Annotated in this window: 53 protein-coding genes and 1 tRNA gene (2 of these 54 running past the window's edge); 22 read left to right on the top strand and 32 right to left on the bottom strand. The window is 67.5% G+C overall.

The genetic code is table 11. The annotated features are described in order from the left end of the window. On the top strand, window positions 1–109 hold the final stretch of the coding sequence (locus H2037_RS11235) for a peptidylprolyl isomerase (protein ID WP_292121723.1). 764 nt of this gene lie to the left of the window's left edge; the window shows 109 of its 873 coding nt (coding positions 765–873); its start codon lies off the left edge, out of view; the stop codon is at window positions 107–109. 142 nt (window positions 110–251) lie between these two features. Here the strand turns inward: H2037_RS11235 and H2037_RS11230 are convergent, their stop codons facing one another. Further along, on the bottom strand, window positions 252–1,352 hold the full coding sequence (locus H2037_RS11230; RefSeq protein ID WP_292121720.1) for a Ppx/GppA phosphatase family protein: 1,101 nt from the start codon (window positions 1,350–1,352) through the stop codon (window positions 252–254). Between the two features lie 146 nt (window positions 1,353–1,498). Between H2037_RS11230 and hspQ the strand changes: the two genes are divergently transcribed. Beyond that, the gene (gene hspQ / locus H2037_RS11225) at window positions 1,499–1,807 is read left to right on the top strand and encodes a heat shock protein HspQ (RefSeq protein WP_292121717.1); all 309 of its coding nucleotides are present in this window, start codon (window positions 1,499–1,501) and stop codon (window positions 1,805–1,807) included. A gap of 58 nt (window positions 1,808–1,865) precedes the next feature. After that, window positions 1,866–2,741 carry a phenylalanine 4-monooxygenase gene (gene phhA / locus H2037_RS11220; RefSeq protein WP_292121714.1) on the top strand — a complete coding sequence of 292 codons (876 nt, stop codon included), beginning with the start codon at window positions 1,866–1,868 and terminating at the stop codon, window positions 2,739–2,741. Here phhA and astB read toward each other — a convergent pair. The 8 genes from astB to H2037_RS11180 form a co-directional block, all read right to left on the bottom strand. Beyond that, window positions 2,738–4,075, bottom strand: coding sequence for an N-succinylarginine dihydrolase (gene astB / locus H2037_RS11215; RefSeq protein ID WP_292121711.1), 1,338 nt, complete (start codon window positions 4,073–4,075; stop codon window positions 2,738–2,740). The genes phhA and astB overlap by 4 nt on opposite strands. Continuing rightward, complete coding sequence (gene astD, locus H2037_RS11210; RefSeq protein ID WP_292121709.1) at window positions 4,072–5,487, bottom strand: succinylglutamate-semialdehyde dehydrogenase; 1,416 nt, start codon at window positions 5,485–5,487, stop codon at window positions 4,072–4,074. Before astD ends, astB begins: the two co-directional genes overlap by 4 nt. Further along, window positions 5,484–6,491, bottom strand: coding sequence for an arginine N-succinyltransferase (locus H2037_RS11205; protein ID WP_292121706.1), 1,008 nt, complete (start codon window positions 6,489–6,491; stop codon window positions 5,484–5,486). Before H2037_RS11205 ends, astD begins: the two co-directional genes overlap by 4 nt. 1 nt (window position 6,492) lies before the next feature. Further along, window positions 6,493–7,743, bottom strand: coding sequence for a hydrolase (locus H2037_RS11200; RefSeq protein ID WP_292121703.1), 1,251 nt, complete (start codon window positions 7,741–7,743; stop codon window positions 6,493–6,495). A gap of 109 nt (window positions 7,744–7,852) precedes the next feature. Further along, window positions 7,853–12,028, bottom strand: coding sequence for a translocation/assembly module TamB domain-containing protein (locus H2037_RS11195; RefSeq protein ID WP_292121700.1), 4,176 nt, complete (start codon window positions 12,026–12,028; stop codon window positions 7,853–7,855). Window positions 12,029–12,087: 59 nt separating this feature from the next. Then, complete coding sequence (locus H2037_RS11190) at window positions 12,088–13,884, bottom strand: autotransporter assembly complex family protein (protein WP_292121697.1); 1,797 nt, start codon at window positions 13,882–13,884, stop codon at window positions 12,088–12,090. Between the two features lie 85 nt (window positions 13,885–13,969). Then, window positions 13,970–14,239, bottom strand: coding sequence for a hypothetical protein (locus tag H2037_RS11185; RefSeq protein WP_292121695.1), 270 nt, complete (start codon window positions 14,237–14,239; stop codon window positions 13,970–13,972). Between the two features lie 77 nt (window positions 14,240–14,316). Then, window positions 14,317–15,408, bottom strand: coding sequence for a CaiB/BaiF CoA-transferase family protein (locus tag H2037_RS11180; protein WP_292121691.1), 1,092 nt, complete (start codon window positions 15,406–15,408; stop codon window positions 14,317–14,319). Between the two features lie 90 nt (window positions 15,409–15,498). On the opposite strand from H2037_RS11180, the gene H2037_RS11175 reads away from it, so the two are divergent. The 3 genes from H2037_RS11175 to H2037_RS11165 all read left to right on the top strand — a co-directional run bounded on the left by H2037_RS11175 (window position 15,499) and on the right by H2037_RS11165 (window position 17,281). Further along, window positions 15,499–15,575: transfer RNA gene (locus H2037_RS11175), tRNA-Lys, on the top strand. 22 nt (window positions 15,576–15,597) lie between these two features. After that, complete coding sequence (locus H2037_RS11170) at window positions 15,598–16,464, top strand: ROK family protein (protein WP_292121688.1); 867 nt, start codon at window positions 15,598–15,600, stop codon at window positions 16,462–16,464. A 289-nt stretch (window positions 16,465–16,753) separates the two neighbouring features. After that, complete coding sequence (locus tag H2037_RS11165; protein ID WP_292121685.1) at window positions 16,754–17,281, top strand: hypothetical protein; 528 nt, start codon at window positions 16,754–16,756, stop codon at window positions 17,279–17,281. Window positions 17,282–17,291: 10 nt separating this feature from the next. Here H2037_RS11165 and tgt read toward each other — a convergent pair whose 3' ends face one another. From tgt to H2037_RS11145, 4 genes are all read right to left on the bottom strand, one after another. Continuing rightward, window positions 17,292–18,407: a tRNA guanosine(34) transglycosylase Tgt gene (gene tgt, locus H2037_RS11160; RefSeq protein WP_292121783.1), complete on the bottom strand. Its 1,116-nt coding sequence runs from the start codon at window positions 18,405–18,407 to the stop codon at window positions 17,292–17,294. Next, window positions 18,404–18,889: a hypothetical protein gene (locus H2037_RS11155; RefSeq protein WP_292121682.1), complete on the bottom strand. Its 486-nt coding sequence runs from the start codon at window positions 18,887–18,889 to the stop codon at window positions 18,404–18,406. The genes tgt and H2037_RS11155 overlap by 4 nt, the downstream gene beginning before the upstream one ends. A 1,137-nt stretch (window positions 18,890–20,026) precedes the next feature. Then, complete coding sequence (queA, locus tag H2037_RS11150) at window positions 20,027–21,112, bottom strand: tRNA preQ1(34) S-adenosylmethionine ribosyltransferase-isomerase QueA (RefSeq protein ID WP_292121679.1); 1,086 nt, start codon at window positions 21,110–21,112, stop codon at window positions 20,027–20,029. A 34-nt stretch (window positions 21,113–21,146) separates the two neighbouring features. After that, the gene (locus H2037_RS11145; protein ID WP_292121676.1) at window positions 21,147–21,641 is read right to left on the bottom strand and encodes a DUF305 domain-containing protein; all 495 of its coding nucleotides are present in this window, start codon (window positions 21,639–21,641) and stop codon (window positions 21,147–21,149) included. Between the two features lie 112 nt (window positions 21,642–21,753). On the opposite strand from H2037_RS11145, the gene H2037_RS11140 reads away from it, so the two are divergent. The 4 genes from H2037_RS11140 (at window position 21,754) to H2037_RS11125 (ending at window position 24,874) form a co-directional block, all read left to right on the top strand. Next, window positions 21,754–22,224, top strand: coding sequence for a hypothetical protein (locus H2037_RS11140; RefSeq protein ID WP_292121674.1), 471 nt, complete (start codon window positions 21,754–21,756; stop codon window positions 22,222–22,224). Between the two features lie 40 nt (window positions 22,225–22,264). Beyond that, window positions 22,265–23,941, top strand: a complete 1,677-nt coding sequence (locus H2037_RS11135; RefSeq protein WP_292121671.1) for a lysine--tRNA ligase — start codon at window positions 22,265–22,267, stop codon at window positions 23,939–23,941. 111 nt (window positions 23,942–24,052) lie between these two features. Continuing rightward, window positions 24,053–24,523: an SH3 domain-containing protein gene (locus H2037_RS11130; protein WP_292121668.1), complete on the top strand. Its 471-nt coding sequence runs from the start codon at window positions 24,053–24,055 to the stop codon at window positions 24,521–24,523. 204 nt (window positions 24,524–24,727) lie between these two features. Then, window positions 24,728–24,874, top strand: a complete 147-nt coding sequence (locus tag H2037_RS11125; RefSeq protein WP_292121640.1) for a hypothetical protein — start codon at window positions 24,728–24,730, stop codon at window positions 24,872–24,874. A 24-nt stretch (window positions 24,875–24,898) separates the two neighbouring features. Here H2037_RS11125 and H2037_RS11120 read toward each other — a convergent pair whose 3' ends face one another. The 5 genes from H2037_RS11120 to H2037_RS11100 form a co-directional block, all read right to left on the bottom strand. After that, window positions 24,899–25,534: a helix-turn-helix transcriptional regulator gene (locus H2037_RS11120; RefSeq protein ID WP_292121637.1), complete on the bottom strand. Its 636-nt coding sequence runs from the start codon at window positions 25,532–25,534 to the stop codon at window positions 24,899–24,901. Between the two features lie 55 nt (window positions 25,535–25,589). Continuing rightward, window positions 25,590–26,012: a hypothetical protein gene (locus tag H2037_RS11115; RefSeq protein ID WP_292121634.1), complete on the bottom strand. Its 423-nt coding sequence runs from the start codon at window positions 26,010–26,012 to the stop codon at window positions 25,590–25,592. Window positions 26,013–26,111: 99 nt separating this feature from the next. Next, window positions 26,112–26,462 carry a hypothetical protein gene (locus tag H2037_RS11110; protein WP_292121632.1) on the bottom strand — a complete coding sequence of 117 codons (351 nt, stop codon included), beginning with the start codon at window positions 26,460–26,462 and terminating at the stop codon, window positions 26,112–26,114. A 132-nt stretch (window positions 26,463–26,594) separates the two neighbouring features. Further along, entirely contained in the window at window positions 26,595–26,987 is a 393-nt protein-coding gene (locus H2037_RS11105; protein WP_292121630.1) for a PaaI family thioesterase, read from the bottom strand. Continuing rightward, complete coding sequence (locus H2037_RS11100) at window positions 26,984–27,433, bottom strand: PaaI family thioesterase (protein WP_292121627.1); 450 nt, start codon at window positions 27,431–27,433, stop codon at window positions 26,984–26,986. The genes H2037_RS11105 and H2037_RS11100 overlap by 4 nt, the downstream gene beginning before the upstream one ends. Window positions 27,434–27,513: 80 nt before the next feature. Here H2037_RS11100 and H2037_RS11095 point away from each other — a divergent pair, with 80 nt between their 5' ends. After that, entirely contained in the window at window positions 27,514–28,545 is a 1,032-nt protein-coding gene (locus tag H2037_RS11095) for a ligase-associated DNA damage response exonuclease (protein ID WP_292121624.1), read from the top strand. Between the two features lie 6 nt (window positions 28,546–28,551). Here H2037_RS11095 and H2037_RS11090 read toward each other — a convergent pair whose 3' ends face one another. After that, on the bottom strand, window positions 28,552–30,195 hold the full coding sequence (locus H2037_RS11090) for a response regulator (RefSeq protein ID WP_292121621.1): 1,644 nt from the start codon (window positions 30,193–30,195) through the stop codon (window positions 28,552–28,554). Between the two features lie 211 nt (window positions 30,196–30,406). Here H2037_RS11090 and queC point away from each other — a divergent pair, with 211 nt between their 5' ends. The 3 genes from queC to H2037_RS11075 are packed head-to-tail and all read left to right on the top strand — an operon-like array spanning window position 30,407 to window position 32,126. Further along, window positions 30,407–31,126, top strand: coding sequence for a 7-cyano-7-deazaguanine synthase QueC (gene queC, locus H2037_RS11085; protein WP_292121618.1), 720 nt, complete (start codon window positions 30,407–30,409; stop codon window positions 31,124–31,126). After that, complete coding sequence (queE, locus tag H2037_RS11080; RefSeq protein WP_292121780.1) at window positions 31,123–31,758, top strand: 7-carboxy-7-deazaguanine synthase; 636 nt, start codon at window positions 31,123–31,125, stop codon at window positions 31,756–31,758. The genes queC and queE overlap by 4 nt, the downstream gene beginning before the upstream one ends. Continuing rightward, window positions 31,755–32,126, top strand: coding sequence for a 6-carboxytetrahydropterin synthase (locus H2037_RS11075; RefSeq protein WP_292121777.1), 372 nt, complete (start codon window positions 31,755–31,757; stop codon window positions 32,124–32,126). Before queE ends, H2037_RS11075 begins: the two co-directional genes overlap by 4 nt. Here the strand turns inward: H2037_RS11075 and H2037_RS11070 are convergent. From H2037_RS11070 to H2037_RS11050, 5 genes are all read right to left on the bottom strand, one after another. Further along, window positions 32,121–33,209 carry a M48 family metallopeptidase gene (locus H2037_RS11070; RefSeq protein WP_292121616.1) on the bottom strand — a complete coding sequence of 363 codons (1,089 nt, stop codon included), beginning with the start codon at window positions 33,207–33,209 and terminating at the stop codon, window positions 32,121–32,123. The two genes, H2037_RS11075 and H2037_RS11070, sit on opposite strands and share 6 nt — an antisense overlap. Window position 33,210: 1 nt before the next feature. Further along, entirely contained in the window at window positions 33,211–34,374 is a 1,164-nt protein-coding gene (locus H2037_RS11065) for a DUF898 family protein (RefSeq protein ID WP_292121613.1), read from the bottom strand. A gap of 112 nt (window positions 34,375–34,486) precedes the next feature. After that, window positions 34,487–35,179: an alpha/beta fold hydrolase gene (locus H2037_RS11060; RefSeq protein WP_292121610.1), complete on the bottom strand. Its 693-nt coding sequence runs from the start codon at window positions 35,177–35,179 to the stop codon at window positions 34,487–34,489. Between the two features lie 66 nt (window positions 35,180–35,245). Continuing rightward, window positions 35,246–35,524 (bottom strand): hypothetical protein, encoded by a 279-nt coding sequence (locus tag H2037_RS11055; RefSeq protein WP_292121607.1) that lies wholly within the window; start codon window positions 35,522–35,524, stop codon window positions 35,246–35,248. A 57-nt stretch (window positions 35,525–35,581) separates the two neighbouring features. Beyond that, window positions 35,582–36,439, bottom strand: coding sequence for a thioesterase family protein (locus H2037_RS11050; protein ID WP_292121606.1), 858 nt, complete (start codon window positions 36,437–36,439; stop codon window positions 35,582–35,584). Window positions 36,440–36,619: 180 nt separating this feature from the next. On the opposite strand from H2037_RS11050, the gene H2037_RS11045 reads away from it, so the two are divergent. Both H2037_RS11045 and H2037_RS11040 read left to right on the top strand, forming a co-directional pair. Then, on the top strand, window positions 36,620–37,111 hold the full coding sequence (locus H2037_RS11045; RefSeq protein WP_292121604.1) for a helix-turn-helix domain-containing protein: 492 nt from the start codon (window positions 36,620–36,622) through the stop codon (window positions 37,109–37,111). A 9-nt stretch (window positions 37,112–37,120) separates the two neighbouring features. Further along, window positions 37,121–37,747, top strand: coding sequence for a hypothetical protein (locus H2037_RS11040; RefSeq protein WP_292121602.1), 627 nt, complete (start codon window positions 37,121–37,123; stop codon window positions 37,745–37,747). 49 nt (window positions 37,748–37,796) lie between these two features. On the opposite strand, the gene H2037_RS11035 is transcribed toward H2037_RS11040, so the two are convergent. Next, a complete protein-coding gene (locus H2037_RS11035) occupies window positions 37,797–39,017 on the bottom strand; it encodes an RtcB family protein (protein ID WP_292121600.1) in 1,221 nt (406 codons plus the stop codon). Window positions 39,018–39,331: 314 nt separating this feature from the next. Beyond that, the gene (locus tag H2037_RS11030; RefSeq protein ID WP_292121597.1) at window positions 39,332–40,834 is read right to left on the bottom strand and encodes a phosphoesterase; all 1,503 of its coding nucleotides are present in this window, start codon (window positions 40,832–40,834) and stop codon (window positions 39,332–39,334) included. A 169-nt stretch (window positions 40,835–41,003) separates the two neighbouring features. Between H2037_RS11030 and H2037_RS11025 the strand changes: the two genes are divergently transcribed. Continuing rightward, window positions 41,004–41,705, top strand: coding sequence for a YafY family protein (locus H2037_RS11025; RefSeq protein ID WP_292121595.1), 702 nt, complete (start codon window positions 41,004–41,006; stop codon window positions 41,703–41,705). Window positions 41,706–41,760: 55 nt separating this feature from the next. Beyond that, window positions 41,761–42,114 carry a VOC family protein gene (locus H2037_RS11020; protein ID WP_292121592.1) on the top strand — a complete coding sequence of 118 codons (354 nt, stop codon included), beginning with the start codon at window positions 41,761–41,763 and terminating at the stop codon, window positions 42,112–42,114. Window positions 42,115–42,149: 35 nt separating this feature from the next. Here H2037_RS11020 and H2037_RS11015 read toward each other — a convergent pair whose 3' ends face one another. From H2037_RS11015 to H2037_RS10990, 6 genes are all read right to left on the bottom strand, one after another. Continuing rightward, window positions 42,150–44,084, bottom strand: a complete 1,935-nt coding sequence (locus H2037_RS11015) for a S9 family peptidase (protein WP_292121589.1) — start codon at window positions 44,082–44,084, stop codon at window positions 42,150–42,152. An 88-nt stretch (window positions 44,085–44,172) separates the two neighbouring features. Next, entirely contained in the window at window positions 44,173–45,384 is a 1,212-nt protein-coding gene (mnmA, locus tag H2037_RS11010; protein ID WP_292121586.1) for a tRNA 2-thiouridine(34) synthase MnmA, read from the bottom strand. A 97-nt stretch (window positions 45,385–45,481) separates the two neighbouring features. Continuing rightward, complete coding sequence (locus tag H2037_RS11005) at window positions 45,482–45,766, bottom strand: DUF1153 domain-containing protein (protein WP_292121583.1); 285 nt, start codon at window positions 45,764–45,766, stop codon at window positions 45,482–45,484. 172 nt (window positions 45,767–45,938) lie between these two features. After that, window positions 45,939–47,714, bottom strand: a complete 1,776-nt coding sequence (gene flgE / locus H2037_RS11000; protein WP_292121580.1) for a flagellar hook protein FlgE — start codon at window positions 47,712–47,714, stop codon at window positions 45,939–45,941. Between the two features lie 46 nt (window positions 47,715–47,760). Then, the gene (locus H2037_RS10995) at window positions 47,761–48,483 is read right to left on the bottom strand and encodes a flagellar hook capping FlgD N-terminal domain-containing protein (RefSeq protein WP_292121578.1); all 723 of its coding nucleotides are present in this window, start codon (window positions 48,481–48,483) and stop codon (window positions 47,761–47,763) included. Window positions 48,484–48,487: 4 nt separating this feature from the next. Next, on the bottom strand, window positions 48,488–50,386 hold the full coding sequence (locus H2037_RS10990; RefSeq protein WP_292121576.1) for a flagellar hook-length control protein FliK: 1,899 nt from the start codon (window positions 50,384–50,386) through the stop codon (window positions 48,488–48,490). Between the two features lie 407 nt (window positions 50,387–50,793). Between H2037_RS10990 and flgK the strand changes: the two genes are divergently transcribed. The 4 genes from flgK to H2037_RS10970 all read left to right on the top strand — a co-directional run. Further along, on the top strand, window positions 50,794–52,914 hold the full coding sequence (flgK, locus tag H2037_RS10985) for a flagellar hook-associated protein FlgK (protein WP_292121575.1): 2,121 nt from the start codon (window positions 50,794–50,796) through the stop codon (window positions 52,912–52,914). After that, the gene (locus tag H2037_RS10980) at window positions 52,911–53,876 is read left to right on the top strand and encodes a flagellin (protein ID WP_292121571.1); all 966 of its coding nucleotides are present in this window, start codon (window positions 52,911–52,913) and stop codon (window positions 53,874–53,876) included. The genes flgK and H2037_RS10980 overlap by 4 nt, the downstream gene beginning before the upstream one ends. Window positions 53,877–53,948: 72 nt before the next feature. After that, on the top strand, window positions 53,949–55,184 hold the full coding sequence (locus H2037_RS10975; protein WP_292121568.1) for a putative DNA modification/repair radical SAM protein: 1,236 nt from the start codon (window positions 53,949–53,951) through the stop codon (window positions 55,182–55,184). Further along, on the top strand, window positions 55,184–56,069 hold the 5' portion of the coding sequence (locus tag H2037_RS10970) for a UdgX family uracil-DNA binding protein (protein ID WP_292121565.1). It continues 569 nt past the right edge of the window; only the first 886 of its 1,455 coding nucleotides appear in the window; the start codon lies at window positions 55,184–55,186; its stop codon lies beyond the right edge, outside the window. Before H2037_RS10975 ends, H2037_RS10970 begins: the two co-directional genes overlap by 1 nt.

Raw genomic sequence — 56,069 nt, 5'->3', positions numbered from 1 at the left:
CGCCTCGCCGACCTTCCGCGCCCTGATCGATCAGGCCCGCCAGGCCAAGGGCGCCGACTTCTCGGTCTGCGACATCGACGTGCCGGTGCGGATGGCGACGGCCGGCTGAGCCCGCACTGTCTCCTCCCCATGCATGGGGAGGGGGGACCGCCGCGCCTCTTCGCGCGGGGGTGGAGGGGCTCTGGACGTCCCACGGGCGCTGGTGATGCGGTGAAGAACCCCTCCGTCACGACGCGAGGAGGCGAGGTGCGTCAGGCCGCGGCCGGTCCTCGACCGCGCCCTCGCCGCCGCGTCCGGCGCTTGGGCGGCTTCTTGTCCTCGCGCATCTGCTGCAACAGCAGGCCTTCGCGCAGTCCCCGGTCCGCGACCCGGACCCGCTCCGACGGCCAGGCCCGCTGGATGGCTTCCAGGATCGCCGCCCCGGCCAGGACCAGATCGGCCCGGTCCGGCCCGATACAGGCTTCCTTGGCCCGCCCGTCCGGCCCCAGGGCCTTCAGCCGCTCCGCCGCCGCCTCGCAGTCGCCGCGCGTCATCCACAGCCCGTCGACCCGGTCGCGATTGTAGCGGGGCAGGTTCAGGTGGATGCCGGCCAGACTGGTGATCGCGCCCGAGGTTCCGATCAGATGCGCCCGGTCCCGCCGCAGCAGATCCAGCATGCCGGGATCGTTGATCCCGCCTCCCGCCAGGGCCGCGCCCATGTCGGCGACCATGGCCTCGTACCAGTCTTCGCCCGCGCCCTCAGGCTCCGGGTGACGTTCCGCCAGGGTGACGACCCCCAGGGCCGCCGACATCCAGCCGGTGGTCTTCCAGTCCGACCCCTCGCGCTTCAGCCAGGACAGTTCGGTCGACCCGCCGCCCACATCGATGATCACCACCCCCTCGGCCCGGGGATCAATCAGGTTCAGACAGCCCTCGACCGCCAGCCGCGCCTCTTCCGCCGGATCGATGATCCGCAGCCGCAGGCCCGTGCCCTTACGCACCCGATCAATGAAGTCCGCCCCGTTCTCCGCAGCCCGGCAGGCCTGGGTGGCGACCGCGCTCAGCCGAACCGACTCCACGCCCTTCCTGACGATCCGGTCGGCGCACAGGGCCAGGGCGTCATAGGCCCGGTCCATGGCGCGCGGGTCCAGCCGGCCCGTGCGGGACAGGCCCTCGCCCAGCCGCACGATGCGGCTGAAACTGTCGACCACCCTGAAGCCGTCGCGGGACGGCCGCGCGATCAGCAGCCGGCAATTATTGGTCCCCAGATCGAGCGCGCCGTACAGGGGCGCATCCCGACCCGACGCATCCCGCTCGCGGGAAGGCTGGGACCGCTCGTCGCGCCGTCGGGGCGCGCCGTGGGTCTCCGGCATGGGCCGTCATTCCAATATGGGCGGTCCAGAACGGCGCCCGTCCCAAGCAGCCTAGCCCGCCAAGATCGTCCGCGCCAAGCCATTCTGTCAGGAAGATGAACAGACCTGTGGGCGTCCGGCTCATACTGGGCGGCGTATCAAGGAATATGACCCAGGTTCAAACAGCCCGTTTCGCCATCGGCCAGATCGTTCGCCACCGCGACGACGCCTTTCGCGGCGTGGTGATGGATGTGGACCCCGCCTACGACGGCCCCGCCGCCGACACCGGCCCGGTCGCCGCGGATCAGCCCTTCTATCAGGTCTTCGCCTTGGGCGAAGACGGCGGTTTCATCGCCTATGCGGCCGAGGGGGTTCTGGAGGACGGCCAGTCCGTGTTGCTGCCCGATGACGCCCAGCGCTGGTTCACCGTCGATGGTCAGGGCCACCATGCCCCGCTGGACAAGAGGATTCACTGACAGGCCTTTGATGGGACGACCGGCGAAGTCTAGGATGCCGAAAAAAGAGGAACGTCCCATGTCCGACTTCGAACACGTTTTCGAAAAGCCGCCGGAAGGCGCGGCTGCCGACTGGACCATTCCCCAGAACTGGGCCGCCTATACGGATGTCGAGCATCAGACCTGGGACACGCTTTACGCGCGTCAGATGAAGATCCTGCCGGGCCGGGCCTGCGACGCCTTCCTGAACGGCTTGAAGGCGCTGGACCTGAACGCGGGCGGGATCCCCGACTTCGACATCATCAATCCCAAGCTTCAGGCCCTGACCGGCTGGACCGTGGTCTGCGTGCCCGGTCTGGTGCCGGATGAAGTCTTCTTCGACCATCTGGCCAATCGCCGCTTCGTCTCGGGTCAGTTCATCAGGAAGCCGGACCAACTGGACTATCTGCAGGAACCGGACATCTTCCATGACGTGTTCGGCCATGTGCCGATGCTGACCGACCCGGATTTCGCCGCCTATATGGAGGCCTATGGCAAGGGTGGTCAGCGGGCCGCCGGCCTGGGCATGCTGCCCAATCTGGCGCGACTGTACTGGTACACGGTCGAGTTCGGCCTGATGCGGGAAGCCGATGGGCTGCGGATCTACGGCGCCGGAATTGTTTCGTCGGCGACCGAAAGCGTCTTTGCGCTTGAAGACCCGTCGCCGAACCGGCTGGGCTTCGATCTGGAGCGGGTGATGCGGACCCTGTACCGGATTGACGACTTCCAGCAGGTCTATTTCGTCATCGACAGCCTGGAGGCCCTGAAGGACGAGACGCTGAAGGACTTCGGGCCGGTCTATGAGGCGTTGAAGGGCAGCGAGCCCCTGGCGATCGACGCCGTCCTGCCGACCGACCAGGTCTTCACCCGGGGCACCCAGGCCTATGCCAACAAGGGCGGCCGGTTCGCGGCCTAGGCGCGCTGGAACGGATAGAAGCCGCTACCCAGGTCCATGATCGTGGTCAGGGCGTCCAGGGCGCTCCGACTTTCGTCCAGCAACGCCGGATCTGCGAGGTCGCCGGGCCGCAGTTCATCTCGATACCAGCGGTTCGCCCAGGCCGAGAGTTCGGCGTGCAGGGCGTCGGTCAGGCGCATGGCGGGATTGGCCGCCGCCAGCTCCGCCTCGTTCAAGGCGACCCGGAGGCGCAGGCAGGCCGGGCCACCGCCGTTGCGCATCGACTGGCGCACATCGACGTACTGCACCCGGCCGATAGGGCCGTTCGATGCGGCGAGGCCCTGCGCCACGGCATGGCTGCGCGGGTTGTCCCGCGTCTCGGTCGGGCAGATCAGGGTCAGGCGATCCTCGCCTGGGATCCGGATCAGCATCGAGTTGAAAAGATAGCTGCTGATGGCGTCCGCCAGCGGCAGGTCGGCGGACGAGACCTCGACGAAGATCGGCTCGAACAGGCCCTCGGCGGCGCGGCGGATGGCGGCGTAGGTTCCGGCCGTGTCCTCGAAGGCGAGGTCGTGGTGGAACAGGGTCTCCAGCGCCCCGACGCAGACGACGTCGTTGTGGAAGGTGCCGCCGGCGATGGCGGCCTTGGATTGCTGGGCCAGGACGACGCACGAGGCGGCGTGGCGTCTGGCGACGGCCTGCGACGCCTCGCGGGTCTGACGGGCGGGGTAGGGGCCGTCCCAGGGCTCGAACGCCTCGCGGCCCCAGACCAGCAGATTGACGCCCGGCGCGCCGTGATCGGCGCACATACGCACGTGGTTGGCGGCGCCTTCGTCGGCCAGATGGGCGACCGAGGGCAGGGCGTCGTGGACGGCGAAACGGCTGGCGTCAGGGAAGAGGGCGTCCAGCGCCCGCTTCGTCTGCTGGTGCTCCAGCGACCGGTGCAGGTTGGTGATCAGATTGGCGGGGGTGAAATGGACCCGGCCGTCTGCGGCGTCTGCGGACGGCGTGACCGTCGCGGCGTTGGCGGCCCACATCGGCGAGGCCGAACAGGCGGCGGCGGCGAAGGAGGGGGCGTCCTTCCAGGCCTGTTCCAGAACGCGGGCGTCCGAGCCGGTGAAGCCCAGGCCGCGCAGGAAGGGAATGTTCGGCCGCTCGTGCGGCGGCAGGACGAACTGGGGCAGACCCAGGTCGGCCAGGGCCTTCATCTTGTCGAGCCCCTGCAGCACCGCAGCACGCGGGTTCGACGCCTCGCCCTTGTTCAGGCTGGAGGCCAGATTGCCGGGGGACAGGCCGGCGTAGGAATGGGTCGGCCCGATCAGGCCGTCGGCGTTGGCTTCGACAGCGTGGGTCATCGCAGCCCCTTGATCTCGCCTTCGATGTTGGCCACCGCGTCGGCCTCGAAGCTGGCGACCGGATAGGCGCAGTAGTCGGCGGCGTAGTAGGCGCTGGGGCGGTGGTTGCCGCTGGCGCCCAGGCCGCCGAACGGCATGTCGCCGGCGGCGCCGGTGGTGGGACGGTTGAAGTTGACCACGCCCGCGCGGATGCGACGGATGAAATGGTCCCAGTTGGCCGGATTGTCGCTGACCAGACCGGCCGACAGGCCGTAGCGGGTGGCGTTGGCGGCCTGGATGGCGGCGTCGAACGTCGGAACGCGCACGACCGACAGGAAGGGGGCGAACATCTCCTCGTCGGGGACGTCGATCCCCGTCACGTCGATGATGGCCGGTCTGACGAAAGCGCCCGGCAGATTGGCGACGGGCCCCGAGGCGCGGATCACCTTGGCCCCCATGTCGATACGTTCCTGCAGGGCCTTCAACGCCGCCTCCGCCGCGCGGGCGGAGATCAGCGGCCCGGCATAGGGTTCGGGATCGCTGTCCCAGGGGCCGAACACCAGACGGTCGGACAGGGCGGCGACGGCCTCGATGACGGCGTCGCCCTGGGGGCCTTCGGGCAGGATCAGGCGCCGCGCGCAGGAGCAACGCTGGCCGGTGGTGATGAAGGCGGACTGGACCACGATCCCGGCCACGGCCTGGGCGTCGGCGGCGTCCCAGACGACCAGCGGATTATTGCCGCCCAGTTCCAGCGCCAGGATGACATGCGGATCGTCGGCGAACTTGCGCCGGAAATGGGCGCCGGCCGCGCCGGAGCCGGTGAACATCAGGGCGTCGATCCCGGCGTCCAGCAGGGCCGCGCCGGTCTCGCGCCCGCCCTGGACGACGTTGACGACACCGGTCGGCAGGTCGGCGGCGGCGAAGGCCTCGGCCATGACCTGGCCCACTAGAGGCGTCTCCTCCGACGGCTTGAACACGACCGTGTCGCCGGCCAGCAGGGCCGGGACGATATGGCCGTTGGGCAGGTGGCCGGGGAAGTTGAACGGACCCAGCACCGCCGCCACGCCGTGGGGGCGGTGGCGCAGGGTCGCGCGACCGAAGGCCGTATCGTTCGACCGTTCGCCGGTGCGTTCGTCATAGGCGCGGATCGAGATGTCCACCTTGCCGATCATGGCGGCGGCCTCGGTCTTCGTCTCCCACAAGGGCTTGCCGGTCTCGCGCGCGATGGCCTCGGCGATCTGGGGCGCGCGGTCCTTCAGCACGGCCTGATAGCGTTTGACGGCCTCGATGCGCTCGAGGCGTGGGGCGTCGGCCCAGGCGGGGAAGGCGGCGCGGGCGGCGTCGACGGCGGTCTGGACCTGAGCCGGGCTGGCGGCCTCGCCTTCCCAGTTGGTCGCCTCGGTGGCGGGATCGATGGATTTGAACACGGTCATGATTTCACCCGGACGAGAGCGCCGGCCTTGATCTTCAGCGCGGCGGCGGTTTCGGCGGTCAGGCGGACGATGTCGCCCTCGATATCGGCCTTGGCGCGAACGGCGCGGAAGGCGGCGATGCTGTCGGTCGAGATCAGGGCGGGCAGTTCGGCCTCGACGGCGGGAACGATCTCGGCCGTCAGGCGTCGCGCGTCCCGGACCGTGCGGATATTGTCGCGGCCGCACGACACCGTCGGTCCCGCGTCGAAGATGTCCACCAGGCCGTTGGTGCGGAAGCCTTCGCTTTCCAGCAGGGCCATGGCCGGCACGCCTTGGGGGTGGACCTTGCCGATCACGGCGCGGGCGGGTTCGGGCAGCAGTTCGGTATAGATGGGGTGGCGAGGGGCCAGGTCGAGGATGAACTGTTTGTCGGTCGATCCGCTCATCCGGTCGGCGTCGTCGAACTCCATCGGGAAGAATTTGTGCGCCACATGGTCCCAGAAGGGGCAGGCGCCGTCGGGCGTGAACACGCCGCGCAACTCGGCCAGCACATTCTCGGCGAACAGTTCGGGCTGGGCCCCGATCAGCATATAGCGCGACTGGCTGAGCAGACGGCCGGCCCCGCCCTTGCGCCGGTCGGCCTTGAGGAACAGCGAGCCGACCTCGGTCCAGCCGGTGCATTCATTGACCAGCACCAGGGTCTGGTGATCCAGCTTGACCCCGATGGATGGCGACGACGCCGTGTTGTTGACGACGCGGAACGAGAAGAAGGGGCGTTTCAGGCCCACGGTCGCCTTGACCGATCCGACCCCGTCGATATCGCCTGTGTCGCCGTCTTCCAGCATCAGCGTGTACCAGGCCTCCTGCGGGGTGACCTCGCTGCGGAAACTGGCCTGGCTGAGCTCCAGCCGGTCGGACAGGGCGTCGGGATCTTCGGGCAGGCTGGTGAAGCCGGGACCTGACAGGATGGCCAGTTCCAGAAGGTGGTCGAGGTCGGCGGGACCGGCGGGACGGACGACAAGCATTCTACAGGGTCTCCAGCCGCAAGGCCTTGAGCTTGGCCGCGTCGATCTCGCCCGAGGCGATCTTGCACAGGATCAGGGCGCTCAGCTGGGCGCGCTCGACGAAGCTGTCGGGCCAGGCGAACTCCTGGTCCGAATGGATGTCGCCGCCCCGGACGCCCAGGGTGTCGATATTGGGAAGGCCGGCGGCGTGCAGATTGTTGCCCTCGCACACTCCGCCGGACGGCTTCCAGGCGATGTCCTGACCCAGCAGGGCGCCGGCCGTCTTCACGGCCTCGAAAAGGGCGGTCTGGGCGGCGTCCATCGGCTTGGGCGGGCGGGTGAAGCCGCCGTGCAGATGCAGGCTCAGCCCCTCGAAGGGAGGGGCGGCGGCGATGGCGCGGACCGAGGCGTCGATCCAGTCGGCCGCAGCCTTGTCCGGCACGCGGACGTTGAAGCGTACGACCGCATTGTCGGCGACCACGTTCAGGGCGCCCCCGCCGGAGATCTTGGCCACGTTCACGGTGACGCCTTCGTGCCGGCCGTTCAGGTCGTGCAAGGCGGAGGCGATGATGGCGGCGCCGGCGACGGCGTTTCGGCCCTCCTCGAAGGCCCGGCCGGCGTGGGCGGCGCGACCGCTGACGATCAGATGATAGTTGCCGCTGCCCTTGCGCGCCCCGGCCAGGGTGCCGTCCGCCAGGGCCGGTTCATAGGTCAGGCCCAAATGCCCCCGCGCGCCCAGTTCGGCCAGCAGGGGGGCGGAGGCGGGCGAGCCGATCTCTTCGTCGGGGCTGAGCAGCACGGTCCAGCCGACGCCGTGTTTGTCAGGATGGGTTTCGAAGGCTTCCAGCGCGGCCAGAAGCACGCTGATCCCGCCCTTCATGTCGGCGACGCCCGGTCCGTTCAGGGCGCCGTCCGTCCGGGTGGCCACCGTCTGGAAGCCGCTGTCCGCGTCGAAGACGGTGTCATAGTGGCCGGTCAGCACGACCTGGATCGGCGCCTCGGGTCGGGCGGTGATCTTCAGGGCGTCGGCATGGGCCTGGGTCCGTACCGACCCGTCGTCGGCGACGGTGGTCGAGACCTGGGTCGGCATGCGTTCGACGACGGCGGGCAGACGCCGGGCCTCGGCCTCCAAAGCATCCAGCACGGCGTTCAGACCGGCGGCGTTGCGGCTGCCGGAGTTGATGTTCGCCCAGTCGATGGTGCGGCCGATGATGGCCTCGCGTCGCGCGGCGACGTGGTCGAGGACGGCCTGGTCCGAGGTCAGAATCCGCATCGGCCGGACCCTAGACGGAGCCTCGGCAAAGGTGAAGGGCGGCGCCTGTCTGTCCGTCATGAACCCGCCGGGTTTCGCGAGAAACCCAGGAGTTCATGAGGTGGTCAAATCAATTCCTACCCCGGTTCGGGCGACGGTCGGCGCGTTGGCCTGGGTCGCGGCTTTCGCGGCGCCAGCGGATCGACAGGCTGGTGTCGCCCTGGCCGCCGAACTGGGAGCTGATCGCCAGGTTGCGGCGCGGCTGCCATTCGACCTTGACCGCGGCCCCGCCCTCGCCGCCGCCGATGACCTCCAGATAGACGTCGTCGGTGATGTAGCGCCCGCCGGCGACGGTCACGGCGGAGGCCTCGCCGCCGAAGGACAGCCGGTCCAGCCCGGCCAGTTCGCGCAGGTTCCCGATCACGTCGAATCCGCCGCCGCCCGCCAGGGCTGCGACCCCGGCCGCCAGCTGGGCCGCCTCGAACGGCGACAGCTGCGAGGCCGAACGGCCGAACAGGACCTGGGACAGGATTTCGTCCTGGGGCAGGGCGGGGGTCGAGGTCAGGGCGATCTTCGGCTGGTCCGCCGTGCCTGTCACGTCGATCGAGGCGGTCAGGGCGGTGTCCTCGCGCGTCGCCGACAGGTTCAGGCGGATCTGTTTGGGGTCGGTCGACAGGGTCACGCGGCCGGTGTCGTCGAATATGAACCGCTTGCCGGCGAACTCATAGTCGCCGCGCACCACATTGGCCGTGCCGCTCAGCTGGGGCTGGGTGAAGGTGCCGCGTACCCGTGCGTTGACGTCCAGCACGACGTTCAGGCCGCGTCCGCTGACACGAACCTTGCCTCCGGTCGAGCGCAGGGCGATGTCCATCCCGATTTGAGGACCGCGCTGGCGGACCTCCGTCTCGACCGGATCGCCGCCGGGACGATTGATCTCGACCACGTCCATCGAGACGATGCCGGTGGAGCCGGGCACTTCGGGTTCGATACGGGCTTCGTCGATATTGATCTGGCCCGACAGCTGGATATTGCCGTCCGGGCCCCGAACGATGGTGATCGGACCGGAGGCGCGCGCCTCGGCGATGTCGTTGTCGATGACGCGGAAGCGGGTGAGGTTCAGTTGGGCGGTCGAACCCGATCCCTCGCGCAGCCCTATCCGCCCCTGACCCGAGATGGTCCCGCCGGCAGTGTCGTTGGCCGTGAAGGTCTCGATCTGGGCGGTCGTGTCGTCGAAACTGGTCCGCAGAGTCAGGTCGCCCAGGACTAGGCCCACGGCCTTTTCGCGATAGGAGCCCTGCGACAGGTCGAACCGGCCGTTCAGGCGCGGCGCCGCGAGGGTGCCGGCTATGGTCGCCTGTCCCGCCACCTGACCCGCCAGGCTGCGTTCGCCGCCCAGGAACAGGTCCCAGATCGGCTGAATCTGGCCATTGATCGACACATTGCCCGACATCGGACGCTGGCGTGCGATGGCGAGGCGAAGCGGCGCGGCCGAAGCCTCGACCGGAAGGGTCAGTTCCGCCGAAGCCTGAACCGCGTCTTCGTCCGACGCGACCGCCTTGATGCTGAGGCTGTTGTTGACCAGGGTCGCGTCCAGCCGACCGTCGACGGCCAGACCGCGCGGCGCGTCGATGCTGCGGATATCCTGCAGGGTGACATTGGCCGAGCCTGAAAGATCGTCGCCGGAGCCGCGCAGGGCGACCCGGCCGGTGGCGCGGCCGCGCAAGTCTGGCGACAGGGTCTGAAGATCCACGCTGGTCAGGTCGGCCTGGATGATGGCCGTACGGTCGTCCTGACGTAGATCGGCCAGCAGCACGCCGCTGCCGACGCCCAGGTCCAGATGGGCCGTCCGCTGGGCGCCGTCCAGCGTGATGGAGGCCGGGCTGCGCGTGGTGAAGGCCACCTCGCGCACCCGACCGCCGCCCCGCAGGGTCAGGGTCTGGGCGTCGCCGCGTCGCGAATAGACGCCCGTGCCGTTGAACTGGGCCGGAACGCCGCCGCCGACATCCACGGCAAGCGTGAAAGGCAGGTTGTCCAGCGTGCCGCGTCCGTCCAGATCGAGGGTGCGGATCACCCAGGACTGGCCCGCCAGGCGGACATTGCGTCCGCTCACGTCGAGGATGGCGCTTTCCGATCCGCCGCCGTCGGTCAGACGGATCCGGCCGTTGGCCTCGCCCGAGGCCAGGAAGGCGCCGGCGCGGGCGGTGAAGGTCAGGTCGGCGCTGGAGGGGATATTGTTCGACAGGGCCACGGCGCCTTGCGCGGTCACGCCGCCGGCGTTCACGTCGAGATCGCTCAACCGGATGCGCTGGCCGCCCAGGAAGAAGTTACCCGTCGCGCGCGCAGGGCCGTAGTTGGAGCCGCTGGTCACGGTGATCCGCCCGTCCGAGGCGTCGGCGCCCCGGCGGAAGCTCAGGATCAGGTCGGCGTCGGTCAGGGTCAGGGCGCCGGCCGTGACCCGGTCGAAGCCGGCGGTCAGGTCGATGCGCGGCTGGGACAGGGTTCCGGTCAGGGCGCCGCGCCCGTTCATGTCGCCGCCGATTTCGACCGGGCCGACGCCGAACGGCCCCTGGGCGTTCCAGTCCAGCGCCAGCCGCAGCCGACCGTTCGTCTCGATCAGCCCCTTGGCGCCGGCGCGTCCGGCCGCTCCGGTCAGTTCGGCGCGATCGACCTCGATCCGTCCGTCGTTCAGCTTGCCGTTCAGTTCCAGGCGCGGCTTGGGACCCAGCAGTCGATCCAGTTCGTCCATGCCAACGGATAGCTCGCGACCCCGGCCGTCGAAGCTCAGCACCCAGGGCGCGCCGGTCTTGGCGGACGAGGCGCGGATCGGACCGCCGAAGGCGCCCTCCGCGTCGGGCAGGATGCGCGAAGCGTCGGTGAGTTGCGCCTCGCCGCGGAAGCCCATGCCGCCCAGCAGATTGCGCGACCCCGATCCTTTCAGCGTCAGACCCTGACCGTCCAGATCGATTTTTTCCAGCAGCAGCGCGCCGTCTTTCATCCGCGCCGCCTCCAATTGTATGCGTGGGGTCGCGCCCAGCAGGCCGCCGATCACGCCTTCGGTCGAGCCGCCGACGGCGCGGATGTCGCCGTTCAGATCCATTCGCCCGTCGCGCACCTCAACGTTCAGCGGGCCTGCGATGCGGGTGGCGCGATAACTGGCCAGGTTGGCGTTCAGCAGGGTGGCCTGACCTTCGAGTGTCCAGTTCTCGGCGTCCCCCTTGAACAGGCCGGAATAGGCGGCCGGGCCGGCGATGTCCGAACCGACCAGCCGGCTCATCGACGCGGTCTGGATGTCCAGTCTGATCCCATCGGGTGAACTGCGGTCGGACATGCGGATGACGCCGCGCGCTTCCGAGGCGACATTGTCCGATATCAGTTTCCAGCCGACGCCCTGGAAGGCCTTGTCCTTGGCGGGGACCATGGCGAAGCCGAAGCGGGCGGTGCGGCCGACACGCTCGACGAAGGGGGCGAACAGGTCCGACCCGCTGAAATCGAAGAAGCCGGACACGCGCGACCCGTTCTCGCCAAACCGTCCCTCCACGATCAGCGGCGTGAATTGGCCCGTCCGCACCCTGGCGTGGACGATGTCGGCGTTCACGACCGCGACGGCGGAAAACGGCTCATCCGGCGAATAGCCCATGGCCCCGGCCAGGGGCCCGCCCTGGGCCTCGTTGGCGCGCAGGTCGATACGAGTATCCTCCAGTTCGCCGCCGAAGGTCGCCGCTAGCCGCAGATAGTCGCCGGGGCGGTTCAGGCTGTCCGCCCTGACGGTCGCGTGTTTGGCGCCCCGCCGTGGCAGATCGACCTCGCCCGAGAGGTCCCATCGCCCGTATTCCTTGGAGAAGCCTTCCAGCAGCTCCACTCGGGCGGAGAACTTGTCAATATCCACATCGATGGGCTGTGGCCCGCCCGGCTCCCCGCTGGGGGCGTCGAGGACGGGGCGACGGATCACCTGGATCACGTCGGCGCTGATCTCGCTGGCATGGAATCGGCGCGTGACCAGCGGCCAGTAGGACCAGTCGACCCGGACGTTGCGGGCGTCCAGCCAAACGCCGTCCCGGTCGGTGACGGTGACCCGTTCCAAGGTGAAGTCGTCGAACAGGTCGCCTTTCAGTCCATAGACGTTGATCCGTCCATAGCGGCTGATCTTCTGGCCCTGGACGAAGCCGGTCACCAGGTCGCGTCCGGCGTCGGAGACGATGTACATACGCCCCCCGATCAGGGCGATGATCGCCAGCACCAGCAGCCCGCCGATCACGCCGCCCGCGATCAGGGCCAGCAGCTGCGGCAGGCTGCGTTTGCGGCGCACAGCGGCGGGAGTCTCGTCCGAGGACGTGGGTTCAGGCGGGGCGGGGGGCGGAGCTTCGGTCAAAACGCCTGCCCGATGCTGATGTAGATCTGGAAGGCCGAGTCGCCTTCGCGTTTGTCCAACGGCAAGGCGATGTCGGCGCGGATAGGGCCGAACGGCAGCTTGTAGCGTACGCCGACGCCGGCGCCGTAGCGCAGATTGCTGAAGTCAGGCGTCTCCTGAAAGCCGACCGCGCCGGCGTCGACGAAGGCCACGGCCTGGAAGCTCTGTCCTATGTCGTGACGGACTTCTAGCGAGGTCTCGAACAGCGACAGGCCGCCGCGAGGGGTCTGGTCCGGCAATTCCGGGTTGACGCCCTGGTAGGAATAGCCGCGCACCGAGCCGCCGCCGCCCGAGTAGAAGAGACGGTCGGATGGAATGCTCAACTCGCCGCCGCCGATGATGGCGCCGATGCGGACGCGTCCGGCCAGGACGGTCCTGGCCTGGTCCTGAAGCGGCAGATAGGCGGTGGCCTGGCTTTCGCTACGCAGGAATACGACCGTGTCCTCGCCGGCCACGGCGGTCGGCTGAACCGAGACGGTCAAACGCCAGCCCTTAGTCGGATCCAGCGGGTCGTTGGAATTGTCGATATAGGCGCTGGTCCGTCCGGTGACGATGGCCAGATCGCGGTCGAAGGTCACGGCGCTGGGCGGGACGGAAGTATAGTCGAAGCGGTTCTCGTTATACTGGCCCGCGTCCAGGCCGAGGCCGTAATTGAAATAGGAGGTCCGGCCGATCCGCTGCTGCAGTTCGGCGGCGAGGACCAGGGCGGTGCGTTCGTAGGCGTCGGTGTCTTCCCTGACCACGCCCCCGCTCAGCTTCAGCGTCCGACCGGGCTTGCGCCAGTGGGGCAGGGACAGGTCGGCGCCGATACGGCTGTCGATGTCGGCGAACCGGGTCTCCATGACCAGGGTGTCGCCCCGACCGAAGCGGTTGTAGCGCGTCCAGATGAAGTCGACGCCCGCGCCCTCGGCCGTCGACCAGGTGGCGCCGGCCTCAATGACCCGGCGTGGCCGGTCGTTCAGATTGACGATGATGGGACGATAGCCGTCGGCATTGGTCTGATCGATCGGGCTGAGGGCGACGCCGACCCCGTCATAGACCCCGGTGTCCAGCAGGCGGCGCTCCAGTTCGGCTACCTGATCGGGATCGTAGCGGTCGCCTTCGGTCCACGGCGCAAGGCCCGCCACCCAGTTGGGATTGGTCCGCCCGGCTCTTTGCAGGATCACCCCGTCCAGCAGGACCAACTGGCCCGAGTTGATCCGATATTCCGGGGCGACGGTGAAAGTCGCGTGATCGACGACGACGCGGCGCGGCTCGGCCTTGGCGTCGGCATAGCCGTCGCGCGTCAGGGTGGCGACGATCCGGCCCTCGCCGGCGATCACGTCCACGGCCCGGCCGGGCTCTCCGGCCTTCAGTCCGATCGCGTCGAAGGCGGCGGCGGCGCTGTCGCTGTCCGGGGCGGGATCGACCCAATCGATAGTCGGCTGGGTCAGCAGGAAGCGGCGGCCGGGCTGGACCGAAACGATGGCCGACGGTCGCTCCTCGCCCTCGACCACGTCCTCGAGCACCGGCTGATAATAGGCTTCGGACCTCAGCAGCGCCTCGGCGGAGGACAGGGCGGCGCGGGCGCGTCGTCGGGCTTCGAACCGGCTTTCCGGGGCGCCGTCCACCTCGCCGACCGCGCGTTCCAGCATCCGCCGAAGCTCGGCGTCCATCTCGCCCCGGATCTGGGCGCGAGGATCGGCCGAGGCGGCCTGGGAGACAAGGCTGCAGATCGCCAAAGTGGCGAGAAACAGGGTGGGCCGGAACGTCAAACTCTAGCTTTCGTCAAGGGGCGCGGACTCCAGGTCGGCGCCGAGCACGCCCTTGCATCCGGTTGTGGCGGCGACGGGGCGCGCCTCAGTAAAACAGGGTCTCGCTTTCGGGCTGAACCGATTGTTCGGAGGTCCGCTCTTCCGGCGGCGTGGGGGCGGGGGCCGAGGTCGGGGCGGGATCGGTCACTTCCGGCGCGACGACGGGTTCCGCAGAATCTTCGGCGGCCGGCGCCTGTTCTTCCATGGGCGGGGCGTCTGCGTACTCGTCGCGAGAACCCGATTGGTAATCGTCACAGCCCGCCACGATCAACGCACCCAGCGTCGTGGCGGCCAAAACGAAGATCGAGCGTCTCATCAGAAAAATTCCCCGGGCGTCAGCCGTTGCAACGCCCGCGGCGCCACGTCGTTCCATAGCGCCGAAAAGGGCGAGGGTCATCCCGGTTCGTCGCGCCAGAGGGTCCGCGCCTCTTCGAGCGACAGGCGTCGTCCGGCGGGCGGTGCGGCGAGGTCCGCTCCGTCGAAGCGCGGGCTCGGGGCGGGCAGGCCGTTCAGATAGGTGGATCGCGCCCGATTGTGTGGATGGTCCGGCGCCTCGGCCAGGCTGAGGACCGGCGTGACGCAGGCTTCGCTGCCGGCGAAATGGGCGATCCAGTCGTCGCGGTCGCGCCGGGCGAACAGGGCCGCGAACCGGGCGTGAAGGGTCGGCCAGCCCGAGACGTCGTATTGCGGAGCCTCGACCGGATCGATCTCCAGCCCTGACAGAAGCGCCGCAAAGAAGCGGGGCTCCAGCGCCGCCACGGCGACGAAGCCTCCGTCCCGGCAGGTGTAGCAGCGATAGAAGGGCGCGCCGCCGTCCAGCAGATTGGCGCCGCGCCGATCGCTCCAGATTCCCTGGCCGCGCAGGGCATGGAACAGGCCGCCCAGCAGAGCCGCGCCGTCGGTCATGGCGGCGTCCACGACGCGGCCGCGTCCGGTGGTCCGGGCCTCCAGCAGGGCCGCCAGCACGCCGGTCACCAGCATCATGGCCCCGCCGCCATAGTCGCCGACCAGGTTCAGCGGCGGCGCCGGCGGACGATCCGGCTCGCCCATCGCATGCAGCAGGCCGGTCAGGCCGAGGTAGTTGAGGTCATGCCCGACCTCCTGCGACAGCGGTCCCATCTGGCCCCAGCCCGTGACCCGGCCGAACACCAGGGCCGGACGGCGCGCCTGCAGGACCTCCGGGCCATAGCCGAGCCGTTCCATGACGCCGGGCCGGAACCCCTCGATCACGGCGTCGGCCCGGTCGACCAGGGCGAGGATCGTCTCGCGATGGGCGTCGGACTTCAGATCCACTGGCACGGCGGCGCGGCCCCTGTGCAGGACGGCGCCCCCGACCTCGTCGAACGCGGCCGGGCCGGCCGCAGCGTCGCGGGTCAGGCGCAGCACCTCGGCCCCCAGGTCGGCCAGCATCATGCCGGCGAAGGTCACCGGCCCCAGGCCGTCGAATTCGAGGATACGCAGTCCATTCAGCGGTCGCATCCGCATTGAGTAGCAGACGCGGTCTTGACCGGAAGAGCGGATTGCAACAGAAGGCGCCCTTCGACGGTTTGGGCCTAGTCCCGAACGTCGCGCGGTGCGTCCTTAGCTCAGTTGGTTAGAGCATCTGACTTTTAATCAGAGGGTCCTCGGTTCGAGCCCGAGAGGACGTACCATTTTCTCCCTTCTGGAGACGCCGTGAGCCAGCCGGTCTTCTTCGCGGTCGAGACGGGCGGGACCAAGATCGTCTGGCGGATCGCCGATGCGGCGGGGGCGGTGCTGGACCAGGGCCGGTTCGCCACCGGACGACCCGAGGCGGCGGTCGAGGCCCTGATCGAGGCGGCGGACGGCCGATCCATCGCGGGGCTGGGGGTGGCCAGTTTCGGTCCTCTGATGGTCGATCCGGCTTCGGCCGACCGCGGCCTGATGCTGGCGACGCCCAAGCCCGGCTGGGCCGGTTTCAATCTGTCGAAGAGCCTGGCCGATCATTTCGGCGCGCCGTTCGCCGTGGATACGGACGTCAACGCCGCCGCGGTCGCCGAGGCGCGGCTGGGCGCCGGGCGGGGCGCGCGGGCTGTCGCCTATGTCACCGTCGGCACCGGGATTGGCGGCGGTCTGTGCGTCGACGGGCGAACGCTGAAGGGCGGGCTGCATCCGGAGATCGGCCATCTGTCGGTCCGGCGGGGCGAGGGCGACGCCCAGCCCAGCGCCTGCGCCTTCCATCCCGATTGCGTGGAAGGTCTGGCGGCCGGGCCGGCGGTCCAGGCGAGGCTGGCGGGACGCAGGCTGGAAGACGCCGACGAGATTCGGGCCTGGGTGGCCGATTATCTGGGGCAGCTGGTCGCCGGCCTGCTGTTCGCCTGGGCGCCGGACCGAATCGTCTTCGGCGGCGGGGTCATGTCCACGCCGGGGCTGATCGCGGAGGTCGAGGTGGCGGCGCGTCGGCGGGTCAATGGCTATGGTCCGGCGGTCCTGATGGGCGACAGCGGGTTCCTGGTCGCGGCGGCGCTGGAAAATGCGGGCCTGGACGGCGCCATGCTGATGGCGAGAGGGCTGCGAGCCTGAAGTCACGCCTTGGGCTTTGCCGTAAAAAAAGCGACATTTCGGCGATAGATAATCCGTAGGGACCCTGATTGCGGATCTGATCCTGTTAGGGCTACCAATAGGACAAACAAAAAAAGCCCTAGGGAGCGGATATGAGACACGACCACGACCACGAGTTCGACTTCGCGGGAGGCTTGGCGCTGGGACTGTTGTTCAGCGGCCTGGCCTGGGGCGTTATGGTCGTGGCCCTGTCTCGGATGTTTTGATCGGAGCGGCTTCGTGGTCTAAGGGCCGGATGAAGCCGATACCCTTGCTTGCCGTCGCGGCCGTCCTCTTGTCCGGTTGCAACGCCGGTCGTTCCGCCATGGGCGGGGCCGAGCAGATCGGCGCCGGACTGGGCGAGGCGGTCACGGCGCCGCTGGACGATTTCAACCTGCGCCGCGAGTTGATTCCGACCGTGCTGCTGCAGGCCGAGGCCAATCCCTATGATCTGCGCAATCTGAACCAGTGCACCACGATCGGAGCCGAGGTGGCGAGGCTGGACGAGGCGCTGGGCCCCGACACGGACGAGCCGCCGCGCCAGGACGGCGCCTACGCCAGCGAGCGGGCCGCCGATGCTGCGGCGCGGGCGACGCTGGATGCGATCCGCGGCACGACGACCGATTTCATTCCCGGCCGCAGCTGGATTCGTCGCCTGAGCGGCGCCGAGCAGCACAGCCGCCATGTCCAGTCGGCCATCCAGGCGGGTCGGATGCGCCGCGCCTTCCTGAAGGGAATCGGCATGCAGCGGAACTGCGCCCCGCCGGCGGCGCCCAGCTGGTTCCGGCCGCGGCGCTAGGGAGCCGCCTCTAGCCGTTCGACACATGCCGGGCATGGAAGTCGCGGCGGAACTGTTCGAACCGGCCCTCGGCGATGGCGGCGCGCATGGCCGCGGTCAGGGCCTGGTAGAAGGCGATATTGTGCCAGCTGAGCAGCACCTTGCCGAGGATCTCGTCGGCCCGGATCAGGTGATGCAGATAGGCCTTGGAATAGGCGGATGACGGCCCGTCGATGGTCGGGTCCAACGGGTCCTGGTCCTCGGCGAACCGGGCGTTCTTGAGGTTCAAAGGCCCGTCCCAGGTCCAGGCCTGGCCGTGGCGGCCGGCGCGCGTGGGCAGGACGCAGTCGAACATGTCGACCCCCCGATACACCGCCTCGACCAGGTCGATGGGCTTGCCGACCCCCATCAGATACCGGGGACGGTCGGCGGGCAGCATTTCGGGGGCATAGTCCAGCACCTCGCACATGGCCTGGTGGCCTTCGCCGACCGCCAGGCCGCCGATGGCGTAGCCGTCGAAGCCGATCTCCCGAAGCTGGTCCGACGACTGGCGGCGCAGATCCTCGAAGGTCGAGCCCTGCTGGATGCCGAAAAGGGCCTGGTGCTCGCGCTCGCCGAACCGGGCCTTGGAGCGGGCGCCCCAGCGGATCGAAAGCTCCATGGCCTTGCGGGCCGCGTCTTTCTCGGCCGGATAGGCGACGCACTGGTCCAACTGCATCGAGATATCGGCGCCGATCCGGTCGGCCTGGATCTCGATCGAGCGTTCCGGCGTCAGGACGTGTTTGGAGCCGTCGATGTGCGAGGAGAAGGTCACGGCCTCCTCCTTCACCTTGGAGATGCCGGCCAGGGACATGACCTGGAAGCCGCCGCTGTCGGTCAGGATCGGCTTGTCCCAACCCATGAATTTGTGAAGCCCGCCCAGCCGTTCCATCCGCTCGGGGCCGGGACGCAGCATCAGGTGATAGGTGTTGCCCAGCAGGATGTCGGCGCCGGTCGCCGCCACCTGATCCACCGTCATCGCCTTGACCGTCGCCGCCGTGCCGACCGGCATGAAGGCGGGGGTGCGGATGTCGCCGCGCGCGGTCTTCAGCACGCCGGTGCGGGCGCGGCCCTCGGTCGCGGAAATCTCGAAGGGGAAGGGCATCAGGCGATCAGTCGTTCTAGCCGCTCGACCCGCGCCAGATCCTTGGGGCGGCCGAACAGGCGGTAAAGGGCGATATGGTCCCGGATATCGGGCACGAACAGCGGGACATCGTCGATGAAGACCCGGCGCCGCGATGTAAAGACGACCGGCCGCCATTCGGCGCCGTCGCGGGTCTCCAGATCGGCCATGACCTCGACCAGGATCGGCTGGTTCGGCGCGCGGCCGAAGACGGACGAGCGGAACAGGCCCTCGCCGGGATCGGGCACGACATGACCGTCCAGTTCCGCCAGCAAGGCGCGGGCGTCGCGCGGGGCGCACAGGACGTCGATGTCGGGCACGTGCAGATCGGTCAGGCCGTAAAGCGCCATGGCCGCCCCGCCGAAGATCCACCAGGGCTCGCGCAGATCGCGCGCGGCCTCCCCGACGGCGATCAGGCCGTCCTGGAGATCATCGGGGAGGTCATGCGGTATGTCGTCGAAAGACACGGTGCGGGGCTCTGTTTTGTCAGCAGGCGGCATTTAAGGGGTCGGGCGGCGGAAGGCCACAGGGCAGGTGTGCGGAAGCGTCCTCGCCGCTTTCGCGGCGAAGTTGGGGGAGGGAGCGGGACGCCGGGTCTGCGCCCGGTGAGATGTGTTTTGTTACCGTTTCGGCGCAGTCGTTCGTCCCGCGCGGTCGTTTTCCACGCGCCCTCCGGCTGGCGGCCCTTGCTTTCGAGCCTTGCCGGATCGGCGGGACGCCTTGCGACGCCTTCGCCGGGGCGGACATGCCGGTGACGACACCGACGGCGGTCCGCATCCGAAGCGCGCGGCGAGCAGAGGGCGGCATCCATCGCCGCCCTTAAGGCCCCCGGCGGTCTCCACCCCGCCGGCTTCATCGCTCGACCACAGCCCCGCCGCCGTCAGGGCGTGGATCCGACGCCCTCCCCATCGGCGGGGATGGGAAGCAGCATAGGGGCGCCGGGACCCCTGGGGCGTCGATCGGGGCGAGAAAGACGCAAGCGGTTGGAAAGACTGGGTTTGGACCAGCGTCATTGTGACAGTTGGGGCGGGGAAGGTCGTCGTTTGCGTCGGTGGGGCGTCAAGAGCCCCTCCACCCCCGCGCAAGGGGCGCGGCGGTCCCCCTCCCCGCAGAGCGGGGAGGAGACGGTGGGGCGGCGAGGTCTGTCTCCTCCCCACATCGTGGGGAGGTGGCTCGGAGCGAAGCGGAGAGACGGAGGGGTTCTAAACCGCGTCGCCGATGTGCGGGCGCGATGAAAGATGGGGCGGGGCGCGTTGCTCGACTCCGTCGGGGAGGTTAGGTCGTCATTTGCTTTCGTCATTCCGGGCGAAGGGCCGCTTGGCCCGAAGACCCGGAACCCAGCGGCGCCGAAGGCGAAATCCATCCGCCGCACTATGTCCCAAGACTGAGTCCGCGACAGGTTCGCGCTTACGCGCGCCGCTGGGTTCCGGGTCTCCGCTGCGCTCCGCCCGGAATGACGAAAGCGGTGCGGGCGCGTTGCTCGACTTCGTCGGGTAGAGAAGGTCGTCATTGGCGTCCGTGGGACTTCAAGAGCCCCTCCACCCCCGCGCGAAGAGGCGCGGCGGTCCCCCTCCCCGCGAAGCGGGGAGGAGACGGTGGGGCGGCTAGGCGCGGAACAGCAGCGAGCCGTCGCCGTAGGAGTAGAAACGGTAGTCGTGCGTGACGGCGTGGGCGTAGGCGGTCTTCATCGTTTCCTGCCCGGCGAAGGCGCTGACCAGCATGAACAGGGTCGATTTCGGCAGGTGGAAGTTCGTCATCAGCACATCGACCGCGCGGAACCGATAGCCGGGGGTGATGAAGATGGCGGTGTCGCCGTGGAAGGGGCGGATGTCTCCGTCCGCGGTCGTGGCGCTTTCCAGCAGACGCAGCGACGTGGTGCCGACTGAGACGATGCGGCCGCCGGCGGCGTGGACGGCGTTCAGGGCGGCGGCGGTCTCGGCGGACACTTCGCCCCATTCGCTGTGCATCCTGTGGTCGGCCAGGTCATCGACCTTGACCGGCAGGAAGGTGCCGGCGCCGACATGCAGGGTCACGGCGTGGGTCGAGACGCCCTTCGCCCGGACGGCGTCGAGAAGGGCGGGGGTGAAATGCAGGCCGGCGGTGGGGGCGGCTACCGAGCCGTCGTGTTCGGCGAAGACGGTCTGATAATCCGACCGGTCGCGGTCGTCCTCGGGTCGTTTGGCGGCGATATAGGGGGGCAGGGGCATGACCCCGACATCGCGGATGGCGTCGTCCAGGGCGGGGCCGGACAGGTCGAACCGGAGCGTGATCAGGCCGTCCTCGCCCTTGTCCGCGACCGTCGCGTCGAGCCGCCCCAGGTCGCAGGCGGCGTCCGCCACACGCCCGAACCGGATGCGGTCGCCGGGTTTTATCCGCTTGCCCGGCTTCATGAAGGCGGACCAGACGTCGGGGGCGTCGCGGTGGTGCAGGGTGGCCTCGACGGCGACGGTCAGGGTCTCGCCGTCCGGGCCGGGGCGGGTGCGGACGCCCGACAGACGGGCGGGGATGACGCGGGTGTCGTTGAACACCAGGGCGTCGCCGGGCTGGAGGAAGTCGGGCAGGTCCCGAATGACGCGGTCGTCCAGCGCGCCGGTCTTCACCACCAGCAGCCGTGCGGAATCGCGCGGATCGGCGGGGCGCAGGGCGATGCGGTCTTCGGGCAGGTGGAAGTCGAAATCGGCGGTCTTCATCAGGCGGGGCAAAGGCCACGCGGGGGCCGGAGGGTCAAGAGGCAGGGGAGGCCGGCGCCAGGTCCGGCGCGTCGGGCGGCGGGGGATTGCGCGACAGGTCGGCGATCAGGGTGTTCATCTCGGCGATCTCACGCACCTGGGTCCTGGCGATGCCGTCGGCCAGTTCGCGGACGCGCGGGTCGCGAATATGGGCTCGCTCGCTGGTCATGATGGCGATGGAGTGGTGGGGGATCATCGCCTTCATATAGGCGACGTCGCCGATGACGGCCTGGCTTCGAACCAGCCACAGCGAACCGGCGAACACAACGAGCGCGCCGGCGATGATGAGCTGGTTCCATCGTGGCTTCGCATACATGGACCACATGAACCCCATCATGATCGCGGCCATGACCGCCCCCATCAGCAGGGCCATGTAGAGGCGGGTCTCGCTGAACCGGACGTGTTCGATCTGGTAGGTGTTCAGGAACATCAGGCCGTACATGACGACGGTGGAGACGGCGATCATCGCGGCGAAGCGGCGGTAGCTCATGGCGGTTCATGGGGTTGTTTGGCGTTCCAAACTTAATGCGGGGCGGCCGGTACCGATCCCACGCAAGCCCGTTCGCGACTGAACCGTCCCCCCGGTTCGGTGTTGAAGCGGGATGAAAATCCTCGACCTGCTTCCCTCCGTCCTCATCGGCGCCGTCGCCAGCGCCCGGTCCATGACCCCGATGGCCGCCATAGCCGGGGCGCGGCTGGCGCACCGGGACACGCCGGGGCGGCTGTGGCTGCTGAATCATCCGCTGTTCAAGTTCGGGGCCCTGGCCATGGGCGTCGGCGAGCTGTTCGGCGACAAGATGAGGTCGGCGCCGGACCGGACGGTGTTCCTGGGCCTGCTGGCGCGGGTGATGAGCGCCGGGATCGCCGGTTCGGCCCTGGCGCCGCGCGGCCGGGAGAAGCTGGGGGGCGGGCTGGCGGTCGCGACAGCCGTTCCCCTGGCCTATCTGACGCTGGCCGGCCGCAAGACGGCGATGGCGCGGATCGGTCAGACGAAAAGCGGCTTGATCGAGGACGCGCTGATCGTCGCGGCGGGGGCGGCGGTGGTCGGTCTGGCGGTGGGAAGACGCCGCTGAAACATTGACCCCGCGGGCCTGACGCGCCAAACCGCCCGCCATGCTTCAGAACCTTGAAACTCTCGCCCGCGAGGCCAAGTCCTGGCCGTTTGAGCAAGCCCGCAATCTGCTGGCGCATGTGCTCAAGAAACGGCTGAGCGATGCGGAACGCGACGCGGCGAAACTGCTGATCGATGCGGGCAAGACCGACGAGGCGCTGGCGACCTTCCCGGCCTTGCAGCGGCCGGTGATCCTGGAGACGGGCTATGGCCCCTCGGGCCTGCCGCACATGGGCACTTTCGGCGAGGTGGCGCGCACGACCATGGTGCGCAACGCCTTCCGGGCGCTGACCGGCGACCGTTGGCCGACGCGGCTGATCGCCTTTTCGGACGACATGGACGGGCTGCGCAAGGTTCCCGAGGGGATCCCCAATCCGGAGATGCTGCGCGAGGATCTGCACAAGCCGCTGACGGTGGTCCGCGACCCGTTCGGGACCCACGACAGTTTCGGGGCGCACAATAATGCGCGGCTGCGGGCGTTCCTGGACGGTTTCGGCTTCGACTACGAGTTCATGAGTTCGACCGAGACCTATCGTTCGGGCCGGTTCGACGCGACCCTGCTGACCTTGCTGGAGCGGTACGACGCGGTCATGGCCATCATGCTGCCGACCTTGGGCGAGGAGCGGCGGGCCACCTATTCGCCCTTCCTGCCGGTCAGCCCGATCACCGGCCATGTGCTGCAGGTCCCGACGCTGGCCCGCGATGTCGACAAGGGGACGATCACCTTCGAGGACCCGGCCGGCGAGCCGGGCAACCGCACCGAGGTTCCTGTCACCGGCGGCCATGTGAAGCTGCAGTGGAAACCAGACTGGGCCATGCGCTGGGTCGCTCTGGACGTCGATTACGAGATGTCGGGCAAGGACCTGATCGAAAGCGTGCGCGAGAGCTCGAAGGTCTGCCGCGCCCTGGGCGGCACCCCGCCGGAGGGGTTCAACTACGAGCTCTTCCTCGATATCGAGGGCAAGAAGATCTCCAAGTCCAAGGGCAATGGTCTGACGATGGAGGAGTGGCTGCGCTACGGCACGCCCGAGAGCCTGAGCTGGTATATGTTCCAGTCGCCGAAGTCGGCCAAGTCGCTGCACTTCAACGTCATTCCGCGCGCCATCGACGACTATCTGGCCTTCATCGAAGCCTACAAGACCCAGGAGCCGGCCAAGCGGATCGACAACGCCGTCTGGTCGATCCACGCTGGCGATCCGCCGACCCATACGTCGCCGGTGTCCTTCGCGCTGCTGCTGAACCTGGTGGGGGTGGCCAACGCCTCGACCAAGGACCAGCTGTGGGCCTATTTCGCCAAATATCTGCCCGAGGCGACGCCCGAGAACGAGCCGCTGCTGGACCGGCTGATGGACCATGCGCTGCATTATTACGAGGACTTCGTGAAGCCCTCGAAGTCGTACCGCCTGCCGGACGACAAGGAGAAGGCGGCCCTGCTGGATCTGGCGGAACGGCTGAAGGCTCTGCCGGCGGATACGACCGACGGCGAGCTGATTCAGAACGAGGTCTATGCGGTCGGCAAGGCGCATGAGTTCGAGCCGCTGCGGGCCTGGTTCGGGGCGCTGTACGAGGTGCTGCTGGGCGCCTCGCAGGGGCCGCGGTTCGGGTCTTTCGCGGCCATCTATGGTCTGGCGCAGACCATCGAACTGGTCGAGGCGGGTGCGCGAGGCGAACTGGCCTGATCGTCGCCGCCATGAAGATGAACCGAAAATAACGGCGAAGCTCCGGGAGCCTTCAGGTTCGGCCGGGCATTCTCCCTCTCATCGGCAAACGCGATGACAGGAGATTGAGCTATGTCGAATAAGTTTCTGAATACGGGTCTGGCCACCGCAGCGGCTCTGGCCGCCCTTGTGACCGCCGCCCCGATGGCCGCCCAGGCCCAGGCCAACGGCGTGACCAACTGCGACGCCCCCGGCGGGCGTCAGCAAGCCGGCGCCCTGATCGGCGCGGTGGTCGGCGGCGTCGTCGGCTCGAACCTGGCGCGCAACGAGCGCACGGCCGGCACCATCGTCGGCGCCGGCGCCGGCGCCGCGGCCGGTTCGTATATCGGCTGCAACCAGCAACGCACCCGCGCGGCGGCCCAGGCCAACGCCAACACCTATCGCGCCGGCACGAACCTGCGGATCCGCAGCGGCCCCGGCACCGGCTATCGCCAGTCGGGCAGCCTGTCGGCCGGCCAGCCCTTCACGGCCGTGGCCTCGCAGGGCGACTGGATTCAGATCGCCGGCGGCGGTTGGGTCAACGCCAACTATGTGACCCGCTAAGGGTCGCCTTCCGAAAGACTGTTCCGGCGGCGGGGCCGTTCACGCCCCGTCCAGTACCCGCCGCCGGGACTGTCGCAAGGCTCGCGGTTCGCCGTTGGAGCCGAAGCCCCGTCCGGTTCGCCGGGCGGGGCTTTTTCTGGGCCTGATTCTGGGCCGGGCTTCGGGCGAAGGGCAACCTGGAGCCGGTTGGAGGGTTAGGTCGGCATGTCCAGGCGAACGTCCAAACCCCCGATCCTTCGCAGCAAGCGCGGCGTCATCATTCTGATTATCGTGCTGGTGGCGATCTTCGTCGCCCTCTATGTCGGCGTCGGCGCGACGGCCTTCTTCAAGACCCAACCGCCGCCGATCTGAGCGGGCGTCGACACCGTCGTACCGCTATTGGCTGACCCATAGGATGCGCGCCATCCATTCGATCTCCCGACGCGCCACCACGCGGGGCGGATAGTCGGGGTTGATCGAGGACAGGGTTGCGGTTCGGGCGGTCAGGCCGGTCAGCTCCTTGGCCACCACCTCTCCCGAGGTCAGCCGGGCCACGATCCGGTCGCCCCGCCGCACGGTCGGGTCCCCGCGATCGACGATCACCCGGTCGCCCTCACGGTACAGGGGCGACATCGAGTCGCCGGTGATACGCAGGCTGAAAGTCGAAGCGTTGACGCGCGGCAGTTCGGTCTGGTCCCAGCCGTCGCCGACAGGCAGGCCCGCATCGTCGAAGAAGCCGTCCAGGCCGGCGCTGGCCAGACCCAGCAGGGGCACAGTCGTCGGCGCCGGCGGCGCATCGTCGGCCAGGGCGGCGAAATCGGCCAGCGAGACGCCGGTCGCCTGCAGGATCAGGGTCACGCTCTCGGTCGACGGCCAGCGCGGACGCGGCGGATCCCCGGCGCCGAACCTCTTGGACGGATTGAAACTGGTCGCGTCCAGCCCCGCCCGCCGCGCCAGCCCCGACGGCGACAGGCCCTCGCGCCGCGCCAGGGCGTCCACGGCCTTCCAAAGTTTGGCGTGCGACAGGGGCATGGACTTCCCGCAAGTGAGTCGGGAAAGTTTAGGAGAAGATGGTAGGAATTTCTACCTATTCATACTGGGCGGCCAGCTTGCGTTCCTGCCAGGCCCAGAAGGTGCCGACGCCGATGCAGAGGATGATGAGGTAGCTGGTCAGGTTCATGACCGTGTACAGCGACGCGATCGGCACGCTTTTCGTGGTCAGGATCATCACGTGGCCCATGACGGTCACGAGCTGCAATCCCGCAGCCCAGGTCGGCCATGACTGGGGCGCGCGCCATGCGATAGCCGCGAGCGCCACAAGCACGGCGGCGTCAATCAGGAACATGCCGATCGGTAGGCCGCGAAAACCCACGTTTTCCTGAACGACGAGGGACGCAATCCACGCAAGAAAATAGATGCCTGCCCCCAGTCTTTCGCGGGACCCACCCTTGATAAAGGCGAACAACGTCATGCCGACCATGAATACGGCCCCCACGACGGCATAACCCATGTTCACCATAGCAAATCGCCCCCGCGCTGAATGCACGGGGGCGACAGTGGACCAATTCCGGTTAAGCGAGAATGTCAGTCCGGTAAGCTTACCAAGAATTCACGCAACCGAACGGAGTTGAGCCGAGGCGCGAGTTTCTTTCGGGTCGAGCCAGTCGTCGGGTTTGCCGACCGGGCCGGCGGCGTAGGTTCCGAAGCCCATCCGACGATGGTCCTTCTGGAGCTCGGCGTGGCAGGCCACGATCGATTCGCGGGCGGCGGCGAGGGCGGCGATGGTTTCCATGGCCTTGGCCTGCGACGCCGTGGCGGCGACGGGCGAAAGCGACAGGGCGGTGCGGGCGCCGATGAAGGATTGAACCAGCATCGTCGCCTGGGTGATGGCGGCGTCGATCGCGTGTTCGGTCGCATGCAGATCGCCGGCGACGCTGGCGATGACTTCAGTCCGTTCCATGAGAAAGCCCTCAAAACAAGGTTTACAACGTGTGAAGTCTTAACACGTCTTAACCCTGTTCGATAGAGTCTCGTTAACCTTTTTTGCAATCTTGCGTTGAAGCGCCGCCGTTACGCGAAGGGCTGGAAAAGCCTAGGGATTGTCGAGCAGGAAGTGGGCGGTGAGGGAGGCTATGGGTTGGTCGCGCGCCTCCTGCCAGGCTTCGGCCTGGACGTGTGCGACGCGTCGGCCGGCGCGGCTGATCTGGGCGCGGGCGAAGACGTCGACAGGACGGCCCGTGCGCAGATAGGCCACGGTGACATTGATCGGGCGAGGCAGGCGCGGGCTGGGGAAGGCGAGGGCGACCTGGGCCATGGCCGTCATCTCCAGCAGGGCCGCCGTCGAGCCGCCGTGCAGGGCGGGCAGCATGGGATTGCCGATCAACCGGTCCGCGAAGGGCATGATCACCGTGATCTCGTCGCCGCTGACGAGAGTCCGCAGGTCCAGGAAACGGGCGTAGGGGATGCGTTCGAGCAGATCGCTCATGCGGCGGCTCCCCTGGCGGCGGGCGCGCGGTTCAGCACATAGGCGGATTGGGCGGCGGCGACGGGATCGGACGGATCCTCCTCGAACGCCCAGGCGCGCACGAAGGCGATCGTCGGGGTCAACCGGTAGCATTTCGCCTGGGCCAGAAGATCCGCGCGGGGCCGGGCTGCGCGCATATAGTCGACCCGAAGGTCCAGCGTGGCGATGGCTTGGAACTCCTCCATGGCCGTCCATACCGCCAGGCCGCCGATATGATCGAGCAGGGTGGTGACCAGACCGCCGGCGAGGACGCCTGTGTCGGGATCGCCGACCAGATCCTCGCGCCAGGGGACGCGAATGCGGGGCTCGCCCTCATGCAGGCCGTCGAAGGCGAAACCGAGGGCGCCGGTATGGGCGGAACCGGCCGCGAGCTGAGGCAGGATGGTGTCGACGAAACTGTCGTGCATGCGAACGAACGTCCGTTAAGCCTATGATCGTCTTACTGTATGGAGGGGCGACCCGACGGCGTCGAGAGCGTTACGCAACCATGATCCGACCCGAAGACCTGCTGCATCCCACACCCGCCGGCCTGTATTGCCCGCCGGGGGACTTCTACGTCGATCCGGTGCGACCGGTGGACCGGGCGGTGATCACACACGGCCATTCGGATCATGCGAGAGCGGGTCACGGCGCAGTGCTCGCCACGCGCCAGACCCTGGCCATCATGGCCGAACGCTACGGCCCCGACTTCGCAGGACGCGAGCAGCCGGTCGACTATGGCGAGGCCGCCTCGATCGGCGGCGTCGATCTGCGGCTGATCCCGGCCGGCCATGTGCTGGGTTCGGCCCAGGTCGAGGTCCGGTGGAAGGGACTGACCATGGTGGTGTCCGGCGACTACAAGCGTCGGCGCGACCCGACCTGCCCGGCGTTCGAGCCGACGCCCTGTCACGTCTTCATCTCGGAGGCCACCTTCGGCCTGCCGGTGTTCCGGCATCCGCCGGCCGAGGAGGAGATCGGGCGGCTGGCAAGATCGCTGGGCCAGTTTCCAGATCGCGCCCATCTAGTCGGCGCCTATGCACTGGGCAAGGCGCAGCGGATCATCCGGTCGTTGCGCGAGGCCGGCTGGGAGCGGCCGATCTATGTCCACGGGGCGATGGAGCGGCTGAACGCCCTCTATGAACGCGAGGGCGTCGATCTGGGGCCGATCCTGCCGGCCCGCGGCCTGCCGAAAGGCGCGTTGGGCGGGGAGGTGGTCATCGCCCCGCCGTCGGCGATCCAGGATCGCTGGGCCCGCAGTTTCGCCGATCCGGTGACGGCCTTTGCTTCCGGCTGGATGGGGGTTCGGGCGCGGGCGCGCCAGCGGGGGGTGGAGCTACCGCTGGTGATCTCGGATCACGCCGACTGGGGTGAACTGGTCGCCACCTTCGAGGAATTGAAGCCCGACGAGATCTGGATCACCCACGGCCGTGAGGAGGGACTGCTGCGGTGGGCCGAACTGAACGGCCAGAAGGCGCGGGCGCTGCGGCTGGTCGGTTATGACGAGGAGGACGAAGAGGCGGCCTCGGTCGGGGCGGACTGAAGCCGGTCAGGCCCGCCGGCGCGCGCGTCGAGAGGGGGAGGTTTCGGCTTGTCCGCCGGTTTCGGCTTGAACCTCGGGGGGGGCCAGGGCGGCGTTCATGGCCATGCGCAGGCGTTCGGGCTTGATCGGCTTTTCGACCACCGCGGCCATGCCGATCGACAGATAGTGTTTGGCGTCTTCCGGATCGGCGTTGGCGGTCAGGGCGACGATGGGCACGCGGCTGACGGGGCCGTCGAGGGCGCGGATGGCCCGGGTCGCCTGGACCCCGTCCATGCGCGGCATCTTGATGTCCATGAGGACCAGGTCGTAGCGGTTTTCCTGAACGGCCTGAAGCGCCTCGAGACCGTCTTCGGCCAGTTCGGAACTGCAGCCGAACATCTCGCACAGCGCCTGGGCCACGACGCGGTTGGTGGCGTTGTCGTCGACGATCAGGACATGAGGGGCGGACTGCAGGTTCAGTTCGGACAGATCGGAAACGTTCGACGGCGCCTGCGCTTCGACGATGGCGCGACGGGCGGTCAGGTCGAAGGCGAAGGTGGCGCCCCGGCCCTTGTTGTTTTCCGCCCAGATGCGGCCGCCCATGCGGTCGATCACCTGGCGGCAGATGGACAGGCCCAGCCCGGCGCCGTCGGGGCCGGAGCCGTGGACGAAGGGTTCGAAGATGCTTTCGACGCGATCTGCATCCACGCCCGGGCCGTCGTCGCGGACACGGGCTTCCATGCGAACCTGATCGCCGTCGACCCAGGCCTTCAGCCCGGCCTCGACGACGCCGTTCCGCGCGAATTTCAGCGCATTGCCGATCAGATTGTTGAACACCTGCTTCAGGCGCACGCCGTCGATGACGGCCGCCAGTTCGGTGTCGCCTTCGTAGCCGACCATCAGGGTCACGCCGTCCTGAGAGGCGCGCGGCTCCCACAGGGCCTGAACATCGTCCATGACGGCGCGCAGCGGGGTGGGGGCGGGGGTCAGTTCAAGCTCGCCGGCCTCGGCCTTGGACAGGTCGACCGCGTCCTGAAGGATGCGCAGCAGGCTTTCAGAGGAATCGATGATGGTCTGGACATGCGTCTGGGCCGTGTCGTTCAGCGGCTGGCGGCGCAGGAGTTCGGCGACGGCCAGCACACCGTTCATCGGCGTGCGCAGTTCGTGGCTCATGATGGCCAGGAACTGGCTCTTGGCGCGGGCGGCGGCGATGGCCTGGGCGCGGGTGTCGTTGAGGAGGGCGGCCTGGTCGGCCATCTGGGCGTCGTGGGCGCGCTGGCGATCCGTCGCGACCTTGAGCAGGGTCGCGACAGTGCCGACCCCGTGATAGCGGCCGTTCTTGGTGACGATGAAGCCGCGCAACAGGGCTGCGGCTCCGCCCTTCAGCATGATGTCGCAGAAAGCGTCCACCTCGACGTCGCCTTCAACCACCGCCGGCTCGGGGTCCATGGCGAAACTGATCGGGCGACCATCGTAGAGGGCATGACCGAAACGGCCGGCGATTTTCTGAAGGAATGCAGTGCGTTCGACCAGCCCAAGGGGGCGGCCATGTTCCACGACCGGAATGACCAATACATCAGGCTCGCGTTCGAAACGAGCAAGCACCTCGCAGCCGAGCATCGACGGGGCGATGGGCTCCGGATATTCTGAAAGGATATCAATGGTCGGCATACTGCCTGGAACTCCTTACTCGATCAGAGCATGGACCAGGAGCACTTGCCGATTAGTTAAGCCGGATCAGAAACTTTTACCGATGACAACGGGTGTCATCAGCGGTGATTTGGCGTCTCCCCCGGGTCTGGTGTAGAAGGCCGCCCCGACCCATATGGGTCCCCATCCCTTTGTGCATGCGCGCGGCCGACCGGCCGACCGCAGATTCGTCATGAGCGTCATCCTGGAAAAACTCCCCACATCGGCTCTGGTCCTGTTCTCGGGCGGACAGGACAGCGCGACCTGTCTGGCCTGGGCGCTGGAGCGGTTCGAGCGGGTGGAGACGGTCGGCTTCGACTATGGCCAGCGCCATCTGGTCGAGATGGAGGCGCGTCAGGCCGTGCGCGCCGGCATGGACGCCGCCCTGCCGCAATGGGCCGACCGGTTGGGCGAGGACCATGTGGTGGACCTGACCGGATACGGCCGGATCGCCGAGAGCGCCCTGACCGCCGACCGCAAGATCGAGATGGACGCGCGCGGCCTGCCGACCACCTTCGTGCCCGGCCGCAACCTGATCTTCCTGGTCGCCGCGGCGGCCCTGGCGGACCGGCGGGGGCTGGAGGTTCTGGTCGGCGGCATGTGCGAGACGGATTACTCAGGTTATCCCGACTGCCGTCACGAGACGATGGAGGCCATGGCGCGCGCCCTGTCGCTGGGGCTGGACAAGCCGGTGGTGATCGACACCCCGCTGATGTGGCTGACCAAGGGGCAGACCTGGGCGCTGGCCGAGCGGATCGGGGGCGCGCCCCTGGTCGAACTGATCATTGAGGACAGCCACACCTGCTATCAGGGCGACCGGACGCACCGCCACGCCTGGGGCTATGGCTGCGGCGAATGCCCGGCCTGCGAACTGCGTGCGGCGGGGTATGAAGATTGGGTCGCAAGTCGGTGACCTATTCGGCCAAGGAAGTCTTTCTGACGGTGCAGGGCGAGGGTGGACAGGCGGGGCGGCCCGCCGTCTTCCTGCGCTTCGCCGGCTGCAATCTGTGGAGCGGGCGCGAGCAGGATCGGGCGACCGCCGTCTGCAGCTTCTGCGACACGGATTTTGTCGGCGTGGACGGCGACGGGGGCGGCAAGTTCGCGACGGCCGACCTGCTGGCCGACCATGTCGCGGCGATGTGGCGGGGCCGGGCGGGGGACCCGAAACTGGTCGTCTGCACCGGGGGCGAGCCCCTGCTGCAGCTGGACGCGCCATTGATCGCCGCCTTGCATGGGCGCGGGTTCGAAATCGCCATTGAAAGCAACGGCACCCTGGCGGCGCCGGACGGGATCGACTGGATCTGCGTCAGTCCCAAGGCGGACGCGGCGGTGATCCAGATCAAGGGCCAGGAGCTGAAGCTGGTCTATCCGCAGGCCAAGGCCCCGCCCGAGCGGTTCGAACACCTGGCGTTCGAACGGTTCTGGCTCCAGCCCATGGACGGCCCCGACCAGGCGGCGAACACCGCCGCCGCCATCGAATACTGCCTGACCCATCCCCAGTGGCGCCTCAGCGTCCAGACACACAAATATATCGGCGTCCGATAATGCCCGTCTTCGAAATCACAAAACAGGCGACCTTCGACGCCGCCCACCACTTCCCCAACGAACCCGAGGGCAGCATCTATCGCCGCATCCACGGCCATTCCTTCACGGTCGAGGCGACGGTGAGGTCCGAGACCCTGGACGCCGAACACAACTGGGTCGCCGACCTGGGCGCGCTGGACCGGGCGCTGAAGGCGGCGGCGGAACAGCTGGACCACGGCATGCTGAACGAGCATCCGGGCCTGGAACTGCCCAGCCTGGAGAACCTGTGCCTGTGGTTCGTCAAGGCGCTCCAGCCCGACTGGCCGGGTCTGTGCCGGGTGCAGGTGGCGCGGCCGACGATCAATGAGCGGTGTGTGCTGAGCCTATAGGCCCAACTGGCGGCGGATGACGCGCAGCGTCGGGTCTTCGGCCTTGCAGGCCGATCTGACCATACGCCAGTCCTCTGCGGACAGGGCGGGGGCGCCGGGGCGTTCGGCGGCGCGGGCCTCTCTGGCGCGACGGCCGGAGGCCGGGTGGGTGGCGGCGAACTCGGCCGCTTCGGCCAGTTTCTGATCCTCCATCTTCGACAGGCGGTCGAAGAAGGCGGCCATGCCTTTTGAGCTGAAGCCGGCTTCCTGCAGGAGCGCGCGGCCCCGTTCGTCGGCTTCGTGTTCGGCCGCACGGCCGTAGCTGAGGTCGGTCGCCTGACCGGCCAGGATCACCGCCTGTTGGCCCGCGCCGGAGCCGCCGCCGACGACGGCGTCGAGGATCAGGCCGAACCCGAGGCTGCGCCACACCGCCTGCATGACGTGGCGCTTTTCGACGTGAGCGATTTCGTGCGCGACCACGGCCGCCACCTCGTCCGGGGTTTCGGCCGAGCGGATCAGGTCGTCGGTAACGATGATCGACCCGCCTGGCAGGGCGAAGGCGTTGATCATCGGCGCCTGGACGGCGCGGACGCGGATGTCGAACGCGGTGTCGGCGTTGGAGGCCAGACGGTCGGTCATGGCCTGGAGGGCGACCTGGCCGTCCTCGCCGTCGCAGCGGGGGAAGAGGGCGTTCATCTGCAGGTCGAAGTTCCGACCCATGTTGCGCTCGTATTCGACCGGTGTCGCCCGGGCGAGCGGACCCGACAGGGCCGGGATGCCGAAAAAGACGAAGCCGGTCACGGCCGCCGCGACGACGGCGAGGGCCACGGCCAGGCGCCGCTCGCGCGAACGGTCGCGGCGGGCGGTCTGTTTGGCCAGCAGACCGCCTGATTGGGTCCAGTCCGTGCGCGAAACCACCAGCCGGGCGTCCGGTTCGGCGCTGTGCGACAGGCGGGCCTCGTTCGCCTCGAAGGTCAGCGCCAGGCCCTTCGACGGCCAGCGACGTTCCTTCTCCTCCGTCGATATGGTCACGGCCTCCGCATCGACGGAGACGACGGCTGGATGAGACCGGGCGTTCTTGCCGTCGTAGAAGCGGCCGTCCATCTCAGATGGCCGAGAAGCCGAAGGCGTCGGCCAGGCCTTCGCCCGATCCCGGGCCGCGGCCGGTCTGATGCGCCAGACCGACCTTGGCCTTGCCGGTCGACTTCAGCCGCTGGATCAGGAAACGCGCTGTCCGCGCCTGGGCCCAGGGCATGAGGAAGCCCAGGGTGATGATGATCAGGAACAGGTTGCTGACCGTCAGCCACCACAGGGGGAGAGCCTTGACGTCCAGGGTCAAGTCCGCGCCGTCCATCGACACCCCCTTGGCGATCGAGCGCAGCATGGCCGCCTGATAGGGCGCCCACACCAGCAGGAAGATCGGGGCGAGCAGCGCCATGACGCCGTAGACGCCGACGATGATCATGACGTCCGGCGGTGCGCCGGATCCGGGTTCCGGCAGCAGCCCGGCGTAACTGAAGCCAGCGATCACTCCGCCGATGACGACGATCAGTAAAACATAGCCCGCAACGGTGCCGAACCAGCCGATAGCGTAAGGACCATAGACGCTCTCGCTCTCCGCGCGACCCACACGGAAGGTCAGTTTGCGGTCTCCGAAGCGCAGGCCGTCCCACAGAGACGCCGCCAACTTGCGTTCCGCCGCAGGCCAGAACCAACCAAGGGTGAATCCCGAGAGCCAAAGATAGCCGAGGAAGCGGAGGCCGTAGCCGCTGGCCGATCCGGTCAGCCGGAAGCGGATGCCGCGCCAGGTCGTGCGGCTGGCCATGTAGCGGAAGGCGCTGAAGACGCCGAAGCCCCACAGCCAGTAGAGGAACATGTAGAAGGGGAAGATGATGACGGCCGCCAGCCCCGGCTGGTTGAACTGCACCGCGAAGACGATCAGCAGGAAGGGAAGGCCGAGCACGACGAGGGCCAGCAGGAAGCCGACGAACAGTTCGACGCCGCGCCCGGTGTATTCGAAGGCCTCGTCATTCAGCCGGACGCCGCTCCAGATGCGGCGGCGCACCTCGGTCTTGCCCCAGAACCGCCAGAGGGTCAGGGTCACGAGGTTCAGCAGGCCGTTCTTCAGGCTGAGGCCCAGAAATTTCGACGGCTGGAGCGTGGTGGAGAAGACCAGGGTTTCGGCGCCTTCGTCGGGATCGGAGATCGGACCCAAGGCGTCATGAAGTGGACGCGCCGGCGTCGGCGCGTCTTCGGTGATGTCGGTCAAAACGCTTCCCCCTACTGTATCCCCTGCTCTGGATATCCGCAGACAACGCGAGGGTGCAATCGATTAAATCGAAAGCGGTCGTCATTGCCGGGGCTGCAGCCGACGGAGCGCCTCAGGCGGAGACCCACTCCACCAAGGCGGCGCTGACCGCTTCGGGCTGTTCCAGGGTAGAGGCATGGCCGCAGTCGGGGATGACGACGAGGTCGGCGCCAGGGATGGCGGCGGCTATTTCTTGAGCGCGGTCCGGCGGGGTCAGCGGGTCACGGTCGCCGACCAGGACCAGGGTCGGAACCTTGATGTCTGCAAGGTATGGACGCGAGTCGATCCGCTTGGTGATTGCGGCCTCCTGGCGGATGAAGCCGTCCGGTCCGACGTCGCGGCCCATGCGGATCTGGGTGTCGATCAGGTCCTGACGGTCGCGATGGTCGGGATGAAGCAGGTTGGGCGTGACCTGGGCCAGGACGGCCTCCAGTTCGCCGTTCCCGACCCGTTCGATCAGCAGACGTCGCGCGTCGATCTGCTCGGGCGTGTCGGCGCGGGCCGAGGTGTCTAGCAGGGCCAGTTTGATGACCCGCTCGGGCGCCTGGCGCAGAATCTCCATGGCGATATAGCCGCCCATGGAGATGCCGCCGAGCGCGAAGCGCGGCGGGGCGTCGCGCAGGATGGCGGCGGCCATGGCGGCGATGGTGTCGCCCTCGAGCGTCGAGGCCACGGTGACCGGGCCGTGCGGCCAAAGGGCGACGGTCTGGGACGTAAACATTTCGGCCGTGCAGGCGAGACCGGGGATCAGGATGGTCGGGGTCATGTCAGGACCGTAGCACGAAACCGCCTCCGTCTCCGCGAGGGGCGAGAGACTTTGGGGCTCCGGCGATCAGCAGGTCTTGCCCTGGCGTTGGCGTTGTTCGCAGCGGCGTTGCTGGCGTTCGTAGTCGCGCTGTTCGCGTTCGCGGCGGGCGCGGGTTTCCTCGTCGGAGGTGGTGACGGCGTCGAAGCCCGCGCCGACGACCGCGCCGGTGGCCTTGGCCGTGCCGCCAACCACGGCGGCGGTTCCGCCGACGACGGCGCCGGCCAGGCAGGCCTGAAGCATCAGACAGCCCGTCGCGACGATGACGATTTGAGCGACGCGGAAGAGGGGATTTCGACGACGCATGAGAGACGACTCCAGAGATTTGGGATAGTCGCACATAAGGGTGAACGGAGGCTGACTTCAGGCGCCCCGCTGCGGCAGCAGTTTGCGCCGCTGTCGCGAGATCGCCAGCGGCGTTCCGTCGACGCCCCAGGCGGCGGCTTCGTCCACCGTCCAGCCCAGGCCCAGGTCCAGCATCCGAAACTCGAAGAAGGCCCAGCCGTCGGGCGCCGTCCGGGGCGTCGGGTCGGTCAGGATGTCTATGCGCAAGTCCACGGTGGTCATGGGCGTCGGCGTGGACGAGGCGGTCCAGGCGGGCGGATAGAGGGCGTCCAGCAGATAGCAAAGGCCGACCTCGTCCAGCGGACGCCGGTCCGCCATCCGCATCCAGGTGCGCTCGACGACAGGCTTGCCCGCGTTGCCGCCGAGAATGTTCGGACCGCCGTCGAACCGGTATTCGACATGCTGGGCGAAATGGGGCGACATGGGGCCGTAGATCGTGGCCTTTGGATCCAAACTCTCCAGCGGGGGCGGCGGCAGGTGCAGCGGCGTCAGCGGGGGCGTATCCGCGTTCAGGCCGTAGGTTCCGGTGGCGTGGTGGGTCATCCGCCCGTCCTGCTCGGCCTCGACCGCCGCATAGACGACATTGCGGCCGCCCCGCAGCAGCCGGGGGCGGAAATCGACCGGGTCGCCGAACCGTGCGGCCGACAGGTACTGGACCGACAGGCTGCGCAGCGGCGCGGTCAGGGCCAGGCCTTCACGCATGGCCTGGGCGCACAGGGCCGCCAGCAGGCCGCCGAAGGGGAAGCCCTTTTCCGGCGCCAGGCCTGACGGGCCGTTGGAGAAATGTCCCGGCACGGGCGCGGACAGGCCGCCGTCGTCCAGGGTGCGGAACGCCAGGGCGGCGTCGAGCGAAACAGGCGGGGTCATGGGGGCCATGGGCGCGATCCTGCGTCAGGCGAAAGAAGGGCGGAAGGCCAAAACGACCTTCCGCCAGTCATTAGGAACAAGGAAGACGAACCGGGAGGTTCGCATGTCCGTTGCCAAACAAGACTGACCTACTGGGTTCGGATTGGCAACCCTCTTGCCAACCGGCTGACGCGGGGTCACTTTCGTCGCATGGGACGCACCGCCGACTACAGCCGCCAAAGCTGCTCCATCGCCGCCACATTGGAGGTGATCGGCGACCCGTGGACCCTGCTGGTCATCCGCGACGCCTTCAACGGGGTCAGCCGGTTCGAACAGTGGCAGGAAAATCTGGGCGTGGCGCGCAATGTCCTGGCCGCGCGGCTGAAAAGCCTGGTCCTGCACGGGGTGCTGGAGCCGCGGCTCTATTCCGAACGCCCGCCGCGCAACGAATATGTGCTGACCGCCAAGGGCAAGGATCTGTACGGCGTTCTGGTGACCCTGCACGGCTGGGGCGCCAAACACGTCTATGGCGACACCGACAGCGGCATCGACATGATCCACAAGACCTGCGGCCACACCCTGACCCCCCGCATCGCCTGCGGCTGCTGCAACGAGATCGTCAAGCCGCGGGACATCCTGCTGACGCGGTCCGAGAACCGGCCGACGGTGGGGGATGTGATGCCGAAGGAAGAGGCGGCTTAGGGGGCTCGCTTGCACCGGCCTGCGCTTCTGAACTGGTTTGCTGATCTTCTCGGCGAACCGCCTCGGCGGGTTGCCGGTGGCGACCTCTTGAGGCCGCAACCTCATGTCGGACCGTTCGCCTATATGGCGCGGCTTTACGACCCATTGGCCGCCGGCGATCTGAACAGCTGGTTGTCCGGAGCGAACTGTTCTCGCAATGATTACACACGCTTCCTGGAGACCGCCGCCAACGGTCTTAGATTTGTGGGTCTCAATCTCTACGGCGTGATCCACAGTATGGATCGGTCGGTAGGGCCTGACGCGGGACAGCCTATAAGCATCGACTACGGAAATCTCATCGGAAGACCTGCCGGAATGGGTGAGGGGCAGATGGTTATCGGCGGAGCGGTCGGCTGGTCCTCACGCGGAGTTTTTATCATCGACGACCAGGGGCGGGTTCGATTGACGCATCACGCGGATGCCCACGACATTGCGGCTGAATGGGATGGTCTGGAGGCCATGCTGAAGGCCGAGACGACGCGCATAGCTTCGCTTCTGGATCTGACGGGGGAGCCGCTTTCGACATATACGGCTTTGATGCACCCAGGTGGACGGCGTTGGGAGACCGAAGCGGAGCCGTTCGCCACGGTTCACTAAGCTCAGAACGACGAAAGCCGGCCCCACCCTGCGGCGGAACCGGCTCCCGTCATCCCTTGACGCACACCACCTGACGCAGGGTGTGCACGACCTCGATCAGGTCGGTCTGGGCCGCGATGACCGCGTCGATGTCCTTATAGGCCATCGGGGTTTCGTCGATCACCTCGGCGTCCTTGCGGCATTCCACGCCTTCGGTGGCGCGGACGTGATCCTCGATCGTGAAGCGGCGCTTGGCCTCGGTCCGGCTCATGGCCCGACCGGCGCCGTGCGAGCAGGTGCAGAACGATTCCGCATTGCCCTTGCCGCGCACGATGAAGGATTTCGCCCCCATAGAGCCGGGAATGATGCCCAGCTCGCCGTCCTTTGCCGACACCGCCCCCTTGCGGGTCAGGAAGACGTCCTTGCCGAAATGCTTCTCCTTCGAGACGTAGTTGTGGTGGCAGTTCACCGCCTCCTGCGTCGTTTCCAGATCCGGCCAGAAGGCCTTCAGCACCCCGAGCACGCTGTCCATCATCACCTCGCGGTTGGCGCGCGCGTATTTCTGCGCCCACGACACCGCCCGGACGTAATCGACGAAGCCGTCCGTCCCTTCCGGGAAATAGGCCAAGTCCTGGTCCGGCAGATTGATGTGCCAGCGGCGCATCTCGTGCTTGGCCCGTTCGATGAAATAGGTCCCGAACCGGTTACCCACGCCGCGCGAACCAGAGTGCAGCATCACCCAGACATCGCCCGCTTCGTCGAGGCACAGCTCGATGAAGTGGTTGCCCGTACCCAGGGTGCCCAGGTGGCCGAAGCCGCGCGGGTGCGCCGCCTTGGGGTGTTTTTCCACCACGGCGTCATAACCCGCCTTCAGATCGGCCCAGCGGGTGACCGCCGAGGCCGGCGGCTCGATGGCCCAGGCGCCCTTGTCGTTGCGCCCGCCGTTGTCGGTGCGGCCGTGCGGAACGGCCGCCTCGATGGCGGAGCGGATCGCCGACAGGTCATCCGGCAGATGTTCGGCGCGGATCGAGGTCCGCACCGCCATCATGCCGCAGCCGATGTCCACACCCACGGCGGCGGGGATGATGGCCCCCACGGTCGGGATCACCGAGCCCACAGTCGCGCCCATGCCCCAGTGCACGTCCGGCATGACCGCGACGTGTTTGTGGATGAACGGCAGCGACGCCACGTTCTTCAGCTGTTTCAGCGCCGCATCCTCGATGGGCACGCCTCTGGTCCAGGCCTTGATCGGCACATGGTCCGGGGTTTCAATCACGTCATAGCCACGCATGGCGGACGTCTCCTTTTCTGGCTGTGATCCTTCTGGACCAGCGCGAAAAGGGATCCGCAGATGCAAGAAACCCCTCCGGCTGGAAGCAGGAGGGGTTTCTGGAAAACCGAAGTCGATCGACCCGTATCTCCCTATGCGCCCTCCACGCACACGCCTTCGCCCTGGACCGGCAGGCGGTCCCAGGCTTTGGGCGCATTCATGGTGACGTATTGGGTGGACATCGAAATCTCTTCTTCGGAGGCGCCGCTCTACACTCTACAGGTCGTGCGCACAACCTGCTGCGCGCGAAGAGCAGTCCGAGGCCCCGCTCTCCCTCACCCCTCAGGCGTGATGAACACCGGGTTGGCGTAGAACCACAGGTCGCTCCAGGGGTCTTCGCCGGCGGGGTCGGGCGTGGGCTCAAGCTCCGCGCCGTTCGTGCCGCGCACGCGGATGTAGCGGGGCGTGGTCGAGGCGGGGAGGGTGTGGCGGACGGTGATGATCTCGCCGTCGCGGGTCCAGTCGGCGGCGGTGAAGCGGCGCTCGACCCGGGTCGAGGGATTGTGGTCGGCGTCGCGGTCGGGGCGCGGGCCGGTGACGTCGCCGACGATCAGGTCCAGGCGGGCGACGGCGCTGTCCTTGCCCGAGACATTGGGGCCGGCGGGGTCGCGCAGGCGGATGACGACGACCACCGGCTGGTCCGCCGGGGCGGCCAGGGCGCCGCCGATGGTCGCTGTACGCCCGGCCGCCTCGACCGTGACGTCCAGCTCCGAGATCAGGTCGCCTGTGGTGACGAAGACCCGACCCTCGCGCAGGCCGTCCAGCACGTCGGCATGATCGCGGCGCGCCATGACATAGGTCTTGGAATATTCGCCGGGCCAGAAATCCACGCCGCCTTCGGTATAGTGGCGGTGCGAATCCGAGGTCGAGGTCACCCACCAGCGGCGGCCCTCGCCCAGCATCGAATCCCAGAAGCCGCCCAGCCGCGCCGTCATCTGGTCGAAACCGCCCATGGTCGGCGAGCGGCCGTAGATGCCGCGTATTCCATCGGCCTTGATGGAACCGTCGGCGTTCAGGGTCGAGGCCTGGTGACCCGGAGCGCCTTCCATGCCGACCGCGACGCGCGGGGCGGTGTCGTTCCAGTCGCGCAACTCGGCCGGATCATACTGGCCGTATTCGCCCAGGCCCGTCGCCGAGCGCGACGGGTGGTTGGCGATCACGACCGGTCGGTCGTTCAGGCCGTCCATGACCCGCAGGGCCTCGATCATGCGCGGCTCCTGATCGCGGGCGGGGTCGGCGGGCCAGGGCTCGCGCTTGGCGAAGCGGCTTTCGAGGTCGCGCAGGGTGTCGCGCTCGGCCTCGGTGCGGGGCAGGATCAGGCTGGAGTGATCGCCGCCGGGGGTGTCGAACTCCATGCCGTAGAAGAGCAGCAGGTCGGGGATTTCCCGCCGCGCCATCAGCAGTTCGGGATAGGCCTGTTCGGCGTTCAGCTTGGAATGGTTGGGGCCGCCATGGTCGGTCGAGACCATCCAGGACAGGCCGAAACGATGGGCCATGCGGGCGTTCTGAGGGATGGGATAGATGGCGTCGCCGGCGATGACCGGGGTGGGCGGGGCGTCCGGGTTGGCGGGGTCGGGCGTATAGCCGACGCTGTAGCGGCTGTGGACGTGGTGGTCGCCGGCCAGCCATGTGCGAGCCTGATCCGTCGGCGCCGTCTCACGGGGGGAGACGGGCTGGAGCTGGGCCGGGTGATGATGATCGTGACCTTCGTGCGCGAAAGCCGGGACGGCGCCCATCAGGGCGATCATGGACGCGGCGGCGGCGAGGCGAAGGGTCATGCGGGAAGATCCTGGCGGTTCAGACGTACTGATCTAGGGGCTGATCTAGGGGCTGACCTAAGGGCTCAGCGTGACAGGCTGACGACTGCGTCCTGCGACAGATCGGGGCGGGCGAACCGCCGCCGAGGTTGCTGCCGCTTTCTGGCAGCAGGTCTGCTAGGCTCGGTCCGTGTCCCGGTCCGAGCGCCTTTTCGATCTGTTGAACGTCCTGCGGCGGCATCGGCGGCCCGTCAGCGGCCAGATGCTGGCGAACGAAATGGGGATCAGTCTTCGGACCCTGTACCGCGACATCGCCAGCCTGCAGGCCCAGGGGGCGACGATCGAGGGGGAGCCGGGCGTGGGCTATGTGCTGAAGCCGGGCTTCATGCTGCCGCCGTTGATGTTCACCCCGGAGGAGGTCGAGGCCCTGGTGCTGGGGTCGCGCTGGGTGGCGGACCGGGCCGATGCACGTATGCGGGACGCGGCCCTGGGCGCGCTGGCCCGGATCGCGGCCGTCGTGCCGCCGGATCTGCGGGACGATATGGAGACCTCGGCCCTGCTGGTCGTGCCCGGCGCGCCCTTTCCGGTCGACGTGGTCGATCCCGGCCTGTTGCGAAAGGCGATCCGCACCGAGCGTCGTTTGAAGCTCTGTTATCGCGACGAGGCCGGGACGGCGTCGGAACGGGTGGTCTGGCCCTTCGCCCTGGCCTTCTTCGACCGGGTGCGGCTGATGATCGCCTGGTGCGAGCTGCGCGACGACTTCCGCAGCTTCCGCACCGACCGGATCGTCGAGGCGGAAGTGATGGAGGGCCGCTATCCGGCGCGTCGTCAGGTCCTGCTGAAGACCTGGCGCGAGATTCACGAAAAATCGAAGCCAGCGGAAGGCTGCTGACAGATATTGGCAGTGTCTCGGTCTAGATTTGTTCCTGCAAAACCAGGAGGGCCGCGTGACCGAGATCGAAGACATTCCGCTGAGCGTCGCCGACCCGGAGGCGGCTGCGCGGTTCTATTCCGGCCTGTTGCGGCGTCGACCGCTGGAAGCGGGTCCTGATCGCGCCGTTTTCGTCCTGGCGCCGGGGCGGACCCTGAGCCTGTGGCGTGCGGTCGCGCCTGCATCCTGGCAAAACGAGCGGGACGTGGAGTTCCGCATGGAGGCCGTCTCGTCAGTGGACGAACTGCACATCGACTGGTGGGATCGCGGCGCGCGCATCCTGTTGCCGCCGATGGACATGAGCGGGGGGCGAGGCTTTCTGGCGCGTGATCCGGACGGCAACCGGCTGAGGGTGTTCGCGGCGGGGTGAGAGGCGGCGCGCATCGAACGCGCGCCGCCCATCGGTCATTTCCGCACGTATTTGTCCAGGAAGGTCAGATAGGCGTCCTGGGCGGTGATGCGGTTGTCGCGGCGGGTGAAGCCGTGGCCCTCGTTGGGGAAGAGGACGTATTCCACCGGCACGCCGTTGGCGCGGACGGCGGCGACCAGTTCGTCGCTCTCGACCTGGAGCACACGCGGGTCGTTGGCGCCCTGGACGACCAGCAGGGGCTTGGCGATCCCCTCGGTATGGAACAGGGGCGAGATGCGGCGGTGGCGTTCGGCGTCGGTCGCGGGGTCGCCCATCTCGTCATACAGGGCGATGCGGTTGGCGCCCCACCAGGCGGGGATCGACTCCAGGGTCCGCACCCAGTTGGTCACGCCGAAGATGTTGACCCCGGCGGCGAAGGCGTCCGGATGGAAGGCCAGGGCTGCGGCGGTCATATAGCCTCCGTACGAGCCGCCCATTACCGCCACCTGGTCGTCGGCGACCCAGTCCTGCTGCCTCAGCCATTCGCCGCCGGCGACGATGTCGCGCAGGTCGGCCTCGCCGTGCTTCCTGTCGTCCATGTGGAAGAAGGTCTTGCCATAGCCGGAGCTGCCCCGGTTGTTGGCGCCCAGCACCGCATAGCCATGGTTCACCAGATGCTGGACCATGGCCGAATAGCCGCGCCGGGTCTGGCCGCCGGGTCCGCCGTGGACCAGGACGATGGCCGGGGCCGGATGGGCGGCCGAGGCGCCCTTGGGCTTGTAGAGAACGGCCGGGATCATCACGCCGCCTTCGCCGGGGTAGCGGACGATGGTCGCCTCGACCAGGACGTCCTCATTGATGGCGGGGTTCAGGGCGTGGGTCAGGCGGCGCGCCTGGCCGGTGGTCAGGTCAGCGACGAAGATGTCGGACGGCGAGGTGTCGGACGAGACGGTGAAGGCGATGGTCTTCTCGTCTTCGCTGAAGCGTACATTGCCGATGTCGCCGTCGGGCAGGCCGCTCAGGGCGACGGGACGGTTGGCGGTCGCATCCAGCAAAGTCAGTTCGGTCTTGGCGTCGGCGTTCAGGCCCGAGACGCGGTAGCGGCCGCTGGGCGAATAGAAGACGAAGCTGACGTCCCAGTCGGCCTGGATGAGAGGCGTAACGGCGCCGGTCGCCAGATCGTGGCGAAAGGCCTGCTGGAACTCGCCGTGCTGGTCCGTGCCGATCAGGACGGCCTTCGAGTCCGGGGTGAAGTCGAAGGCGGCGTAGGAGACGTTCCCCTCGTGCGGGGTCAGCAGCTTCGGCTCGCCCGGCTGGGTCAGGTCCGCCAGATAGAGGTCGTTGTTCGCGCTGGTCAGCGCCTTGTCCAGCACCAGCCAGCGGCCGTCCGGCGACAGGGCGGCGGGGAAGAAGCCGCCGGTGTTTTCGAACACCATCCGGTGTTCGTAGGTGGCGGCGTCATAGGCGATGACGTCGAACGCCGCCGCGTCGCGACCGTTGGACATGACGTAGAAGGTCTTGCCGTCGCGGCTCCAGCCCAGGAAGTCAGCCTTGACCTTGTCGCCCGGGGTCAGGTCGGTGACCGTTCCGTCCACGGCGCGCACGAAAAGATGGTTCAGCTCGTCCCCGCCGCCGTCCTGGCTGAACAGGATGCGGGCGTCAGTCGGAAAATAGCTGACCGGACTGACCGCGCTGGTGGTCGAGGAGGTCAGCGCCACGGGATCGCCCCCGGCGACCGGCAGAGCATAGGCGTTGAACACCCCCGTCTTGTCCGAGCGGATCAGCACCGACCGGCCGTCGGGCGAGAAGGCCTTGGCCCCGCTGTAGGCCAGGCCATAGTTGGTGGTGTCGTAGAACTGGGCCGCCGTATAGGCGGGCGTGGCCGAGGCGGGGCCGGACGTCGGCGGCGGAGCCGGATCGGCCGCAAGCGCAGGGGCGGGAAGGGCGGCCATCAAGGCCAATACGGAAACCAGGCAGACGGCAGTGCGCATCGGGAACCTCTCTCGTCAGGATTGTGACCGTAAGAGGCGACAGAGAACCACGACGGATGCAGCCTGTCGTGGATTTAATATAACAGCGCTAGGAAACGACGGCCGTCGTCTCTCGAATAAAGCCGCCGCCCAGAACGCGGTCCGGATCCGCCGGATCATAAAGCGCGCAGGCCTGACCCGGCGCGACCCCTTCCTCGCCCTTGTCGAACACGACGCGGACCTCTCCGTCGACCAGGGCCAGGCGGGCGGAGGAGGGGGCGCGGGTCGAGCGGACGCGGGCCAGGACGGGGGCGCCGGCCTCAGCCGCCTCGATTATGGTCGCTTCGTCGCCAAGCCAGTTGGTTTCCTCAAGCATGAGGGAGGCCGTCAGCAAGGCTTCGCGCGGACCGACGATGACACGGCGCGTTTCAGGCTCCAGCTTGACCACGAAAAGGGGCTCGCCGACGGCGACGTTCAGACCCCGGCGTTGGCCGATGGTGTAGTCGGTGATGCCGGCGTGGCTGCCCAGCACCCGGCCGTCCATATGCACGATCTCGCCCGCCTCGCGGCCTTGCGGGCGCAGACGATCGATCAGGGTGCGATAGTCGCCCGACGGGACAAAACAGATGTCCTGGCTGTCCGGCTTGGCGGCGATCTTCAGGCCCAGTTCGGCGGCGACGCCCCGCACCTGGGGCTTTTCCAGATCCGCCAGGGGGAAGCGCAGATAGTCGAGCTGGTCCTGGGTGGTGGCGAACAGGAAATAGGATTGGTCGCGCGAATGATCGATCGCCTTGCGCATCTGCGAGCGATTGCCGGCGACGGCGCGGCGGACATAGTGGCCCGTCGCCATGGCTTCGGCGCCCAGGTCGCGGGCGACGTCCAGCAGGTCGCGGAACTTGACCGTCTGATTGCAGCGGATGCAGGGGACCGGCGTCTGGCCCTTCAGATAACTGTCGGCGAATTGGTCGATGACGGCGTCGCGGAACCGGCTTTCGTAGTCCAGCACATAATGGGGGATGCCGATCATCTCGGCGGCCAGACGCGCGTCGTGGATGTCCTGACCCGCGCAGCAGGCGCCCTTCTTCTTCAGCGCCGCGCCATGGTCGTAAAGCTGAAGCGTGACGCCCACCACATCATAACCGGCCTTGTGCAGCAGGGCGGCGACGACGGTGGAATCCACCCCGCCCGACATGGCCGCGACCACGCGGGCGCCGACCGGCAGTCCGACCGCCGCCCGCGCCCTCTCGACCGCCGCATCCATGTCGGTGCGGACGATGTTCGGAACGGGGCAGATGTCTTCGACCAGGGTCATCGCGGCCATTTAGTATGTAACCGGGGCGATTTCGAGGGCGGACGACAAACGAAAGGGCCGCATCCGTCGCCGGATGCGGCCCTCGCCGTCTTCGGGGGAACCCGTCTTAGGAGCGGTAGCTCTGGATCCGCGTCGTGCGCAGACCCTGCATGCCCCATTTGTCGATGGCCTTCTGCCAGGCCAGGAACTCTTCCGCCGTCAGCCGGTACTTCGCCAGGGCGTCGTCCAGGCTGAGCAGGCCGCCGCGAACGGCGGCGACGACCTCGGCCTTGCGGCGGATCACCCACCGATCCGTATCGGACGGCGGCAGATCGTTCAGGGTCAGGGGCGTGCCAGTCGGTCCGACCACGTATTGTTCGCCTTTGCTATTCAGGCGTCGCTCTTGCAACATGGGCTTATGCCTCTTTCACCAACACCGTAGTGTCATGAATGTAGCCGCGCCCCGCTAAGGTCGGTTTAAGCGTCGTGGTGAAGGAACGGATAAAACTCGTCCCCCCACAAATGACTCTGTAAACCTTCCTTGAACGACGATTCATTGAAACTAACGCTTAGTTACTCGCCGATCAGCGTTTGATGTTAATCAGTTCGGCGAGCATTTCGTCCGCCGTGGTGATGATTTTGGACGAGGCGGAATAGGCCCGCTGCGTGGTGATCAGGCCCGTAAACTCCGCCGACAGATCGACGGTCGAGGATTCGAGCTGTTGGGCCTCGATCGTGCCCGCGCCGCCGGTGCCGGCCCCCTTCAGGTTGAAGGTGCCGCTCTCCAGGCTGACGGCGTAGGCGTTGCCGGAGATTTCCTTCAGGCTGTCGGGGCTGGGGAAGGTTGCGATGGCGACCTGGGCGATCCGGCGCATGACGCCGTTGTCGAAGATGGCGGTGACGAAACCGCCCTGGTCGATCGTGATTTCGCTCAGATTGCCGAAGGCGGTGCCGTTGGTGATCGTCGACTGCACCACCGAGGCCGTGTTCAACTGGCTGAGACCGCCGGCCGACGTATTCAGATCCAGGGTCACAGTCTGGGCCGCGATGCCCAGGCCGTCGGCCCATTTGACCTTTCCGTCGTCCAGCGGGTCGGCGGGGTCGATGGTGTTGTTCGGATCGGATTCCAGGAAGGACAAGCTCGCTTGTTCAGGGTCGTCGAACAGGCCGGTTCCCGCCGGCCAGCTCTGCATCGTGTCGATGTCCAGACGACCTGAAGGGGTGAAGGCGATCAGGCCGGTCTTGATCTGGCCATTGGAATAGGGGGAGCCGGTCACGACGTCACTGGCCGGAACCGACACGATTTCAGCATACCATTGGTTCGGTTCGGCGCTCTTCAGGAATCGGATTTCCAGATTGCGTTGACCGCCCTTGGAGTCGGACACCGGGATGTTCATCTTGAAATCCGGTTTGACACCCACGGGGTTGTCGTCGTCGGCGCTGTACATGGCCATCGAGTTGACCGAAGGATCATACTTGGTCTTGGCGATGCCGTCGGTCGCGAGGCCGATCTGGGTGAAGTCTATGTCAAACGCGGTGCCCGCCACCGGCGGCGTGCCGCTGGTCGGGGTGATGGAGAGCGTCGTAGCCGTGGCCGTGGCCGACCCGTTGGCGCCTGCGGTGGGGGTGAAGCTCGTCAGGGCGCCGGCGGCATAGACGGCCGTGCCCGTGATCTTGGTGATGCCGGTCTTGACCGTCACCTCATAGGTGTCGACGCCGGTGCGCTTGTAGGAAACGTCCAGATTGTGGGCGACTGGCGGTATGGCTGCGTCATCCACGCCGTTGTAGGTGTTGGGACCGGCTGCGGACGAAACAGCCTGAGTAGAACGCAGGTTGGCGTTGATCTGGACGCGGGTGGTCGGTTCGGCCGTGCCGCCGACTTGGCCGATATTGATCGAGCGAAGGCGCGACAGGTCGGAAGGGTCGGTTGAAATGTCGCCGTTGGAATCGACGGGCCAGCCCTGCAGATAAAGACCGGCGCTGTTCTTCAGATAGCCCAGGTTATCGACGCGGAAGGCGCCGGCGCGGGTGAACAGGCGGGTGTCGGTGGCGCCGACGTTCTCGGCCTGAGTCGTGGTGACGAAGAAACCCTGGCCGCTGACCGCGAGGTCGGTGCTCTCGGTCGTGCGCTGGAGCTGGCCTTCCTGGCTGATGAAGGACCGGGCGTTGGCCATGACGCCGCCGGCGGAATAGGAGCCGCCCGCGCGGGTCTGGCTGTTGACCAGAGTCTGGAACTCGCCCTGCGAGCGCTTGTAGCCGACGGTGTTGACGTTGGCGATGTTCTGGGAAATCGCCGCCAGGGCGGCGGAGTTGGCGGCCAGGCCGGACACGCCGGCCAGCATTGCGCTGTTCAAGCTCATGAATACGCTCCTTGAATGGAAATCATCGGGAAGGCGGCGGAGCGCATCATGCGGCCGCCTCCTCGGTCGGGACGTCCGGATTCTCCGTATCGTCGTTGCTCGGCTTGTTCGCGATCTCGTTCAGCGAAATCACGGTCGAAAGCGGAAGTATGGAATCGCCGATCACCAGATAGGGGGCGCCGTCGTACATCTCGACGCCGGTGACGCGGCCGCGGATCAGGGCCTGGCTGTCGACCACGGCGCCGCCCGCCCCGGTCGCCGAGACCTTCAGCGTATAGACGCCGCCATCTTCGGCGGTGTCGCCCCCGGTCATCTTGCCGTCCCAGGTGAAGTCGTGCAGGCCGGTCGTCTTTTCCGGAGCGGCGCCTTCCCAGACGACCTTGCCCTTGCTGTCGACCACCTGCAGTTTCACATTCTCGGCGTTCGCGCCCAGTTCGTAGCTCCAGGACGCCTTGCCGTTTTCCAGCGAGGTGGCGGTCCAGGCGGCTGTGACCTCCTTGCCGATATAGTTCGAGGCGTTGTCGAGACCGCCGGCGGACTGGGCGGCCAACAGGCTGGTCAGCAGGTCGTTCGTCAGCAGTTGCTGCTCGACGCCCGCCATCTGGGTCAGCTGGGCCGTGAACTCGTTGGAGTCGAGCGGCGACAAAGGATCCTGGTTCTTCAACTGCGTCGTCAGCAGGGTCAGGAAGGTCTCGAAATTCGAGGCCATCATCTGCGTGCCGCTGTTCAGGCGGCCCGAGGCGTCAACAGATGAAATCGCATCGGCCATGGGGTCAGACCCTCACATCGACGCGGTCGCGCGTCTGGGAATGGTTGGTCCAGGCGCCCGGAGGGGGCGTGACGGAGAGATCGGCCTGGTCGATCAGACGCGAAGCGCCGGCGAACGAGGTCTGACGCTGCTGCTGCTGCCGGTCGAACCCTCCGCCGGAGGACGTGTCGCGCTGGGTGAAGTCGAGAGAGTCGCTGGAGACCTGGAAGCCGGCTTCCTGAAGCTGGCGGCGCAGTTCGTCGGCGCGTCCACGCAGGTCGGCGGCGGCGGCGGGATTGTCGAAGGCCAGGCGCGCGGCCAGTTGACCGTCCGAACCGATCTCGAGGCTGACATCGACCCGGCCCAGATCCTCGGGCGTCAGGACCATGTCGAACCGGGTCGAACGTCCTTCCAGCTTGCGGGCGATCTGGGCGGCCAGATGCGCGGTGGTCTCGATGGTGGCGCGCGACAGGGAGGAGGCGCTGGTCGCCTGGGTCGTGGTCGTGGCGACGTCGAGGGCGCGGGTTTCCGCAGGCGCATCGACAGGTGCGGCGGGGTCCGAGACCAGGAACGCCGCATCCGCTGTCGCGACGATCCCGATCGGAGCGGGGCCGGTCTGAACTGAGGCTGCATCAGCGGCGGTCCGGCCTGGGGGCGGGGCGGCGTCGGCCATCGCGACGTGATCGGTCGAAGTTGATTGCGATCCGTTTTGGGCGGGTCTCGCCGCATCGGTCTGGGCGGACCTGGGCAGGACGGGGTGTTGCTGCAAGGAAGGCGTCGCGGGCTTGGCCGGGGCTAGGTCGGACCGCGGCGTCGTCGCGGCGCCGGCTTCGGAACCTAGGTCGGAGGCCGGGAGGGCGTCCGACACGGTCTCAGCCGCTGACTCCTTTTCGACGTCGATCGCCTTGACCGCTTCGGATACCGCCAGTTTCAGATTTGCGGCGGCGGCGATCTGGACCGGTTGGGCTGTGACCGCGGCCGGCTGGACGGCGACCTTGATCTCGACCTTGGGCGTCGCCGTGGGTTCGACTGAGGCCTCGGCGACACCGGCTACCGTCGTGGCGGGTGAAGTCGACTGCGAGGTGGAGTTTCCGGCGGGGGCAGGGGCTACGACCTTGTTAGTTGCGACGGACGAGCCTTGGCCCATCGCCGCCGCGGGAGACGGGGCGGCGGTTGCTGTCTGAGGGACAGGCGTTGTCGGATCGGTCGTCGTTTTCGTCGGCAGGCTCTTCACACCGTCTTCGGACCCCAGAACCTTGACGGAAGGAACCGGCGTGGCAGCCGTCGGGTCCGCCTCGGCCTTGGTCTCGATCGAAGGCGGGGTCTGATCCGGCTTGGCGGGCTTGATGTCCGCTTCGACCGGAATCTGTTGAACGACCTCGTTGATAGACGGAGCGACCGGTCGGGGGGCGTTCGCCTCTGCGACGTTCAGGACCATCAGGCCCGTATCGGTCGAACCCTTGGTCGCGACCTCCGTAGAAGCGGCGGACGAAGGCTCAGCCACGGTCGATGGCGTCACGGCGGGGACGAGCGAAATGGGCTGAGGCGCGGCCTGAACCGGAACATCCTGTGACGGCTCCACGACCGCTGGGTCTGCCGGATCGGTCTGGGCGTCGGCGTCCGGCGTAGGCGTATCGATCAGGAGCGGCTGGATGGCGTCGACCTCGACCTTTTCAACCGGGACGGACGCGGCCTCCGCGGCCCCCAGATCGGCTGCCGAGATCTTCAGCATGGACAGGCGGCCCGGCGCGCGATGAGGCGTGTCGGTCGGCGCCGCCTCGGTCTTCGCCAAGCCCTGGAAGACGTCAGCCAGTTGCGAGGAGAAGAGATTGGCCGCCTCGCCGTCCTGACCGTTCGGCGCAGCGGCGGGCGTTCCGGCGGGAACCGGAGGCACGGAGGCGAACATGGCGAATGCGGACGGCATGGGAGCGCAGGCGACTTTCAGGTTTGGGCGGCGCCTGCTGCGCCTGGTTCTTCATGTTCCCTCGTCGCAAAGGGCGGGCCAGTTTGTTGAGCGTTGATAACAATAGATAAATTCGAAAGTCGGGAGGGGTCTTGCGCCGATCATGGTCGTTTATTGCCGTGCCTTCGTAAGTTTTTGCCCGGCACGGAATGCGTCATCGACGTATCGAGGCTGTCGCATTTTCGGGAAGAAGTTTCGTATCGGACATATTTGGCCCGACGCTTGCGCACCTTGCCGGTCATGAAGATTGCGCGGTTAGCAATATCGTTGAAAAACAACGCTCTCCTTGAGCGGCGGCGGCGCGTGGCCGGGCAAGAATTGCGTGTTTCAGGGCAGAGCTTGCCGGGTGAGGCGAGGGAGACGCATTCATGTCGCTGACGTCCATCATGAATATCGCGACCTCGGGCCTGCAGACGGCGCAGGCTCAGTTGCGCATCACCTCCGACAATATCGCCAACGTCAACACCGCCGGTTACGTGCGCAAGGTCGCCGATCAGACGGCGGCCGTAACAGAGGGATATGGCTCGGGCGTCGACGTCGCACGGGTGCGCCTGGCGACGAACCGGTTCCTTCAGGCCGCCGGAATGAGCGCCAATGCCGACTCGGCGCGCCAGACGGTGCGCTATGAACTGTACGACCAGATTCAAACCCAGTTCGGCGATCCCAGCGGCGACGGCGGCTTCTTCGCGGGTATCGACAAACTGTTCGCCAGCTATGCGACCTTGGGCGAAAGTCCGACCTCTTCGGCGGCGCGTCAGGATACGGTCTACAAGACGCAAGCCTTGTTCAACGAGGCCTCCGGCATCGCCACGCAGATCCAGTCGGCGCGGCAGGAGGCCGATAGCCGTCTGCAGAGCGCGGTCGAAACGGTCAATCCGCTGCTGGAACAGATCGACAAGCTGAACAAGACGATCTCTTCCGGTTCGGTCATCAACCAGGACGTGACCGGCGCTCAGAACGCCCAACAGACGCTGATCAACCAACTGTCCCAGTATATGGACGTCAAGATCGAGCCCCGGGCGAACGGCGGCGTGACGTTGCGGACCGGGACCGGCATGACCCTGGTCGGAGAGGGACATGCGACGCTGTCCTATCAGGCCGCGGGCACCGTGGGGGCCGCCACGGCCTTTTCGGACATCATGATCACCGAGCCGAACGGGACGCGCTGGCCGCTGCTGGACGGCGTGTCTTCTGGCGAGATCCGGGGGCTGGTCGAACTGCGCGATGTCGATGCGCCGGCCGCCGCAGCCCGGCTGGGCGAACTTACGGCCAAGCTGGCCGACGAGCTGAACCGGGCGCACAACACCAACAGCAGCGTGCCGGCGCCCACCAGTCTGACTGGCCGAAACACCGGCCAGTCGCTGGACAACGCCCTGACAGGCTTCACCGGCACGACGACGATCACGGCGGTGGACAGCGCGGGCGTGATACAGGCCTCGGCCGAGATCGTCTTCTCGGGCGCGACCATGACGATCAACGGCGTCGCCGCCGATCCCACGACCTTCCTGACGACGATCAACGCCCAGTTGGGCGGGGCGGCGACGGTCAGTTTCGCGGATGGACGGCTGCAGATCGAAGGACAGGCCGGCAACGGAATCGCCATCGCCGACGACGCCACGACGCCGAGCAGCAAGGGCGGACGCGGATTTTCGCACTGGTTCGGGATGAACGACCTGGTCAGCACGACGACGCCGACCTTCTACGACACCGGCCTGACCCTGACGTCGCAACATGGGTTCGACGTGGGCGAGAACCTGACGTTCCGCTTCACCAGCGAGTCCGGCTCGCGACTGAGGGACGTGACGGTGGCCGTGCCGGCGGGAACCGGCACCATGGGCGAACTGCTGACCGCTCTGAACGATCCCGTGTCGGGCGTGGGACGGTACGGCGCGTTCAGCCTGGATGCGTCTGGAACCCTGAGTTTCAAGGCCTATAACGCCTCCGCCGCCACCACCATGAGCGTGGTGAATGACGGCACGACCCAGGACCCCTCGGGCGTGTCGATGTCGGAGTTGTTCGGTCTGGGCGGGACCGGCGCGACGCGAGCGGGCGCCTATTCGGTTCGCAGCGACATCCAGCAGGATCCCGGGAAACTGGCTCTGGCCCAGTTGAACCTGTCGGCCCCGGCGGGGACGTCGGCGCTGAGCAAGAACGACGGGCGAGGCGGCCTGTTGCTGTCCGACGCCGGCAAGAAGAACGTCAACTTCGCTTCCGCCGGCGGCAATGGCGGCGGGATCAAGACCCTTTCGGCCTACGCGGCCGACTTTGCGGGCGACATCGGCGCCAAGGGCGCCGCGGCCAAGACCCGAGCCGAGACGGCGACGGCTCTGGCGCAGGAGGCGGGCAGTCGCCGCAACTCTGCCGAGGGCGTCAACATGGACGAGGAGCTCGTCAATATGACCACCTTCCAACAGGCCTATAACGCCTCCGCCCGCCTGATCCAGGCCAGCAAGGACATGTACGACGTGTTGCTCGGGATTCTGCAATGACACGGGTCGCCACCTTCGGGAACTATCAGTCGGCGCTGCTCAATCTCATGAGCGCCCAAAGCCGCGCGGAACTCGCGCAGGAGCGGATCGACAGCGAGAAGATCGCCACCAACATGTCCGGCTATGGCCGGGGCGCCGAACAACTGACCAGCCTGACCTCGACAAAGGCGCGGCTGGAAGGGTTCATCGGCGCCGGCGAGAGCGCGGCGGCGCGACTGAGCGCTCAGGACCTGGCCATGACCCGCATCTACGAAGGCGGGACGGGCGCGCGAGAAGCGATCGCCGATGGGATCGCGGCCGGCAATATCACCAATCTGATGACCGAGCTCGGCCTGCAGTATCAGCACATCCAGAGCGGGTTGAACGCCGAACACCAGGGCTCCTATCTGTTCGGCGGTGGACGCGGCGACGCCGCGCCGGCTACGGCCAAGACCATGGCGGATCTGGCTGCGGCTCCCTCGACGGCCTCGACCTTCGCGAACGACGACCTGAAACAGAAGTCGCGCATCGACGAGAACACCCTCGTCGAGACCGGTTTTCTGGCCAGCGAGATCGGCGGGCCTCTGACCGACGTGTTCCGCAACATGCAGGCCTATCAGAACGGAACTCCGGTCGTCATCGGCGGCGTCACCTATACGCCCACGGGTCCTGGAACCCTGACCGGTCAGCCCGGCGCCGGCGTCGTCGCCTTTCTCACCGCCCAATTGACCCAGTTCGACCAAGCCAACGAGGGCGTCACCAACCAGACCGCCAAGAACGGCCTGGTGCAGAACCAGGTCGAAACGGCGCTGAACGCGCACGAGTCGCAAAATCTCGCTCTAGACAAGATGATGCAGGACAAGGCCGGTTATGACCCGGCTCAGGCGATCACCGATCTGCAGGCGGCGCAGGTGGCGATCGAGGCGTCCGCGCAGGTGATCAACTCGCTGCGCAGCACCTCGTTGCTGGAGCTTCTTCGCTAGAACCAGCCGTTGGGCGAGCAAAAAATACGGCTCCGCTGGACGGACGACGGGATTGGAACGTATCATGAACAAATGGCGCGTCTAGATCTTCGGAAAAAGCTGTCGATTCTGGCGGATGCGGCCAAATATGACGCCTCCTGTTCGTCGTCGGGGACGTCGAAACGCGACTCGGTCGGGGGCAAGGGCATCGGCTCCACCGAGGGGATGGGCATCTGCCACGCCTATACGCCGGATGGGCGGTGCGTCAGCCTGCTGAAAATCCTGCTGACCAACTTCTGCATTTATGACTGCGCCTACTGCATCAACCGGGCCTCGTCGAACGTGGAGCGGGCCCGGTTCAGCGTGGACGAGGTGGTGGACCTGACGCTGAACTTCTATCGCCGCAACTATATCGAGGGGCTGTTTCTTTCGTCAGGCATCATCCGCAACGGCGATTATACGATGGAGCAGATGGTCCTGGTGGCCAAGACGCTGCGCGAGGTGCACGACTTTCGCGGCTATATCCATCTGAAGCTGATCCCCGAGGCCGATCCCAAACTGGTCGAGTTGGCGGGTCTGTATGCCGACCGGCTGTCTGCCAATATCGAACTGCCGCGCGACGAAGCCTTGGCGCGGCTGGCGCCGCAGAAGGATGTCGGCGTCATCAAGAAGGCCATGAGCCAGGTGCGGCTGGGCGTAGAGGCGGCCAAGCCGGCGAAAGGTGAACGGATCAAGCCGCCGAGGTTCGCCCCCGGCGGGCAGAGCACCCAGTTGATCGTTGGGGCGGACGGGGCGCCCGATACCGAAATTCTGGACCGCAGCGCCTCGCTTTACGGCGGTTACGGCTTGCGACGGGTCTATTATTCGGCCTTCAGCCCGATCCCGGATTCCAGTTCGATCCTGCCGCTGTCGAAGCCGCCGCTTATGCGAGAACACCGCCTGTATCAGGCCGACTGGTTGCTGCGCTTCTATGGATTCTCGGCGCCCGAGATCGGGGAGGCGACGACGGGCGGGATGCTGGATCTGGCGGTCGATCCCAAGTTGGCCTGGGCGTTGAACCGGCGCGAGCAGTTCCCCGTCGATGTGAACCGTGCGCCGCGCGAGATGCTGCTGCGGGTGCCGGGCCTGGGGGTGAAGGCGGTCGACCGGATCGTGTCGGTGCGACGCTACCGGACGCTGAGGCTGGAGGACGTGGGGCGGCTGACCCGTTCAGTCGCCAAGGTGCGGCCGTTCATCACGGCCTTGGACTGGACGCCGGGCGGGCTGACCGACGCCGTAGACCTGAAGGCGCGCGTGTCGGCCGCGCCGGAACAGTTGAGCCTGTTCTGATGCGTACGGCGGTGCTGGCGTCGGAAACGGACTTCGACGGGTGGAGGGTCGCCGCGCGGGGAATGCGGCTGGCTGGGGTGAACCCCAGCGAGGCGAGGTTCCGGGTGGGCGGCGCCGAAGGGCAGGGTGGATTGTTCGAGGGTCTGTCCGCGCCCACGGTCCTCCCAGCGCCCTTTAAGACAGAGGATTTCACCGTGCCTGCCGCCTTCGTGGACCTGGCCCGTGAGGTGATCCTGCACCGGGCGGTGGATCGGTTCGACCTCCTGTACCGCCTGCTCTGGCGGCTGGTGGACGAGCCCGATCTGATGAAGGTGATCTCCGACCGGGATGTGGCCGAGGCGTTGGAGCGGGCCAAGAACGTCAGTCGTGCGGCGCACAAGATGAAGGCCTTCGTGCGCTTCCGACAGACGCATGATGCGCGGGGCGAAGCCTGGGTCGCCTGGTTCGAGCCGGCCCATCGGGTGGTGGAGAAGACGGCCCCCTTTTTCCAGCGACGCTTCACCACGATGCGGTGGTCGATCCTGACGCCGGACGGCTCGGCCTTCTGGGACACGGAACGGCTGAGTTTCGGACCGGCGGCGACGCGGGACATGGCGCCGGCCGAGGACGAGGTCGAGGAATTCTGGAAGACCTATTACGCCTCGACCTTCAATCCGGCGAGGCTGAAGCTGAAAACGATGCAGGGCGAGATGCCCAAGGCCTATTGGAAGAACCTGCCCGAGGCGGCCCTGATACCGGAACTGACGGCGGCGTCGCAGGTTCGGACGGAAGCCATGGTCAATACGCCCGCGCCAGATCCCAACACGCGTTTCAGCCGCGCGATGGCGCCGGACCTTCATGCGGCGCGGCCGGAGGCGGACAGCCCGCCAAAGACTTTGGACGAGG

This window comes from Brevundimonas sp., from assembly GCF_013912065.1.
In the GTDB taxonomy this organism is placed as follows: domain Bacteria; phylum Pseudomonadota; class Alphaproteobacteria; order Caulobacterales; family Caulobacteraceae; genus Brevundimonas.
Note: the sequence above shows the minus strand (reverse complement) of the source record. Positions and strands in the feature narration are given on the sequence as shown.

Excerpts from the sequence above, each read along its gene's own strand:
- H2037_RS11230 (WP_292121720.1), bottom strand. The coding sequence starts at position 1,352 with ATGCCGGAGACCCACGGCGCGCCCCGACGGCGCGACGAGCGGTCCCAG.
- hspQ (WP_292121717.1), top strand. The coding sequence starts at position 1,499 with ATGACCCAGGTTCAAACAGCCCGTTTCGCCATCGGCCAGATCGTTCGC.
- phhA (WP_292121714.1), top strand. The coding sequence starts at position 1,866 with ATGTCCGACTTCGAACACGTTTTCGAAAAGCCGCCGGAAGGCGCGGCT.
- astB (WP_292121711.1), bottom strand. The coding sequence starts at position 4,075 with ATGACCCACGCTGTCGAAGCCAACGCCGACGGCCTGATCGGGCCGACC.
- astD (WP_292121709.1), bottom strand. The coding sequence starts at position 5,487 with ATGACCGTGTTCAAATCCATCGATCCCGCCACCGAGGCGACCAACTGG.
- H2037_RS11205 (WP_292121706.1), bottom strand. The coding sequence starts at position 6,491 with ATGCTTGTCGTCCGTCCCGCCGGTCCCGCCGACCTCGACCACCTTCTG.
- H2037_RS11200 (WP_292121703.1), bottom strand. The coding sequence starts at position 7,743 with ATGCGGATTCTGACCTCGGACCAGGCCGTCCTCGACCACGTCGCCGCG.
- H2037_RS11185 (WP_292121695.1), bottom strand. The coding sequence starts at position 14,239 with ATGAGACGCTCGATCTTCGTTTTGGCCGCCACGACGCTGGGTGCGTTG.
- H2037_RS11180 (WP_292121691.1), bottom strand. The coding sequence starts at position 15,408 with ATGCGGATGCGACCGCTGAATGGACTGCGTATCCTCGAATTCGACGGC.
- queA (WP_292121679.1), bottom strand. The coding sequence starts at position 21,112 with ATGAAGACCGCCGATTTCGACTTCCACCTGCCCGAAGACCGCATCGCC.
- H2037_RS11145 (WP_292121676.1), bottom strand. The coding sequence starts at position 21,641 with ATGAGCTACCGCCGCTTCGCCGCGATGATCGCCGTCTCCACCGTCGTC.
- H2037_RS11140 (WP_292121674.1), top strand. The coding sequence starts at position 21,754 with ATGAAAATCCTCGACCTGCTTCCCTCCGTCCTCATCGGCGCCGTCGCC.
- H2037_RS11135 (WP_292121671.1), top strand. The coding sequence starts at position 22,265 with ATGCTTCAGAACCTTGAAACTCTCGCCCGCGAGGCCAAGTCCTGGCCG.
- H2037_RS11130 (WP_292121668.1), top strand. The coding sequence starts at position 24,053 with ATGTCGAATAAGTTTCTGAATACGGGTCTGGCCACCGCAGCGGCTCTG.
- H2037_RS11125 (WP_292121640.1), top strand. The coding sequence starts at position 24,728 with ATGTCCAGGCGAACGTCCAAACCCCCGATCCTTCGCAGCAAGCGCGGC.
- H2037_RS11120 (WP_292121637.1), bottom strand. The coding sequence starts at position 25,534 with ATGCCCCTGTCGCACGCCAAACTTTGGAAGGCCGTGGACGCCCTGGCG.
- H2037_RS11115 (WP_292121634.1), bottom strand. The coding sequence starts at position 26,012 with ATGGGTTATGCCGTCGTGGGGGCCGTATTCATGGTCGGCATGACGTTG.
- H2037_RS11110 (WP_292121632.1), bottom strand. The coding sequence starts at position 26,462 with ATGGAACGGACTGAAGTCATCGCCAGCGTCGCCGGCGATCTGCATGCG.
- H2037_RS11105 (WP_292121630.1), bottom strand. The coding sequence starts at position 26,987 with ATGAGCGATCTGCTCGAACGCATCCCCTACGCCCGTTTCCTGGACCTG.
- H2037_RS11100 (WP_292121627.1), bottom strand. The coding sequence starts at position 27,433 with ATGCACGACAGTTTCGTCGACACCATCCTGCCTCAGCTCGCGGCCGGT.
- H2037_RS11095 (WP_292121624.1), top strand. The coding sequence starts at position 27,514 with ATGATCCGACCCGAAGACCTGCTGCATCCCACACCCGCCGGCCTGTAT.
- H2037_RS11090 (WP_292121621.1), bottom strand. The coding sequence starts at position 30,195 with ATGCCGACCATTGATATCCTTTCAGAATATCCGGAGCCCATCGCCCCG.
- queC (WP_292121618.1), top strand. The coding sequence starts at position 30,407 with ATGAGCGTCATCCTGGAAAAACTCCCCACATCGGCTCTGGTCCTGTTC.
- H2037_RS11070 (WP_292121616.1), bottom strand. The coding sequence starts at position 33,209 with ATGGACGGCCGCTTCTACGACGGCAAGAACGCCCGGTCTCATCCAGCC.
- H2037_RS11060 (WP_292121610.1), bottom strand. The coding sequence starts at position 35,179 with ATGACCCCGACCATCCTGATCCCCGGTCTCGCCTGCACGGCCGAAATG.
- H2037_RS11055 (WP_292121607.1), bottom strand. The coding sequence starts at position 35,524 with ATGCGTCGTCGAAATCCCCTCTTCCGCGTCGCTCAAATCGTCATCGTC.
- H2037_RS11050 (WP_292121606.1), bottom strand. The coding sequence starts at position 36,439 with ATGGCCCCCATGACCCCGCCTGTTTCGCTCGACGCCGCCCTGGCGTTC.
- H2037_RS11045 (WP_292121604.1), top strand. The coding sequence starts at position 36,620 with ATGGGACGCACCGCCGACTACAGCCGCCAAAGCTGCTCCATCGCCGCC.
- H2037_RS11035 (WP_292121600.1), bottom strand. The coding sequence starts at position 39,017 with ATGCGTGGCTATGACGTGATTGAAACCCCGGACCATGTGCCGATCAAG.
- H2037_RS11030 (WP_292121597.1), bottom strand. The coding sequence starts at position 40,834 with ATGACCCTTCGCCTCGCCGCCGCCGCGTCCATGATCGCCCTGATGGGC.
- H2037_RS11015 (WP_292121589.1), bottom strand. The coding sequence starts at position 44,084 with ATGCGCACTGCCGTCTGCCTGGTTTCCGTATTGGCCTTGATGGCCGCC.
- mnmA (WP_292121586.1), bottom strand. The coding sequence starts at position 45,384 with ATGGCCGCGATGACCCTGGTCGAAGACATCTGCCCCGTTCCGAACATC.
- H2037_RS11005 (WP_292121583.1), bottom strand. The coding sequence starts at position 45,766 with ATGTTGCAAGAGCGACGCCTGAATAGCAAAGGCGAACAATACGTGGTC.
- flgE (WP_292121580.1), bottom strand. The coding sequence starts at position 47,714 with ATGAGCTTGAACAGCGCAATGCTGGCCGGCGTGTCCGGCCTGGCCGCC.
- H2037_RS10995 (WP_292121578.1), bottom strand. The coding sequence starts at position 48,483 with ATGGCCGATGCGATTTCATCTGTTGACGCCTCGGGCCGCCTGAACAGC.
- H2037_RS10990 (WP_292121576.1), bottom strand. The coding sequence starts at position 50,386 with ATGCCGTCCGCATTCGCCATGTTCGCCTCCGTGCCTCCGGTTCCCGCC.
- flgK (WP_292121575.1), top strand. The coding sequence starts at position 50,794 with ATGTCGCTGACGTCCATCATGAATATCGCGACCTCGGGCCTGCAGACG.
- H2037_RS10980 (WP_292121571.1), top strand. The coding sequence starts at position 52,911 with ATGACACGGGTCGCCACCTTCGGGAACTATCAGTCGGCGCTGCTCAAT.
- H2037_RS10975 (WP_292121568.1), top strand. The coding sequence starts at position 53,949 with ATGGCGCGTCTAGATCTTCGGAAAAAGCTGTCGATTCTGGCGGATGCG.